Here is a 57671-nt window from a genome sequence, read left to right as displayed (position 1 = left end):
TCCGTGCGGGACCTGCTCACCCCATTCCTCGCGGAACTGTTCGCCGAGACGCATGCGACGGTACAGCTCGCGATGCTGGACGGCTCGGACGTCGTGTATCTGAACAAGCTCGAGGGAGCGAACGGTCTGCGGACGCCGTCGCGGATCGGCGGACGGATGCCGGCCTACTGCACGGCCGTGGGCAAGGTGTTGCTGGCCTCGGACGCATCGGCGGCCGAGGCGGTCCTTCGCGGCCCGCGTCACGCGTGGACGCGGAACACCCTTGTCGACGAGGACGACTTGATGGCCGAACTCGCGCATGTCCGGCGCACCGGTCTTGCACACGACAGAGGCGAGTCGATGGAGAATCTGTACTGCATCGCCGTCCCCGTCCGCGGCCACGGAGGACGGGTGATCGCCTCGTTCTCGGTATCGGGTGACGCGTCCTTCCGCCCTCTCCGTCACGAACGGGTGCTGCGTTCCGTGGCCTTCTCGGCTTCACGGATCGCCGCCAGTCGAATCCGTCTCGCGGCGTAGGGGAACCCATGCCGACAGTCGATGACGACCGTTCCACTGGTCGGCACGCGCGGGCTTCGGGTCCACGCGACCCGAGGACGATATCGACGCGGCCGCCTCGGACCGCTGGAGAGGACAGGAAATGAACGCAGTGACCCCCCATGTCGTTCTGGTGCACGGAGCGTGGCACGGTGGATGGTCGTGGGGAAGTACTCCCGACGACCTGCGCGCGCGAGGGCTGACGGTGTCGGTGATCGATCAACTGCCCTCGACCGACGGCGGTGCTCCCGCCGGTCTGAAGGATGACGCGAAGGCGTTGCGCGAACACATCGCCGCCGAGAAGGGTCCGGTCGTGGTCGTCGCGCACTCGTATGGGGGAATGGTCGCCAGCGAACTGGCCGGCGAGCCGTCCATCGCGGCAGTCGTCTATCTCGCCGCGTTCCTCCCGGTGGAGGGTGAGACGCTGGCTGAGCTGATGGGAGGGCAGCTGCCGCCGTGGGTCCTCTTCGACGAGACGAGAACGTTCACGCACCTCGATCCGTCGGTCAGTCGGGAGTTCGTGGCCGTGGACGCCGCCTCGCCCGAGCAGGTCGACGAGCACGTCAGCCGGATGGTGCCGCACGCCGTGCGAGCGTTCCTGGAACCCAGCAGCACTGCGGGATGGGGGTCCACGCCGGTGACCTACGTCGTCGCGGAGCGGGATCAGGTGATCCCCCCGGAGGCGCAGCATGCGATGGCCGGCCGCGCAGGCGCGGCGACGACCGTCGCCGATGCCACCCATCTGGGGATCCAGTCGCAGTCCGCCGAAGCTGTCGAGATCATCGCCGCGGTGGCGGCGGCCGTTCGACCCCGATGAGCGCGCGCAGCATGCACCACCGCCCGCGGACCGGTCCGACCCGACCGCTGCACCGTGCTGCGCCATCGGCGCTGCATCGAGGCGTCCGGCACCTCGCCGATTGCGTCCAGGATGTGAACACTCGCGGCGGCGCGGGCCGCTGACGATGGTCGACATGATGAAAACAATCTCCTCTCCGGACGCGACCGTCGTCCGCGAGCTCTACCTCGGCGGAGCGTGGACGGCGCCGTCCTCCTCTGCGACCATCGACGTGCACTCCCCGAGCACCGAGCAGTACCTCGGGTCGGTGCCCGAGGCGCAAGAAGCGGATGTCGACATCGCCGTCGCTGCCGCGCGCGCCGCGTTCGAGCAGCGAGGCGGATGGAGCGAGTGGGCGCCGTCCCAACGAGCGGATGCCCTCGACTCCCTCGCCGACGAGCTGGAGAAGCGCAAGGGCGAGATGGCCCGTCGGGTGTCTGCGCAGAACGGCATGCCGGTACAGGTTTCCGCTGGTCTGGAGGGCGACTTCCCGATTGCCGTGATCCGATACATCGCCTCGCAGGCTCGCCTGCAGGAGACGGAGCAGACGCACCCCCACCTGCTCGGCGGCCTGACCACGGTGCGCCGCGAGCCTCTGGGCGTGGTAGCGGCGATCGTGCCGTGGAACTTCCCTCAGGTCCTCTCGTCGTTCAAATACGCGCCCGCCCTCGCTGCGGGCAACACCATCGTCATCAAGCCGTCCCCCGAGACGGTTCTCGACAGCGTTCTCTTCGCTGAGGCCGTCGATGCATCGACCATTCCCGCCGGCGTCGTCAGCGTCGTGCCCGGCGGGCGCGAGTTGGGCGCCTACCTCGTCGCACACCCCGATGTCGACAAGGTCGCTTTCACCGGTTCGACCGCCGCAGGACAGCAGATCGCCGAGACGTGCGGTCGTCTCCTGCGCCCCGTCACGCTGGAACTGGGCGGGAAGTCGGCGTCGATCATCCTCGATGACGCCGATCTGAACCTCGCCGAGATCGGCCAGCGGCTGTACACCGCGACCCTTCTCAACAACGGCCAGACGTGTTTCATCGGTACGCGCATCCTCGCTCCCCGCAGTCGGTACGACGAGATCGTGGAATTGTTCGCCGCGTTCGCGGACTCCCTCCCGCTCGGTGACGCTTTGGATGAGACGACGCTCGTCGGGCCGCTCGCCAGCGCGCGACAGCGCGACCGCGTCGAGGCGTTCATCGCGCAGGGCCGCGCCGAGGGGGGCAAGGTGGTGACCGGCGGCAAGCGTCCCGACCGGGATACCGGCTGGTTCCTCGAACCGACCGTCTTCGCCGGCCTGGACAACTCCGCGGCGGTCGCCCGCCAGGAGATCTTCGGCCCGGTGCTGACTCTGATTCCTTATGACGGGGTCGATCAGGCCATCGCCATCGCCAACGACAGCGATTACGGTCTGGGCGGTTCGGTCTGGACGGCGGATGAGGCTCGGGGGCTCGACGTCGCGCGCCGAGTGCGCACCGGGACGATCGGTGTCAACACCTACCTGCCCGACCCCTCGAGCCCGTTCGGCGGCTACAAGCAGAGCGGGATCGGCCGCGAGCTCGGCCCCGACGCGATCGCCGCCTACCAGCAGCAGAAGTCCATCTACCACCTCGGGGTCTGAGACCTCGAGGTCGGCACCACCATCGAAGAGCGAAGGAGCCTTCTCATGACCATTTCCGAAACCGACGCCGCCCCCACCCGCGTCCGCACCGCGCGGGCCGCCGTCCTCGAAGCCGTGGGCGGTTCGTTCACGGTCGCCGATATCGAACTCGCCGAACCGCGCGCGGACGAAGTCGTCGTGCGCATCGTGGCGGCGGGCGTCTGTCATACCGATCTCGTGGTGCAGGGCGGTGGCATCCCGTTCATGCTCCCGGGTGTGCTCGGTCACGAGGGGGCGGGCGTCGTCGAGGCGGTCGGTGCCGCGGTCACGCGAGTTCGGCCCGGTGACAAGGTGCTGCTCAGCTTCGACAGCTGCGGGCAGTGTTCGAACTGCCGCGACGGCCACCCGGCGCTTTGCGTCGAATTCGCCCCGCGGAATCTCGTCGGCGGGACACGACTCGACGGGTCGACGCTGTTGAGCCGGGACGGAGAGGCCGTCGGCGGTGGCTTCTTCGGCCAGTCCTCGTTCTCGTCCACGGCCCTGGTGCGTGAGCGCAGCGTGGTCAAGGTCGCCGACGACCTCAGTGAGGACGAGCTCGCGAGTCTCGCGCCCCTGGGATGCGGCATCCAGACCGGTTCGGGCGCCGTATGGAACGTGCTCACTCCCGAGCCCGGTGCGACGATCGCCGTCTTCGGCGTCGGAGCCGTGGGACTCTCGGCGATCTTCGCGGCGGCGCAGTCGCCCTTGCGACAGGTCATCGCGATCGATCTCGTCGATTCGCGACTGGAGCTCGCTCGGGAATTCGGAGCGACGGCGACGATCAACGCGAAGACGGAGGATGTCACCGAGCGTCTGCGCGAGCTCACCGGGGGCGCCGGTCTGGACTACGCCGTCGAGACCACGGCCAACACGCAGGTGCTGTCGAGCGCGGTACTCGCCTTGCGGTCGGGCGGAACCATCGGCGTCATCGGTGCGCCGAGCGAGCCCGGAGCGGCCGCACCGATCGTGGTTCTGGACATCCTCTTCGGAAAGACGATCGTCGGCATCTGCGAAGGCGACGCCGAGACCGTGGCGTATGTCCCCACCCTGGTGGATCTCGTCCGCAGTGGCCGGTTCCCCCTCTCGAAGCTGACGAAGTTCTACGGGCTCGACGAGTTGAACCAGGCCGCAGCTGACATGCACAGCGGTGCCACGATCAAGCCGATCATCCGCTTCTGAGAGGTTCGCCTGAGGGACGACGTCGTCGTGCGAGTGGAGACGACCGCGAGGGTGCGCCCTCGCGGTCGCTCCCCCGAGTCGGGGAGCGTGCATCGAAGATGAGCGAGAACGGACGCGTCATCGATCTGGGGATGACGACCCAGCTCGAGTCGACACTGCGCCGCGAAATCGCGCTGTCATGGCGGCGCTCGACGCTGAGCGGGTTGTCTCCGGAGCACACCTTGGACGCGGTCGGGGTCGAAGATGTCGACCGGCAAAGCCGCCTGCTCGATGCTGCGTCGCCGGTGCTCGACCGCATCGCGAGGGACCTCGACGGGACCGGATACTGCGTTCTCCTGGCCGACCGCGATGCGCGGCTGATCGACATGCGTTTCGGTCAGCCGCGCATCGAGTCGCTCATGGCCCACGACGGGGCGCAGCGGGGGCGCCGTTTCTCGGAGGACAACACCGGAACCAACGCCATTGCCACGGTCTTCGAGATCCGCAAACCGCTGGCCGTGCGCGGCGATGAGCACTTCGTCGAGGCCCTCAAGAAATTCACCTGTTACGGGGTCCCCATCGTGAACCCCATCACCGGTCGGCTCGACGGCGTCCTCGATCTCACCGCGCTCACGGAGCTCGATTCTCCGCTGCTCGGCGCATTCGTCAATCAGGCGGCCATCGAAATGCAGAATCAGCTGCTCGAGAGGTCCCGAGCCAGCGAGCACGAGCTTCTGAGGTCGTTCCACACGGTGGCGAACCGGCGGGTGGGGCATGCCGTGGTGGGGGTGAGTCCGGGGGTGTTCCTCGAGAATCCGTATGCCGAGACGCTTCTCGACCAGGTGGACCGTGCGGCGCTGCGTTCTCTCGCCGAGGATGCCCGACACGACACGACGCTCCGGATGACCCTCTCGTCGGGGCCCGTGGTCGATGTGAATCTCGTCCGCGTTTCGCGAGGAGCGGTGATGGCTTTGTCCGTGGCCCCCGGCGGCCTACGGGCCGAAGGGCCGCGCATCGCCTCGCGCCGATCCCGGGAGACGGAGCGCCCGTCGGGAGCACCGCTCGTCGTCGTGCGCGGCGAGGCGGGCACGGGCAAGACGCACACCGCGCAGACACTGCATCCCGCCGCGGTCCTTCTGCGTTGCGATGAGCTCGCGGAGTGTTCCACCCAGGACTGGCTCGCGAAAGCGGTCTCTGGATCGAGCGGGGATGCGCCGCTCATCATCGACGATGTCCACCTTCTGCCGCCGATGCTCGCTCACCGGCTGGCGGACATGCTCGACGACCGCGCGGCCCCCACCGTTCTCACTCACATCATCGGCCCACCCGATCCCGACCGTGCCTCGCTCCTGTCGCGCGCCACGCACACCATCGATCTGCCGTCTCTGCGAGCTCGACCCGATCGGATCGCTCCGTTGGCGCGCGAGATCCTGGCCGCTATCGACCCGGCTCGTCGGATCAGCGAGTCGGCGCTCGCAGAACTGACGCGTCGCTCATGGCCCGGCAACGTCAGTCAGCTCGCGCTCGTCCTGCGAACGGCAAGCGACGCGGCCCCTTTCGGTGAGATCGGCATCGATCAACTGGGCACCGCCACGCCTGGCGCGGCGGCGGTCATGCTCAGCCCGCTCGAACGGGCCGAGCGCGACACGATCACCAGTGTCCTGACGGCCCACGGCCATAACAAGCGGCGGACAGCTGGGGAGCTGCACATCTCGCGCACCACGCTGTACAAGCGGATGAGAGAACTCGGCATCCCCGGTTGACCGCGCGAGCGAAGCGCGGTGGCGGGGTGGGGTTCACGACGCTTTCCCACATCTGTGGATAACTCTGTGGAAAGCGTGTGCGAAAGTCCCTCCACCTGTGCACGATGCTGTGGAGAATCGAGCACATTCGTCCTTGTCTTCGAAATTACACGCCCGTAATTTCGCGGCCCCGGCCCCTCCGTTCCGCCGTGCGCGCGGGGCACCGCCGACCGGGCGGAGACGCGACAGGCCTGTGGAAAATCCCGGGGATAACTCGCCAGGGTGTGGTGCCGCAGATCACAGCGCACGGGTGTCCTCAGCCCCGGGTGGGGTGGTGGCATCCCTCGTTCCGAGAACGTGGTCCGGTCACACACCCAGAATTTCGCGCCGGAATCAACCCACCTGCCGTTTCGGCTAGCTGAGAGGAAGCTGGATGCAACGAGAGCCCGTTTCGAGCGGGCATCGGTTCATCCTCGCTGAAAGGAACACAACAATGGGATTCTTCGGATTTCTCCTCCTCGGCCTCATCGCCGGCGCCATCGCAAAGCTGATCCTCCCCGGCAAGCAGGGTGGCGGCTGGCTCATCACGCTCGTCCTCGGTGTCGTGGGTGCCCTGCTCGGCGGGTTCCTCGGTAGCCTGCTCTTCAACGCCCCCCTGCAGGACTTCTTCTCGCTGCAGACGTGGCTGCTGGCCATCGGCGGGTCGATCATCGTCCTGCTGATCTACGGTCTCATCGTGGGTCGTCGCGCCGCGCGCTGACATCGGTCGCAAGGCCCGGGGCGGTTGGACCGCGCCCCGGGCCTTTGCGCGTTCGCGGGGGCGTCAACCCCGCAGCGTCGCGGCATCCCCCGCTCTAACGTGACGGGATGTCGCACGTCTCTCCCTCCGCCGAAACCCTGGCCCGCCGGATCGTCCAGTCCGCTTCCGCCGACGTCGAGGCCTCTGAAGCCGCCGCACTGCGAGACGAACCGGATGGGCTGCACGAGCACCGCACGCGGGTGCGTCGTCTGCGCTCGGTCCTCGCCTCGATCGAACGGCTCAGCGACGACCCCGCCCTCGCCGGCACCCGCGCGGCGCTCGCGCCCTGGGGGCGCGTCCTCGGCGAGGCGAGGGATGCCGAGGTGCGCGCCGATCGCGCCGAGGCGGTGATGGCCGAGCTCGGCATCGTCGACGCCGACGCGAGACGCCGTCTCGTCGGCGACGAGAGGGCCGAGTACCGGCACCTCCACGCCCGCGCCGTCGACGCGCACGAGACGCCGGCCGGCCAGACCCGTCGACAGCTCGTCCGCGAGGCGGGTCTGACGCTCCACCTCGACGATGACTCGGCGAGAAAGACCTTCCGCCGTCTGCTGCGCCGGGACGCTCGTCGTCTGGCGCGCGCGGTGCGTCGCTCCGACGGCTCGCTCGACCGCCTGCACGACGTCCGCAAGGCCGCGCGTCGCCTGCGCTACCTCTCGGAGGCCGTGAACGCCGCTGATGCCTCGCTGCTCGGCGGCGACAACCGACGGCTCGGTCGCGCAGCCAAGCGGGTCCACAAACTGCTGGGCGAGCACCGCGACGATCTGCTGCTCGTCGAGCGGGCCGTCGAAACGCATCGCCGCGCCTTCACCGCGCAAGAGGCGACAGCGCCCTACGACGAGATCGCGCGCCACGCGCAGTCCCGCGCCGACGCTCACCTGGCCCATCTGCCGAAAGCGCTGAAGAGGGCGCGAAAGGCGACCAAGAGGCTCGGCTGACCTCCGGCGCACGCGGAATGCCGATTTACTGAGGGGGATGCCGAAAGCCCCACGTCCCGTGTTCATCGCGGCCCTGCTCGCCGGGCTCGCGCTGGCAACGATCGTGGTGTGGCCGCAGGGGGTCGGCATCCATCGTCTTCCGTTCATCGCGAACGCAATCGCCCTGCGGGGCGTTCTCGCCCTCGGGGTCGCGATCGCCGCGCTGCTCGTCGGGGCGCTCGCCGCATGGCGCCGCCGCGGGGGAGCCGTGGCCGTACTGGCCATCGCGCTCGCCGCGGTGGCGGTCGGCAACGGGGCGGTGCTGCTGGGGCGGAGCATGGTGCCACCGGCGCAGGATGCGCGGACGGGCGGCGAGCTCACCGTCGTGTCGTGGAACGCCTACGGGGGCGGGGCGTCGCCGGAGAGCATCGCACGGCTGATTCGCGAGACCGGCGCGGACGTGGTGGCCCTTCCCGAGACCGACGCCTTCGCGGCCGCCCGGATCGCGGGTCTGCTCGCGGAGGAGGGCGTCTCGATGCGTCACGACACCATCGCGGCGGCGCCCGGAGGCGAGAGCATCCCGAGCTCGCTCCTGGTGTCCTCGGCGCTCGGACCCTACGAGCGCGACACGACCGTCGCGTCGACGCCGGGTTTGCCGAGTGCGGTGTGGCGCCCTGTCGAGGGCGGGGGACCGACCGTCGTCGTCGCTCACCCCATGCCGCCGCTCGCCGACGTCGTCGACCAGTGGGAGGCCGGCCTGAGGTGGATCGCCGCGCGCTGCACCGAGCGCGACGTCATCGTCGCCGGCGACCTGAACGCCACGATCGACCATTTCGCCGGTCTGGGCCTCGACGGCGCCGGTATCGGTGGATGCCGTGACGCCGCCGCGCAACACGGTCGGGCGGGCGCCGCTACCTGGCCTGTCTGGCTGCCGGTCGCCCTCGGCGCCCCGATCGACCACGTGCTCGCCGGATCGGCGTGGCGCGTGACCAGGTTCGACGTGCGCGGCGACATGGACGATGCGGGGAGCGATCATCGACCCATCGTCGCCACCCTCGTGCGCAGGTGAGATCTCACGTCGCGTGGGTGTCGACGCGGGCGTTGTGACGGATGAGAGCGACATACAAGGGAGCGAGGAAGAGCGCGCTCATCAGCACCGCGGCGACGATCGCCGCTCCGCCGGGGCTCGTCGCGACCAGACCGCTCGTCTGCGCCACGCCGATCGTGCCGAGGGCGATTCCGATCGCGCGCAGCGCGACCGCTGCCGCGGGAGCCTTGCGGGGCGCCCTCCACCAGGGAATGCGCTCGTCGGGATACGCGCGCAGGGTGAGCCTGATCGACCACAGCCACATCGCCGTACCGACGGCCACCGTCATGACCCACACCCACGTCGTCATCGCTCCAGCCCAACACGGGTCGACCTCGCCGTCAAGGCGCCGGTCGCGAGCGGCGCAACGACGTCCGTGCGAGACCGCCCCCAACTCCCGGCCTCGCACGGACGTCAGCGGCGGAGTCGTCACGCGCGCTGTGGGTGCAGTCTTCCGGGTTCGACGCACCGGAGGAAGAGGGGTTGCGCGAAGGCGGGCGGAGCCCGCGCTGTTTTTGCGGCGCGCGAGCGAGAGCGGGCTCAGGAATTCGTCCGAATGGACGACGGATCGCGGCGCTGCAGTCCATTGCGTGCGCCCCACAGCGCGAGCTGCGTGCGGTCGGACAGGCCGAGTTTTCGCAGGGCGGATGCCGTCTGACTGCGCACGGTGTTGATCGAGACCTACAGATGCCGCGCGATCTCTTCGGTGGCCGTCACCCCGCTGCTGAGCAACGCGACCACGCGGGTCTCGGCCGCGGTCAGCAACGACACCTCGTCGGGCGCCGCGGGCAGCGGCCGCGCCTCGCGCAGCTCGCGGATCAGGCGCGGGGCGACCCGCGGCGAGATGGTCGCCGTGCCCGCCGCCGCCCCGCGGATCACGGGGAGCAACTGGTCGCTGTCATGACCCTTGAGCAGGTAGCCGCTCGCGCCCGCCTCGAGGGCGTCCAGCACGAACGCGTCGGACACCTCGCTGGTGAGCAGGATGACGCGGCATCCCTGATTCTCCGACGTGATGATGCGGGTCGCCTCGATGCCGCTCATCCCCGGCATGTGCAGGTCCATCAACACCACGTCGGCGTTCTCGGCCCGAGCGCGCACGATGGCGTCGGGGCCGTTCGCGGCTTCTCCGGCGACGCGGATGCCGGAGGCGTTCTCGAGTCGCAGACGGATGCCGCGACGCACGGTGCGGTTGTCGTCGACGATCAGCACGCCGATGTCGGCAGCGGCGGCGGTCATGCGCGCTGCGCGCGTACGGCGCCCTCGTCGATCGACACCGGTGCCTCCATGACGACCAGCCACCCGTCGCCGTACGGTGAGGGCCCCGCCTGGAACGTGCCGTGCAGCAGCTCGACGCGTTCCGCGAGCCCCGTCAGTCCCCACCCCAGGCCGCGGGGGTGGTCGCCGGTGGCGACCGAGCGACCCGGGGCGTTCCCGACGCTGACCCGGATGGTTCTCGGGCCGACGCGCACATCGATGGCGGCCTCGGATCCGGCGGCGTGCTTGCAGATGTTCGTCAAGGCCTCCTGCACGACGCGGTAAGCCGTCGTCGAGACCATCGCCGGAACATCGTCGACGGGCGCGTGGACGCGAAGGACCACCCTCATCCCGCGATCCGTCCAATAGGCGACGAGGTCGTCGAGCGCTCGCAGGTCGCGCGTGGGTTCGGCGTGCGATCCGCTCTCGGCGCGGAGGTCGCGGAGCGCGGCGTACAGGCTCGCCGAGGCGAATCGGCCCTCGGCCCGCATCTCTTCGATGAGGGATGCCGCCTGTGCGGCGTCGAGCAGCTCGATCTCGACGGCGGCGTCGGCGAGCGACAGCAGACCGGCGAGGTGCTGGCCGGCGACGTCGTGCAGTTCCTGGGCGATACGCGCGCGCTCGAGCGCCTTGGCGCGCTCGACTTCGGCCTCGTGCTCACGGGCCGCGGCCGCGACCTGCGCGCTGGCCCGTCGCAGCCGGCGCATGCGCCCCGCCCACCAGGCACCGAGCGCCGCACCCCCGATGACGGGGGCGGCGAAGGCCAGACCGTCCGCGAGGGTGTACCCCCAGGCGGCACGGAGAGGGAGGCCGGCCCCGACGGCGTACGAGAACATCACGGCGCACGCCAGGGCGATCGCCATCGCCGTCGTCGCGATCGTGGGCAGCGCCCGGCGGTGCACGGCGAGGAAGAATGCGGCGACGGCGACCACGAGCGCCATGCCGGTGAGCCAGCGGGGGACGTCGACTCCGACGATCAGACCGAGGTAGCAGACGGTCGTCCCGAGCACGGCGACGACGGGCGCCCGCGCGGACAGCAGCAGCAGCGCACTCTGGGCGGCGCACCCGGCGATCACCACGGCGACGACCACGGCCAGGGGCAGGCGGTAGTCCCAGGTGTAATCGTCCGTGATGATGGCGCCGAACGGGTTCGCCATGGCCTGAACGGTCGTGACGACGAAGACGATCGCGACGAAGACGAGCATCGAACGCGGTCGGCTCAGCAGACGCGTGAACTCCGGGGCGTCGACCGGCTCGCGGTCCTGTTCGTCGTCGCTCGTCGGCACCGCGTCACTCTAGCGTCGGCGGCAGGACGTAGACGACGTCGTCTCCGTCGCGCCCGTGTTCCACGAAGCCGAGGCGGGCGAGTTCATCATGCGCGTCGCGATCGCCCGCGACATGGACGTAGAGGGGGCGCTCGGCCTCACGGGCGACGAGCTGACGGAGGGCCTCAGTGGTGGTGGCGTCGTCGTCACGAAGATCGATGCGGGGCATGCGGTCACGCTAGCCGGAGGTCGGGTCGTCGTCCGCGTGCTTGTGCGACCAGTCGAAACCGTGCAGGGAGAGGAAGCTCCAGGTCGCACCGTTGGCGTCGCGCGAGAGGATCTGCTCCCGCAGGGTCGCGAACAGGGGAGCGCGCGTCTCACCGTCGATGCTCTGCCAGCCCTCGAGATTGCGGCGCAGGACGAGGTCGGTCTGGTCGAGCGCCTTCGCGAAGACGACGTTGCCCGACGCGTCGACGACGTGCGCATACAGGCCGAGGATCGCGTCGACGTACGCCGTCGATGTCGGCGCGTCGCGCATGTCGTCGAGGCGTCGCGCGGTCTCGACGAGGTCGTCGTCCGCGGCGCGCTCGACGGCGACGCGCAGCGCTCCCCCGATCGTGTGGGCGGCGTACTCGCGCATGTCGCGGCGGGCACGGTCGCTCAGCGCGGCGACGCGGGTGTAGCGATTCGCGGCCACCTCGACCAGACCGATGCGCTCCAGACGCTGCAAGGCCTCGCGCACGGGTGTCCGCGAGATGCCCATGAGCACGGCCAGCTCCACGTCGCGCAGCCGGTCGCCCGGCTGCAGTCGACCGTCGACGATGGCCTCGCCGAGCTGCCGGTAGGCATCGTCGACGAGGGCCGAAGCACGACGCCGACCATCCATCAGCGGGAGTTTACGGCCCCCGGTTATCACAGAACCTGGACAGAGTTGGCTGATTCTTCGTTTTCGTGTCGCGCGAGAGGTCTGGCGCCGGTAAAGTGATCGCCGTCACGCCTCGCGTGACATATCCGGGGGGATCCGTCGACGCCCGGGCTTCGAGCTTTGCTCAGCCCGGGCGTCGTATGGGCTCGGGGGGGGACCCCGCAACCGCTGCGCCGATGAGGATATGACGCTCAACCTATCCGTGGCGCGGCCCCTCGGATTCTTCGACGACGCCTGCTGTGGACGCTCGCCCAGCGGGCGCGACGAGATCGCGGCTGAGAGATGCTGCGGCCGCGCGGCGAAAAGATCGCAGCGCCGCCCCCCAATACACCCTCACCGGCATTCCGCACACGCGAAGCGCCGGACCGTGGTCGACAGCGACGACGGTCGCGGCTCCGACGGCGACGCACCACCATGCGATGAATACGAGCGCGCGGACGGGGAGCGTCCGCGACGCGAGTTGTTGCTTCAACTGATCGATCTGGAAGGCGAGGTGGTGTTCCTCGTCGAGGGCGATCCGAGTGCCGATCCCCCTGATCACCTCATCGGGTGCGGATCGTGAGAGGACGACGAAGTAGGGCATTGCGACAGCCTCCGCGGTGAGGAACAACGCCAATTCGGTGCGCAACCCCAGAGAACGGCGTAGCCGTGTGAAGACCCGGTCGGACCAATGACTGGACAGGGGGGAAGCCTTCAATCGGTGCAGGCCGCGTCGGAAGAGCGCCGAATGCTTCTGCTCCTCAGCGACCAGCATCCTCAGTGCTTCCTGTTGAAGGGCGCCACGACTCCCCGCCTTTCTCAGCAGATGAACACCGTCGCCGCCCTCTCCCAGCTCGAATCTCTGAAACGACCTCACGAGCGCCTGCCGAGCGTGCTCGGGGAGATGCGCCGGCGCGTTCCCGTCGATCCGAGCCTCGATCTCCGCGTGCGCGACGCGGTTGTCGGCGAAGTGGCGCACCCATCGCTCGAAGACGTCGTCGCTGATCGCCGTGGGTGCGGATGACATCATCGCGCCAGTCTCGCAGGCATTGTCCGCACCGTCGCTCCGATCCGTGCGCCAGCCGGTACGAAGGCGGCCCACCATGCGCGAGCACGTCGAGAACCCCCGGACTCCGCGCGCGGCGCGATCGACGCGGGCGGATCCGACCGCCGTTCGGATGCCCCCGTCCACCGCACGGCCGAGGTGTTTCGACGAGCCGCCGACACCGCATACGTCCTGCGCGAGGGTCGACGTGTCACCACTCGCAACGTTTATGTCACGGAGTCGTGCGCAGACAGGCCATCGCGGTTACCGTGGGGCTCACAGTCCGGTGCGCACGGTGCCGGCTCAAGCGGAAAACGGCATCACCATGAGCACGCAGGGCACGGTCAAGTGGTTCAACTCGGAGAAGGGCTTCGGCTTCATCGCTCCCGATGACGGCAGCCAGGACGTCTTCGCGCACTACAGCGCGATCCAGTCCGGCGGTTACCGCTCGCTCGAAGAGAACCAGCGCGTCGAATTCGAGGTCGCGCAGGGCCCCAAGGGCCTGCAGGCCGAAAACATCCGCCCCCTCTGATCTTCCGCCGAGCCCGCTCGGCACGAACCCCGGCGCATCGACGATGCGTCGGGGTTCATCGTTCGTGCCGCACCAGATCGACCCCCGCCGCCGCGAACTGGCGCAGGGTGGCGTTCGGCAGGAACGCCCGCGTCAGCGCTGCGCCGATGCGGGTCAGGTCCGCCTCGTCGCGGTAGAGCAGGTACATGGTCTCGTAGCGCGGGTGGAACTTCTGCTTGAAGCGGTGCAGCGAGGCGAAGCCGTAGACCGGCTCGAGGATGTCGGCCAGGCGCGTCTGCAGATCGGCGATGACCCCGGCATCCACCGGATACTCGTGCGCCAGGGGCGCACCCGACAGCGACATGACCTGCGCTCCCTCGGCGGAGAACTGCTGGGCGGACGAGCCGATCAGGTACTCCATGACGGGTCCGAAGCCGCCGTCCCGTCGACGCATGAGGTCGAGCGTCCATCCGCGCACGCCGTCCTGGCCGTAGACGGGCAACCACGACAGGAACCCGTCGACGTCGCCCGCGGGTGAGATGGCCAGAGCCAGACGCACCTCGGGGTCGCCCGCCTCGTGCAGGGTGCCGAGCGTGAAGCCCATCTCGGGCAGGCCTTTGTCGCCGACCCAGCTCTCGGAGATCGCCCGGAGCTGTTGGCGGACGCCCCAGGGTTCGGCATCCCACCGCGAGAGACGGAAGGTCATGCCCTCGCGCTCGGCCCGGTTGAGCGAGGTGCGCACGGCTCCCCACGCCTTGCCGGTGAAGCGCAGCCCCGGCAGATCGACCACGGTGTCGTCGGCGACGACGATGCTGCGCCACCCCTCGGGGACGGCGTCGCGCGTCTCGGCACCGGCGCTGAAGAAGCAGGGCGCGAGACCGGCGGTCTCGGCAGCGCGGACGAACGCGCGGACGGTGTCGGCGCGGGTGTCCGCCGGACCGAGGGGATCGGCCAGGGCGAGGGCGACGCCGGAACGCCGCTGATACGCCACGATCCCGCGGCCGAAACGGGCGTAGGTCATGCCCTCCCAGGTGGTCATCCACGACAGGGTGCCGCCGCCGGAGGCGCGCAGCTCGTCCTTCACGTCGCCGACGGCCGGCGCGGGCGCATCACCCAGGGCGACCTTCGGGCGGGCGCGGAAGGCCGACCGCACCAGCACGAAGTACACCGACGCCAGCACCCACAGCAGTGACGAGGCGAGCACGCTGGTGACGTCGGCATCCAGGTCGCCCTCGAGGCCCGTCACGCCGATGAGGACCAGGATGCCGATGAGCAGGACGATCAGGGCGAGGTTGAGCGCGCTGTAGATCAGCACCACCACCCACGCCCACCGGCGCCCGCGACGCAGCGCCGTGGCGACGACGAGCACGATCGCGGTGTTGACGGCGACGTCGACCCACGAGCCCGAGACGGCGGCGGAGTAGCCGAACGGACCGGTCATCGGCGCGACGTAGCCGAGGATCTCGATCGCGCCCAGCGCGCACACGATGACGAAGGCGAGCAGTCGCTGCTCGCGGACGCTCACCCGCTGCGGACGCAGCGACCGATCGACGGCGAGGACCAGGCCGACCGCGAGGACGTGCTCGAGGTCGGGCAGAGACCCGTAGTAGACGAACGCGACCGACAGCACGGCGATGAGGACCGTCCAGGCGCGCAATCGCCAGGGCGACGGCAGCAGGACGAGGGCGCCGGCCACGCACGCGAACATCCCGCCCGAGGGGCCGACGTCGAGGGCCGTCGCCTGCTCCTGCGCCCACGACCAGGGCAGCAGCGCGCCGACCCAGAGCAGGCCCGCCGCCGCGAGCACCGAGAAGAGCTGACCGATCGCGAAGAGCGCCGCGGTGACGCGGGAGCCGCGACGGTATTCGAGGAAGGCCATCGCGACCAGCACCGGGACGCCCGCGAGGTATACCCACGGCTGCGAGACGAAGAACGTCCCGGTGAAGGGGGTCCACCACCGTCCCTCCGCGAAGGCGGGCAGGCCGTAGGCGACCTGTACGAAGGCATCCGATGCCTCGAACGGCGTCCACAGTCCACCCGAGAAGACCCCGACCAGCAGCAGCACGACGCCGAGACCGAGGGTGACCGGAACGCGCCGCACGAGCAGACGCAGCCGCACCGCCGCACCGTCCCGCCCCATGCCGCCCACGATAGGGCACACCCGCGTCGCGCCGCAGGGTCAGTCGTCGGCGAGGGCCCGCCACGCGGCGCGGGCCGCCTCGAGCGCCGGCGCGGCGTCGGTCTCGGCCCGCGCGACCGCCAGGCGTCGCCGGGCGTCCTCGAGCTGCAGACGCCGCGCGATCGGCGGGTGGATGCCATCGGCCGCATCTCGTGCCTCGGCGGTGGCCAGGGCCGCCCGCGCGCAGGCGAGGGTTCCCGGAAGCGCGGCACGCGCGGCCTCGAGGCGGCGGCGCGGGGTGAGGGCCTCACCGACCGCGCGGTCGCGCTCGGCACGGACACGGGCCACGACGGCGACCGCCTCGCGCGGCCGGCGCGCCGACCGGGTGGCGGCGGCGTCGAGTTCGTCGCGCGCGGTGCGCAGGCGCGCCGTCGCGTCGGGGGCGCAGGCCTCGGGCCGGCTGGCGGCGGCGGTGTCGGCATCCGTCATCTCGGCGCGTGCCGCGGCGATCTCGGCCGCGGCGTTCTCGGCCGCCTGCAGGGCGATGCGGTGCTCGTCCTCGACGGCCCGAAGGCAGCGCGCCGCGCGGCGGAGCGCTCGCGTCGCGACCATCAGCTGCTGCTCGTCGTCGTGCTCGAGGGCGGCGTCGACCGCGGAGAGGGCGAGGGATGCCGCCTCCGCCGCCCGCTCCGCCTCGCTGCGGTCCGCGGGGTCGAATCGTTCCCGCAGGGTCGCGAGCAAGGGGGCCGGGTCGCCGGACGCGGCGACGACGGCATCGCGTCGCCGCAGCGCGGCCGCGCGCAGGTCGGCGGCCTCACGGTGCGTCCGGGCCCAGGTCGACAGCTGCGCGCGAGCGTCCTGGACGCGCTCGGTCTGCGTCTGGAACGTCTGAGCGAACCGCCGCGCACGGTCGCGGCGCGACGCCGCGACCGAGGTGTCGCCCGACAGGTCGAGGACGTCGGAGAAACCGCGGTCCCGCGTCCGCTGGGCCGTCGCCCGTGCTCGACGCAGGTCGGCCGGCAGATCGCCCGCCTCCACCGCGTCGAGCGCCTCGAACGCGACATCGAGGTCGTCGACCGCGTCGTCGAGCTCACCCAGCGCCACGATCGCCTCGGCCCGCGCGGCGCTCGCCGCGGCTCGCATGCGCGGGGAGCGCCGGACGACCCGGACCGCGACGACGACGGCGAGCACCAGCAGCGCGACCACGCCGGCGGCGATCGCCACGGGCACCAGCCAGGGGATCTCAGTCACCGACCGAGACTTCTGCGTCCACCAGCAGCAGCGCGCGCAGCTGGTCGATGTCGTCGACCGCCGCCTGGGCACCCTCGGCCTCGTGGGGCCAGCTGAAGCCCCAGCGTACGAAGATCACCGGCACCTCGGCATCCCGTCCGCCCTCGACGTCGTGATGGCGATCGCCGATCAGCACGGGGCGCGAGATGTCGCAACCCTGGGCCTCGAGTCGGCGCAGCGCCTCGCGGACGATGTCGGACTTCGCCGAGAGGGCGCGCTCGTCCAGCGACGCGCCCACCGTGGCCTCGAGCGAGGGGGCCAGGCCGAAGTGGTCCATCAGCGCGACCACCTGCACCTCGGGCTTCGAGCTCGCCGTCGACTGCGGGATGCCGGCGGCGTGCAGGTCGTGGACGAGGTCGGCCACTCCGGGGTAGAGGCGCACGCTGACGGTGTAGCCCTCGCTGCGGTTGAGGTCGCGGTAGAAGGCCACGGCCTCGGTCGCCTGCTCGGGCGTCATGTCGACGTTGACCTGGAACGACTCGAACATGGGCGGGCCGATCCAGCGCGAGAGCTCCCCCCGCGTCGGCGGCGTCCGGCCGAAGTGCTCGAGCGTGATCGTCAGTCGGCGGAGGATGCCCTCCGAGGCGTCGACGAGTGTTCCGTCGACGTCCCACAGGACGCAGGAGAAGGGGGAGCGTGCGGGCATGCGCACCACGCTACCGGCGCGGCATCCGACCGGGTCGATCCGTGCGGGTGCGGGCGCGGCCGGAACGCGTCGATCCGCCCACGCCTCGACCCGACGCGTCGAGGGCGGGGGAGGGCGGACTCAAACGTTCCACCAACGGCATATGGGCCGCGCACAGGTGCAGTGCCCCGTGCAGCCACACGAAGATGATGAGGGCGATGAATCCCGTCAACAGCTTGTCGATGAGCGAGGTGAGCACGTTCGCCGAGAAGACCGCGGCGATGAGCGGCACGCCCATCGTGGCGATCGACGAGGTGACCGCATCGAAGCCGTGACCCGAGAAGCCGCCGAAGACCAGCAGCCCCATCGGCGCCCCGATCGCCGAGCACACGAGGGCGGCGATGACGTTCAGCACGAAGAAGCGTCGGATGTCGTCGCCCATGCCGAATCGCCGAACGCCGAAGCCCCACACCAGCGCCCCGGCCACGTTCACGAGCGCGAAAGGAGGAGCCGCCGGCACCCCCACCGTTGCCCCCATCATGTTGCTGACGATCGCGACGACGGCACCGTGCCACGGGCCGAGCACGATCGCCGTCGCCGCCGTGCCGATCATGTCGAGGAAGATCGGCAGGTTCAGCGCCTGCACCACGGCGAGGCCGAGCAGGTTGAGCAGGATGCCACCGACCAGCAGCACCGCGGTGACCCACCGCCGGGGCGCAGGTGCCGTCAGCGTCGACCCGGTCGCGGGGCGGGCGGGCACCGGCGGCGCGGGCGGATCGGCCTCGACCGGTTCGGATCGGGCGCGCTCGCCGTTGCGCCGCACCCGGACGCTGCGCTGCACCCAGCGGTCGGCCTCGGCCTCGTCGGCGCCGAGAGCGCGGACGATGTCGCGCAGGAGCGCGGTGTCGATCCAGGTGCGGCCCGGACGGAAGACGTCGTAGACGGTGCTGCGCGGCGGCGACGCCGCTTCGGCGGGGACGCCCCGCTCGATGCGCAGAGCCCCGATGCGGCGACCGAGCTGCGCGAACGAACAGCCGTCCGCGTCCTTGAGGGCGACGAGATCCGCGGCGATCCGATCCAGGGAGTCCGGCTCGTCATCCGGCGTCGGCACAACAGTCACGTCTCCCCCTCACGCGACTTCGCCCCCGCGTCGTCCGCTTCGCGCCACTCTAGCGAGCGGATCCGGGCGCGCGGACGGCTCGCCGGGGCGCGTCCGGCGCGTGTCCGAGCGTCCGGAAGCGTCCGGATCGGCCTTCCGGCCGGGTGCGTCGGCGCGCGGCGATCTAGCGTCGAAGCCAGTCGCCGTTGTTCGGGTGGTGACGGATCCGGCTTCGGGGGATGCCGCGATCGGCGGGGTCTCCGGGGGGCGGGGACCCCGCCCACTCCTCTTCCGGCCGACGCGGACGTCGGCCGCTCACACGTCGGCCGTGCGGGGGCGCCCCCTGCGCCCTCGCGCGGTCGGCTCGCTCCGGGTGCACGCGCCGGGTCGGCGGCATCCGGATGCCGGCCCCGGGCTCAGAACAGGCGCGGAGCGCCCGACTGCACGCCCTTCATCTCGTCGTAGTCGAGGGTGAGGCAGCGGATGCCGCGGTCGGTGGCGAGCACGCGCGCCTGCGGCTTGATCTCTTGCGCCGCGAACACGCCCCTCACCGGCGCGAGCAGCGGGTCGCGGTTGAGCAGCTCGAGGTAGCGCGTCAACTGCTCGACGCCGTCGATGTCGCCGCGGCGCTTGACCTCGATCGCGACCGTTCCGCTGCCGTCGTCGTTGCGCAGCAGCAGGTCGACGGGCCCGATGGCGGTGGGATACTCGCGGCGGACGAGGGTCAGGTTGTCGCCCACGACCGACACCTGCTCGGCGAGCAGACGCTGCAGGTCGGCCTCGACGCCGTCCTTGATCAGGCCCGGGTCGACTCCCAGGTCGTGAGCGGTGTCGTGCACGATCTCGTGGATGCGCACCAGCAGGGCGTCGCCCGTCTTGGCGTGGGTGACGCGCCACCGTTCGATCACGCCGTCCTCGACGTCGACCTCGTCGGGCTGCTCGCGGGTCAAGCTGCAGGGCGGGCTCATCCAGTTGAGCGGCTTGTACGAGCCGCCGTCGGAGTGCACCAGCAGACTGCCGTCGTTCTTGTGGACGAGCAGACGGGTGGCGAGGGGCAGATGCGCGTTGAGACGGCCGGTGTAATCGACGGAGCAACGGGCGATGACGAGACGCACCCGACGAGCCTAATCGCGCCGCGCGGGCTCGGCGGTGCGGGCGGCGTCGACCACGAGCGGTTTGGCCGCGCCCGAGAAGAGACCGGATGCCACGATCAACCCGACCACGATGAGCAGGGTGTTCAGCAGGCCGATGTGGTCGCCGATCCACCCGAGGATCGGCGGGCCGCAGAGGAAGGCGACGTAGCCGATGGTCGCCGCAGCCGCGACGCGCGAGGCCGCCTTGGCCGGGTCGTCGGCGGCCGCCGACATGCCGATGGGGAAGCCGAGCGACGCGCCGAGGCCCCACAGGGCGGCACCGACGAACACCAGCGGACCGAACGGCGCGAGGATGAACAGCAGCAGGCCCGCCGCTGCGGTGCCGGCCAGCACGCGCAGCACGAGGACGCGGCCCAGCCGATCGACCACCGGCCCGCCGGCGATGCGTCCGACGGTCATCGCGACCGAGAACACGGCCAGTACCGCGGGACCGGCCTCTTCGGGCGCGCCGTGACCGTAGACGACGGCCGAGGGGAGCCAATCGTTCGCGCTGCCCTCAGCGAAGGCCATGCCGAGCATGATCACGCCCAGGGTGTAGGTGCGGGGCTCGCGCCAGGCCTGCAGCGAGACGGCGAGCCGCTCGCGCCAGTGCCGGCGCTCCTCGTCGGCCGGGGCGTCGAGGGCGGCCTCGGTCCGCGGCACGTTGGCCACGGCGACGAACGCGACGACGAGGATGACGACGCCCATCGCGACGCAGTGCGCCACGACCGGGATGCGCAGGCTCACGGCGACGAAGCCCAGACCCGCGCCGATGACGGTGCCGAAGCTGAAGAAGGCGTGCAGCAGCGGCATGATCGTGCGCCCCGTGGCCTTCTCGAGCGCGGCGCCCTCGACGTTCATCATCACGTCGACCGCGCCGTTGCCGAAGCCGAAGAGGGCCAGCCCCACCAGCGCGACGCCGAAGACCTGCACGGTGTCGGCGCCGAATCCGATGATCGCCAGGCCCATGCCCACCAGCACGAGCGCGACGAGCATGCCGGATCGCGCGCCGATGCGCGCCATGACGGCCGGTGCCACCGACAGACCGATGATGGATGCCACGCCCATGCCGAGCAGCAGCAGGCCCACCCCGGAGTTCTCGATACCGAGCGACTCGCGGATCTGCGGCACCCGTGACGCCCAGGTCGAGATGCTGAGCCCGCTCGCGAGGAAGATGGCGCAGATCGCGACGTGCCAGCGCACGAGCTGGGAGCGGGTCAGCGTGGAGTGCATGACCACACTGTAGCGAAACGATTCGACGCCGATCGAATCGATTCGGAAAGCGCGGCGGCGCGGGTTACCATCAGCCGGTGAGCACCCGCCGCGCGACCATCAGCGACGTCGCCCGAGAAGCGGGCGTCTCGCCCTCGACCGCCTCCGTGGTCTTCAGCGGCAAGACGCCCACCTCGGCCGACGTGCGCTCCCGCGTCCTGGCAGCCGCACAGGCGCTGGGCTACACCGGACCCGATCCGCGCGCGGCCTCGCTGCGCCGCGGACGCTCCGGCATCGTCGGCGTCGTGTTCGACCAGCACCTGGGCACCGCCTTCCTCGACCCCGTGACCACGCACATGATGGACGGTCTCGCCGACGGCGTCTCTCGTCTCGGCGCCGCCCTGCTGCTTCTCCGCGACGATGGCGTGACCGTGAGCGAACCCTCGCTGCACACCGCACCCATCGACGCCGCCGTTCTGATCGGCTGCAGCCCGCGCATGCGGGAATCGCTCGAGATCGTGCGGGGTCGCGGCATCCCCGTGGTCGTCGTCGAGGGCGACGCGGGTGAGGGGATCCCGCGGGTGCTTCTCGACAACGTCGAGGCGCAGCGGACGGCGGCGCGGCACGTCGCGGCGCTCGGCCACCGCGACGTCGTCCTGGTGACGCTGCCCATCGACACCTCCCGCCACCGCGGCTGGATCGCCGACGACGCCCGGATCCGGGTCGACGTCACGGCGGACCGTCTCGCGGGAGCGCGCGATGTCTTCCCCCACGCTCCCGCGATGGCCGCGGCCACGAGCTCGATCGACGAGGGCGCGATCGCCGGGCGGGCGATCTTCGCCGATCCCGGCCGTCGTCCCACGGCGGTGATCGCGCAGAGCGACCTGCTGGCGGCCGGCGTCATCCGGGCGGCCGAAGAGGCGGGGCTGCGCGTGCCGGAGGACGTCAGCGTGACCGGCTTCGACGGTGTGGTCGTGGACGGCCTGGCGCCCCATGTGCTGACGACGCTCGTGCAGCCCGCGACCGCCAAGGGACGCGCGGCCGGCGAGGCCGTCGCCGCGATGCTCGAGGACGCCGCGCCGTCCAGTCTCGACCTGTCGTGCACCTTCCGCGAGGGCACCACCACGGCCGCCCCGCCTAGCACATGAGAATCCGCGGCGCGGGGACTCCCATGCGCCGCATAGAATAGGTCCGACACCCCGAGAGCCCGAGCACCCGCTCGTCGACCCCGAGGAGGCCCGAACATGTTGCTGTTCCTGGGCGCCTTCGCGGCTCTGCCGCTGCTCCTCCCGTGGCTCGTCTCGCGAATCGGCGCCCGTGCCTTCTTCGTCGCCGCCGTCCTCCCGGCCCTGGCGTTCGTCCACGCCCTCCTGCTCGCTCCCGCCGTGTTCGCGGGTGACATTCCGTTCGAGGAATACCGCTGGATCCCCGCCATCGACGTCTCGCTCTCGATGCGGATGGACGTCCTCGGGTGGCTGCTGACCCTCGTCGTGACCGGGGTCGGAGCGCTCGTCATGCTCTACTGCCGCTGGTACTTCCGCGGCAAGACCCAGGGCGTCGGACAGTTCTCGGCGGTTCTGCTGGCCTTCGCCGGCGCGATGTACGGCCTCGTGCTGACCGACGACATCGTCGTGCTCGTCATGCTGTGGGAGGCGACGAGCGTCCTGTCGTACCTGCTCATCGGGTACTACCACGCCCGCGCGGCCAGCCGCCGAGCGGCGCTGCAGGCACTGCTGGTGACCACTCTGGGCGGTCTCGTCATGCTGATCGGCGTCGTGCTGATGGTCGTGCAGGCGGGGACCTCGAGCCTCGAGGCGATCCTCGCCGACCCGCCCACCGGCACGGTGGTCGACATCGCCGTCCTCCTGCTGCTGGTCGGGGCCCTCAGCAAGTCCGCGATCTTCCCCTTCCACTTCTGGCTCCCCGGCGCGATGGCCGCCCCCACGCCGGTCAGCGCGTACCTGCACGCCGCCGCCATGGTCAAGGCGGGCATCTACCTCATCGCCCGCCTCGCGCCGGGCTTCGCCGAGACGCCGTTCTGGCGGCCGACGCTCATCACCCTCGGCGTCTTCACCATGCTGCTGGGCGGGTTCCAGGCGCTGCGCGAGCGCGACCTCAAGCGCATCCTCGCCTTCGGCACCGTCAGTCAGCTGGGCTTCCTCACCGTCATGCTCGGGTACGGCACGCGCGACGCGGCGCTGGCCGGCGTCGCCCTGCTGCTGAGCCACGCCCTCTTCAAGTCGTGCCTGTTCCTGGTCGTCGGCGTGATCGACCGCCAGCTGAACACCCGCGACATCGGCCAGCTCTCGGGGCTGGGCCGTCAGGCGCCCGTCATGGCCACCGCCTCGTTCATCGCCATCGCCTCGATGGCCGGCGTCATCCCGACCCTCGGATTCGTCGCGAAAGAGACCGCGCTGACCGCGCTGCTGCACGAGGCGGAGCAGGGTGCGGCGTGGGGCATCGTGGCGCTCATCGGCATCGTGGTCGGCTCGGCGCTCACGGCGGGGTACGGCATCCGCTTCCTCTGGGGGGCGTATTGGACCAAGCGCGACGTCGACGAGACCGAGTGGCCCGACCCGCCGATCGGATTCCTGTCGGCACCCGTGCTGCTGGCCGGCGGCTCGCTCGTGCTCGGCCTGATCGCCCCCGTCGTCGACGTGTGGTTGACGCCCTACGCCGACGGCCTGCCCGAGGCGACGCCCGGCCTCGAGGCACCCGACTACCCGTACCACTTGGCGCTCTGGCACGGTCTCGAGCCCGCCCTGTTCATCTCGCTCGGCACGCTCGCCCTCGGTGCTGCGGTGTTCTGGGGCGTCCGCAGGACGCAGCTGCACAAGCGTCGTCGTGTGCTGCCCTTCACCGCCAACGACGCGTACAACGGTGCGCTGCGCGGCGTCGACTTCACGTCCGAGTGGGTGACCGCCCGGTTCCAGCGCGGCTCGCTGCCCTTCTACGTCGGCACGATCTTCATCGTCCTGGTCGCGGCCGAGGGTGTCGCCCTGCTGTCGTCGCGGGAGTGGCGTGCGCAGCTCGACGCCTGGCAGTCTCCCGCGCAGCTGATCGCGGCTCCGCTCATGATCGCCGCCGGCATCCTGGCCGTGCGGGCCCGCAAGCGCTACACCGGTGTCGCGCTCGTCTCGGTCACGGGCCTGGGCCTCGTCGTGCTCTTCGCCACCAGCGGGGCTCCCGACCTCGCCCTCACCCAGGTGCTCGTCGAGACGGTGACACTGGTCGTCTTCGCCCTCGTGCTGCGCCGGCTGCCCGCCCGCATGGGCGAGCACAACGAGTCCGTCGCCCCGCTGGCCCGAGCGGTGCTCGGTGCGGGCGTCGGCCTGATCATGGCCCTCGTCGCGATCGTGGCGACCGGAGCCCGTCAAGATCTCCCCATCTCGCTCGAGTGGCCGCCCCTGGCGTACGAGATCGGACACGGCCGCAACGTCGTCAACGTCGCCCTGGTCGATCTGCGCGGGTGGGACACGATGGGCGAGCTGTCGGTGCTCATCCTGGCCGCGACGGGCGTGGCATCCCTCGTCTTCATCACCGACCGCAGCGACAACCTGAACCGGCGCTCGGGCACGGCTCGCAGCGTCGTGGGTCTGGGTCGCCGTCGCCCGCTGGTCGAGACCGACGCGGGCGTGCGCGCCCAGCGGGTCGGCGAGACCGGGGCGCCGCGCGCCTGGCTGGTCTCGGGCGCCAAGGTGCAGCCCGAGAACCGCTCGATCCTGCTCGAGATCGTCATCCGCGTGCTGTTCCACTCGGTGATGATCGTGTCGCTGTACCTGCTGTTCGCGGGCCACAACCTGCCCGGCGGCGGCTTCGCAGGCGGCCTGGTCGCGGGTCTCGGTCTGGTCATGCGCTACATCGCCGGTGGGCGGTGGGAGCTCGGCGCGGCCGCCCCGACCGACGCCGGACGACTTCTCGGCGCGGGCATGGCGATCGCCGTCCTGTGCGCGCTCGTGCCGCTGCTGTTCGGCTTCGCGCCGCTGCAGAGCTTTACGTTCGAGGGTGAGCTGCCGCTCATCGGCCACTGGGAGTTCGTCACCAGCACGGTCTTCGACATCGGCGTCTACCTGGTCGTCATCGGCCTGGTGCTCGACGTGCTGCGCAGCCTGGGCGCCGAGGTCGACCGTCAGTCGCAGCTGCCCGAGGATGCCGAGGTGGTGCAGTCGTGAGCATCTCCCTCGTCCTGGTCATCGTGATGGCCGTGCTCTTCGCGTGCGGCGTGTACGCGATGCTCGAGCGCAGCCTCACCCGCGTGCTGATCGGCTTCCTGCTGCTCGGCAACGCCGCCAACCTGCTGCTGCTCATCGTCATGGGAGCCCCCGGCCGCGCGCCGTTCTACGACGGAGGAGAGACGGATGCCGCGGACATGTCCGACGCGCTCCCGCAGGCTCTGACACTCACCGCGATCGTCATCACGTTCAGCATCTCGGCGTTCCTGCTGGCGCTGATCTACCGCTCCTGGCAGCTCGGTCAGGCTGACACGGTGGTCGACGACGCCGACGACGTGGCGCTGCGCGCGCGCACCCCGCAGATGCCCGACGACGCGATGGACGACGAGGCCCGCTCGGACGACGACGATGTCACGACCGACTTCGTCGGCGACGTCGCCTCGCCCATCCGCGTGCTGCACCAGGGCGACCTGTCGCAGCTCGTCAACGACGCCCCGGTGGACCGGGTGGCGGTGCGCCGCGATGCACCCGAGCGCGACGCTCCGGTGTCCGACGACGACGCGAACGACCCGAAGGACGGTGATCGCTCGTGAGCGCCCTCGTGCCCCTGCTCGTCGGCATCCCGCTCATCGGTGCCGCGATCAACCTGGTGTTCGGCCGCCGCAAGCGCGTGCAGATCATCGTGTCCGTCGCCTCGCTGGTGACGGTGCTCGTGCTCGGCGCGGTGCTGCTGGTCGCCGTCGACACGAACGGGCCGATCGCCGTGGCGATCGCGGGGTGGGACATCCCGCTCGGCATCGTGCTCTACGTCGACGTGCTGGCCGCGCTTCTGGTGGTGGTCACGAGCATCGTGCTGCTGGCGGTCCTGCTGTTCTCGATCGGCCAGGGTGCCGCCGACAACGACGAGGACACCCCGGTCTCGATCTTCTATCCGGCGTACCTCATCCTCGGCGCCGGCATCTTCAACGCCTTCATCGCGGGCGACCTGTTCAACCTCTACGTGGGCTTCGAGATCCTGCTCGTCGCCTCGTACGTGCTGATCACGCTCGGCGGCACCGAGTCGCGCATCCGCACGGGCGTGGTCTACATCGTCGTCTCGCTGGTGTCGTCGATCCTCTTCCTCGCCGCCATCGCGATGGTCTACGGCGCGCTCGGCACCGTCAACATGGTGCAGATCAGCGAGCGCATGGCGCAGCTGCCGCAGGACATCCAGACCGTGCTCCACGTGATGCTGCTGCTCGCATTCGCCATCAAGGCGGCGGTGTTCCCGCTGTCGTTCTGGCTGCCCGACTCGTACCCCACGGCGCCGGCGCCGGTGACCGCGGTGTTCGCGGGCCTGCTGACGAAGGTCGGCGTCTACGCGATCATCCGGACCGAGACGCAGCTGTTCGTCGACAACGACCTGAACTTCATGCTGATGATGGTCGCGCTCGCGACGATGATCGTCGGCATCCTGGGCGCCGTGGCGCAGGCCGAGCTCAAACGCATCCTGTCGTTCACGCTGGTCAGCCACATCGGCTACATGATCTTCGGGCTGGCGATCAACACCCCGCTCGCGATCGGCGCGACGATCTACTACATCGTCCACCACATCATCGTGCAGACGACGCTGTTCCTCGCGGTGGGGCTCATCGAGCGCCGCGCGGGCAGCACCTCGATCCTGAAGGTCAAGGGCCTGATGCGGGCGGCACCCCTGCTCGCCGTGCTCTACTTCATCCCGGCCATCAACCTGGGCGGTCTGCCGCCGTTCTCGGGCTTCATCGGCAAGTACGCGCTGTTCGACGCCGCGGCCCAGGTGGGGACCCCGGTGATGATGGTGCTGATCGTCGGCGGTATCGTGACGTCGATCCTCACGCTGTACGCGCTCATGCGCGCGTGGAACCTGTCGTTCTGGCGCGAAGAGGACGACTCGGCCGAGACGACCGAGCGCATCGCCTACCTCGGCAACGCCCCGGCTGCCGCGATCTCGACCGAGCGGCGCACCACTCCGCGCATCATGACGATGGCGACCGCCGGCATGGTGGTCGTCACCATCGCACTGACCGTGTTCGCCGGCCCCCTGCTCGACGCGTGCCTGCGCGCCGGAGAGCGCATCGCCGACGGCGTCACCCTGGTGCAGCTGCAGGATCAGGCGGGTGAAGAATGAGCCCCACGCGTCGAGCCCAGATCTCGCTCTTCCTGCACCAGCTGCCCCTGCTGATCTGGCTGGTGGCGCTGTGGATGCTGCTCTGGGGGCAGTTCACCTGGCTCGCCGTCATCACGGGCCTGGTCATGGCGGTGTTCGTCACGCGCGTCTTCCGGCTGCCGCCGGTCGAGCTGTCGGGACGCATCAATCTCTGGTACGGCCTGATCTTCGTCGTGACGTTCCTGGGCGCGGTCGTCAAGGGATCGCTGATCGTGGCGTGGCAGGTGCTCGACTTCCGCCGACAGCCGGGGGCTGCGATCATCGCGGTGCCCCTGCGCGTCGACGACGACGTGATCATGGCGCACACGGCGGTCACGGCATCCCTCATCCCGGGATCCCTCATCGTCGACGTCGATCGCGAGAACCGCACGCTGTTCCTCCACACCATCGGGGTGCGCAGCGAAGCGGATGCCGAGCACCAGCGCCGCGTGGTGCTCGGGTGGGAGGCGCGCATCACGCGCGCGGTCGGCTCGAAAGAAGAGCTGCAGGAGCTGCGCGCCCGCATCGCCGACAGCTCCGCCCACCACGCCGTCGAGACCCCGCGCGACGGGAGGACCCTGCTGTGAACGCCCTCGTCGCCGTCATCCTGGTGGTCTTCGCCATCGCCGCCGTCCTGGCTCTGATCCGCCTGGTCATCGGCCCGTCGATCCTGGACCGCGCCGTCGCCGCCGATGTGCTGCTCACCGAGGTGCTCTGCATCCTGGGGGCCGACATGGTCATCAACCATCACACGCGCTCGCTGCCGGCGATGCTCATCATCGCGGCGGTCGGTGTGTTCGGCTCGATCGCGGTCGCCCGCTTCGTCGCGCGCAAGGAGAACCCGAGATGACCCTCGACGCCGTTCTCGACGCCGTCGCGCTGATCCTGGTGCTGATCGGTGCGGTGCTCTGCCTGACCGCGACCATCGGCCTGCTGCGCTGGCGCGATGTCCCCACGCGCCTGCACGCGGCGACCAAACCGCAGGTGCTCGGTGTTCTGGTCGTCGTGATCGCCGTCGCGTTGTCGGCCCGCGCGTGGCCGGTCGTGGCCTTCGGCATCCCGATCGTCCTCATCCAGTTCGCGACCGCCCCGCTCGCCGCTCACATGGTCGGCCGCGCCGCGTACCGCAACCGCACCACCGATGAAGAGGGTCTCTACATCGACGAGCTGCAGCACCGCACCGAGCAGCCGGGTTCGACCGGCGCCGAGACGCGTCCCGAGAGCTGAGCCGAGCTCAGACGTCGGCGTCGCGCGCGTCCTCCTGCGCCTGGGGCGAGGGCGTCCCCTCGGCCGGGTCCGGGGTCTGTCGTCGATGGTTCAGCTCGCGGGCCTCGCGCTCCTGACGGCGTCCCTCGGCGAGGAAGGCCAGGCGGTTCAGGCACTCGTGGTTGCGCAGCACGAGCAGCGGCTTCCACAGCAGGGACGGCAGGATCGCCGCCGCCCCCGAGACGGGTTCTTCGACGATGGTCACCGCGGTGCCGACCGGGTGCGGGCGGGCCTCGATACGCAACACGCCGCGGCCCAGGATGCCGGCCTCGGGCCGCAGCCGCATACGTCGCGGCGGATCCCACTCGACGATCTCGCTCTGGTCGTGGATCATCACGGGCCACACGCCCAGGGAGTGGTGCAGCTGCGCGCCCTCGCGCGGCCAGTCGCCGTCGACGTCGCGCATGCGCGCCGCCCCGACCACCCACACGGGGTAGAGCCACCCGTCGGACAGCACGGCGAAGAGGTCGTCGGGGGTGCAGCGCATCAAGCGGGTGTTGCGGGCGGGCATGGCATCCTCCGGTCGGATGCTTCGACTGTAGAGGGCGGATGCCGTCGCCCCGCGGGGTCTTGACGGACGCGATCGAACGGCGGCACCGCGTCGAGCAGCGCGTGCGACGAGCGCCGGGATGACGGTTGCCGATTGTGAGCGCTCACAATATGCTCCTCTCCGAGGTCCGACGCGGGACCCCCACGTGACGAGGAAGTGACGATGCCCCCTATCCCTGAAAGTGCCGGCGCGCCCGAACGCCGGCCACGCCGCTCCGCGACGAAACGAGGCGTGCTCGCCGCGACCCTCGCCGCCGCCGTGATCGGCGCGGCCGTGATCGCCCCTGTCGGCGCCGCTGTGGCCGCCGCCCCAACGGACGGCCTGCTCGTCGATTACCGCTTCGATCAGACGACCGGATCCTCGGTGTCCAACCTGGCGACCGGCTCCTCGTTCGGCGCCGCGTCGGTCGAGAACGCGAACGACACCCAGTGGGCCGATGGTGGGCTGACCTTCACCGGTGGGGCCAAGGGCTCCGCGGGCAACTGGGTGCGACTGCCTCAGAACCTCCTCGTCGGAGAAGAAGCCGCGACGATCACGACCGAGGTCAAGATCGACCAGAGCATGAAGGACTCCTTCAACTTCCTCTGGAACATCGGCAACGACGGCAACCAGTCCTACTTCTTCACGAGCGTCCGCGATTCCGCCCGTTCCGCGATCACCACCGGATCCGGTGGCGGCGAAGTGAACGCGCGATCCACGATCAACCTCGACGCCGACCGGTGGTACTCCCTGACGACCGTCCTCGACGGGACCACGGACACGCTGTCGTTCTACATCGACGGCGCGCTCGCCGCGACCGCGCAGACCGCCCTCACGCCGGCATCCCTCACCGATCAGAGCCTGAACACGATCGGGCGCTCGCCGTGGCCGGATCCGCTGTTCAAGGGGGCCGTGTCGAGCTTCCGCGTGTACGACCGTGCGCTCAGCGCCACCGAGGTCGCGACGGTCAGCGACACCGACGCGCAGCAGCACGCCGCCGCCCTCGCCGGCTACGCCGAGCGGAGCCTCGCGCAGCTCGACGACCCGATCGCGGTCACGGATTCCGTGACGACCCTGCCCGATGCGGGCGGTGCGGTCACGTGGTCGACCACCGACCCGTCGGCGTCGATCGGCGCCGACGGACGCACCCTGACGCTCGCGCAGCCCGCCGCGGGTGAGCCGAGCCGCGACGTGGCCCTGACCGCGACCGCGGAGGTGCGGGGCGTGAAGGCCACGCGCCGGATCACCGCGCGCGTGCAGCCCGCGGCTGCAGCGACCGATCCCTACGGCTACCTCATGGTCCACTTCATCGAGGACGCGCAGGGGTACGCCGAGAAGATCTACCTCGACGTCTCGCGCGGCAACGACGCCGAGCAGTGGGACCCCCTCAACGGCGGTAAGCCGATCCTGGCATCCGCCCTGGGAACCACGGGCGTTCGCGACCCGTACATCACCCGCAACCCCGAGACCGGCACGTACTACATCATCGCCACCGACCTGCGGGTCTTCGGCGGCGACCGCGGCGCGAACGGCTGCGTCGAGTGGTGCTACTGGTCGAGCCAGGGCAGCACCAAGCTGGTCGTCTGGCAGTCGGACGACCTCGTGACGTGGTCCGCTCCCCGCCAGCTCGACGTGGCACCGCCCGCGCCTCGACTGGGCATGGCCTGGGCACCCGAAGCCACGTGGGTGCCGGACTTCGACGGCAACGGCAACGGCTCCTTCGTCGTGTACTGGTCGTCGAAGGTGTACGACCAGGGTGCCGCGCAGCCCGGATACAGCCGGATCCTGTGGGGATCGACCTCCGACTTCACGCAGGCCTCGTACGCCTACGGCGGCGTGTTCGTCGACGACGGCGGCGAAACCATCGACACCACGCTCATCCAGCACGACGGCAAGACCTACCGCGTCACCAAGGACAACGCCCAGGGCAAGGGCATCTACATGGATGCCACCACCTCGGCGACCTGGTGGAAGAGCGGCACCGCGTGGACCCGCGTGCAGGAGCGCATCGGTGCGTCCTGGGCCGGGGGCAACGCGGGTGGCGTCGAGGGACCGGCCGGGTTCAAGCGCAACGACGCGGACCAGTGGTACCTCTACGTCGACGTCATCCCGACCGTCGGCTACAAGCCGATGACCACGAACGATCTGGATGCCGGGTTCTCGGTGCTGCAGAGCCCCGACTACTACATGCCTCCGCACACCAAGCACGGCGGCATCCTCGACCTCACCCGTGCCGACTACGACCGCGTCCGCGCGGCGGACGCCGTGGCGGCGGTGAAGGCCGACCTGGGTTCGACCGAGATTCGCACCGGCGCCGACGTGCAGTCGTCACTGCCGAAGACGGCCGAGGTCACCACCGCCTACGGTCGCGGTGTCTCGTCGCTGCCGGTGGAGTGGGACACCTCGGGCGTCGACGCGTCGCAGGCGGGTTCGTACGTCGTGACGGGAACGGTGCGCAGCATCGGCGCCAACGACAACGACTGGGTCGGTCGTGACGGCTCGGTCGCGTACAACGCGCCGGACCGCACCCCCCGCTCGACCACCGCGATCATCGTGACCGCGACGGTGGTCGTGACGGGCACCACGCCGTCGCCGACGAGCAGCCCCACGGTGTCGCCGACGAGCAGCCCGACGGCTTCGCCGACGGCCAGCCCGACCGCGACGGCCAGCCAGACGGCGACGGCCAACCCGACCGCGACGTCCACGCCGACCGCGACCGCCACGCCCACCGTCACCGCGGGCCCGACCGCCACGGCGACCACCGCTCCCACGGCGTCTCCCGCGGTCCGTCCGCTCGCGACGCTCTCGGCCTCGACGGTCGAGCGCGGCGGTACCGTTCGCGTGACCATCAGCGGACTGCAGGCCGGAGAGCAGGTGTCCGCCGAGCTGCACAGCGAGCCCGTGCGCATCACCGGCATCCCCGCTGCCGACGCCGCGGGCCGCGTCGACTTCGACGTGCGCGTTCCGGCCGACTTCGCGGCCGGTGCGCACACGGTGATCGTCACGGGCGCGGACGCGACCGTGATCGCACGCCTGCCGTTGACGGTCGTGACCAAGGGCACGCTCGCCGCCACCGGTGCGCAGCCGGCGCTCGGTGCGGGTCTGCTCGGCGCCTTCCTGCTCGTAGGCGGAGGGATCGCCTGGAGCCTGCGCAGCCGTCGCCGCGCGAACTGACGCCACGTGAAACACTCCGCCCGTGGGGCGACCGGACGGTCACCCCACGGGCGGAGTCGTTTCGCGACGAGCCGCGGACTCAGCCGATCAGGCTCGGCTGCAGATCGCGGAGCGTCCGGTGATGCGTCATCCGGGTCACGCCGATCGCCGCGACCAGCACGCCGCCGACCATCCACGCGCCGAGGACCAGCAGGTCGGAACCGACCCGCGAGACGTCGCCGCCGTACATCACCTGGCGCATGGCATCCACCACGTATCCCATCGGGAGCACGTGATGCAGGGCCGCCAGCGGGGCGGGAAGCGTCTGCCACGGGAACGTACCGCCCGCCGTCACCAACTGCAGCACCATGAGCACGAGCCCCAGGAACTGCCCCACCGAGCCGAGCCACACGTTCAGTGCGAGCACGATCGCCGCGTACGTCGCCGAGGCGAACAGCAGGATGCCGAGCGCCGCCCAGGGGTTCGCGAACGAGAACTGCAGCGCGACGGCGAGCACCGTGAACAGCCCCACCATCTGCAGTGCGCCGAGGCCCGCGGGGGTCAGCCACCCCGCGAGCGTCACGCGGACGGGGGAGCGCAGCGCCGTGACCGCACGCTTGGACACCGGCTTGACGATGAGGAACAGCGCGTAGATGCCGATCCACCCGGCCAGCGCGGCGAAGAACGGCGCCAGACCCGCGCCGTAGTTCTGCGCCTTGGTCACCGAGCTCGTGCCCACCGCCACGGGGTCGCTGATCGCGTCGGCCTGCGCCTGACGGGTGGCGTCGTCGGTGTCGGGGATCTGCTCCACACCCGAGGCGAGTCCGTCGCGCAGCTGCGTCGCCCCGCTCTGGAGCTGGCCGATACCGCCGTCGAGCCGGGTCGCGCCGTCGCGCAGCTGCGCCGATCCATCGCGCAGTGCCGAGGCTCCGGATGCCGCGGTCGCGGCACCGTCGGCGAGAGCCGAGGCCCCGTCGGCCGCCGTCGCCGCGCCCGAGGCGACGGTGGCACTGCCGGCGGCGACCTGGCGGGCGCCGTCGTCGAGCTGATTGATCTGGTTCACCGTGTCCTGCACGCGGCCGTTGGCGGCCTCGAGGCGCTGGCCGACCGGGTCCAGACGAGACAGGATCTCGTCGATGCGGGCCTGGTCGAGACCGGCGTTCGCGAGGGCCGCGGCAATGTCGGCCCGCGCCTGGGGAAGCTGCGCGGCGGCGTCGCCGGCGACCGAGCCCACCTGCCGGGCGGCGGCGTCGATGCGGTCGACCCCGCCCGCGACCTGCTGCGCGCCGTCCGCCACGCGCGCGGCGCCGTCGCTCAGCTGCGCCGTTCCGTCCCGCAGCTGGTTCGCGCCGGCCGACAGCTGCGCGTTGCCGTCGGCGAGCTGCGACGCACCGTCGGCGAGGGTCGTGGACCCGCTCGCCAGCTGCGCGGAGCCGTCCTTGGCCGTGCCCAGGCCGTCGACGAGCTGGGTGGCGCCGGTCGTGGCATCCACCAGGCTCACCCGGATCGTGTGCAGGGCGTCGAGCAGGGTCAGACCGGCCTCGTCGACGACCTTCTGCGCGACCGACGCCTGGATGCGCGCGACCGCCTGCGTACCGATCGTCGACGCGAGGTAGTTGTTGGCGTCGTTGGTGCGCAGCTCGATGTCGGCCTGACGCGGGTTCGCGCTCGAGAGCGAGGCCACGGCGTCGGTGAAGTCGGCGGGCAGGGTGACCACGAAGTCGAAGTCGCCCGCCTGCAGGCCGGCGTCGGCCTGTTCGCCCGAGACGCGGTGCCACTCGAAGGTGTCGCTGTCGAGCAGCTGCTCGGCGGCTTCGTCGCCCAGATTGCGCTGCTGGCCGTTGACCTCGGCACCGCGATCGTCGACGACGAGGGCCACGGGAACGCTCGAGAGGTTTCCGTAGGGGTCCTGATTGGCCCACAGGTACAGGCCGCCGTACAGGATGGGCACGGCGACGAGCGCCACGAGCGCGAGCACGGACATGCGGGTGGACGTGAGGCGGCGCAGCTCGGCCGTGATCATCTGGGGGATCTTCATCGCGCGTTCTCCTCGGCGGTGTCGAGGGCGGTGTCGGGAGAGGTGGCGAGGGCCGTGTGCGACGCCTGGCCGGCGACCACGAGCACGGCGTACCCGCGCTCGGCGAACTCGCGCGCGATCCGCCACCACGCGGTGGGCTCGCCGCCGTGACGGTCGGGCGCGACGAGGACGAGCCCCTCGACGTCCGCGCGCAGTGCTGCGAGCTCGAGCAGCAGACGGATGCGCGCGGCGGGAGCGACGTCGCCGATCGCCGTGCCGGCGAGACCGTCGAGTCCCAGACCCTCGAGCCAGCGCGCCGCCGCGAACGGCGACGGGGCGCGACCGGCGAACATCAGCTCTTCGGCGACGACGCCCGTGACCGTGACGTTCGACTCGGGTTCGGACACGATGGGGGCGTCGACCAGGGCGACCCGTCGGCGGATCGCGCCGCGGTCGGCGCGCCCGTCGATGGTGACCGACCCGCCGTCGACCTTCATGCGGCCCGAGGCCACGAGGCCGAGCACCGTGGGGCGCTGTTCGGTCTCGGCGACCACCAGGGTCGCCGTCCCCGTCTCGTACGCGGTCGAGGTCTCGGGCAGCGCCCGGCCCTTGCTGACGTCGTGCAGGACGATTCTCATCGCGCCTCCAGATCGGGGTGCTCGGCGAGCAGGGCACGGGCTTCGGTCCACGACAGGCCGGCCATGCCGAGCACGGCGCAGACGGCGATGGAGCGGGCGGTGGAGGATTCGGCATCCACCCGGGACACGACCATGCGACCGGTCTCTTCGAGCAGGCGCGACAGCGTCGGAGCGGGAAGGTCGGTGCGCAGCTGCCCCTCTTCTTGGCCGCGGCGGACGATCGCGTCGATCCGACGGCGGAGCGGGGCGAGGGCGGCCGAGGTCTCGGGCAGGTGCGCGTCGTCGAGTGCGAGGGCGGCGGCGGCCTGGACGTGCGCGGCTTCGGCCCACAGCTCGGATGCCAGGCGAGCCAGCGCCACGCGGGAATCGGCGTCGTCGACGTCGTCGGCGATCGCGTTGAAGCGGGCGGCGCCGGCCGCGATGACCTCGCGGACGATCGCGTTGCGGTCGTCGAAGTGCCCGTAGAGGGCGCGGCGCGAGAGACCTGCGCGGCGGGCGATCGTGTCGATCGAGGCGCGGGGGTCGTGACCGATGGCGGCGGTGGCCGCGTCGAGGATGCCGGCGCGGTTCTCGACGGCGTCGCGGCGGCGGGCGGGTGTACTCACGATCGACCAGTGTACGCCGAAAGTGCACGCATGTGTGCAACTTAATCGGAGGGGGTCGGCGGGGGAGACCGGGCGCGGGACCGGACGCGAGAGAGCCCGCGTCGCCGGGGCGTCGCGGGCTCTCGTCGGGGAAGCCGGGGTCAGTCGGTGCCGGAGTCGAAGGCGGCGCCCTCGCCCGCGGCATCCGTTGCCTCGGCGAGGCGCTCGCCGTCGGCGCTCAGGGGAGCGGCGGGCTCGATGATCTCTTGCGCTCCGCCGACGGCCACGTCGCCGACGAGCTCGCCCGTCGGACCACCGATCAGGCCGAGACCGGCGTACTGCTCGAGGCGCGCGCGCGAGTCGGCGATGTCGAGGTTGCGCATGGTCAGCTGACCGATGCGGTCGACCGGGCCGAACGCGGCGTCGCCGACGCGCTCCATCGACAGCTTCTCGGGCGAGTACGACATGCCGGATGCCACGGTGTCGAGGATCGTGTAGTCCTCGCCGCGGCGCAGGCGCACGGTGACAGAGCCCGTGATCGTCGAACCGACCCACTTCTGGATCGACTCGCGCAGCATGAGCGACTGCGGCTCGAGCCAACGGCCCTCGTACATGAGCCGACCGAGGCGACGACCCTGCTCGTGATACGTCGCGAGGGTGTCCTCGTTCAGGATGCTGTTGACCAGGCGCTCGTAGGTGAGGAACAGCAGCGCCATGCCGGGGGCCTCGTAGACGCCGCGCGACTTGGCCTCGATGATGCGGTTCTCGATCTGGTCGCTCATGCCGAGGCCGTGGCGTCCACCGATCGTGTTCGCCTCGCGCACCAGGGCGACCGGGTCGTCGAAGCGCGTGCCGTTGATCGCGACCGGTCGGCCGGCCTCGAACTCGACGGTGACGTCCTCGGTCTCGATCTCGACCGCCGGGTCCCAGAAGCGCACGCCCATGATGGGCTCGACGATCTCGAGCGACACGTCGAGGTGCTCGAGGGTCTTGGCCTCGTGCGTGGCGCCCCAGATGTTGGCATCCGTCGAATAGGCCTTCTCGGCGCTGTCGCGGTAGGGGAAGTCGTGCGCGACGAGCCACTCGCTCATCTCTTTGCGCCCGCCCAGCTCGGTGACGAAGTCGGCGTCGAGCCAGGGCTTGTAGATGCGCAGGGCGGGGTTGGCGAGCAGGCCGTAGCGGTAGAACCGCTCGATGTCGTTGCCCTTATAGGTGGAGCCGTCGCCCCAGATGTCGACGCCGTCTTCTTTCATGGCGCGCACCAGGAGGGTGCCGGTGACCGCGCGGCCCAGGGGCGTGGTGTTGAAGTACGTGCGACCACCCGAGCGGATGTGGAAGGCACCGCAGGCGAGGGCGACGAAGCCCTCTTCGACCAGCGCGGTCTTGCAGTCGACCAGGCGCGAGATCTCGGCGCCGTACTGCGTGGCACGGCCGGGGATCGAGGCGATGTCGTCTTCGTCGTACTGACCGAGGTCGCCCGTGTAGGTGCAGGGCACCGCGCCCTTGTCGCGCATCCACGCGACGGCCACGGAGGTGTCGAGACCACCCGAGAAGGCGATGCCGACGCGCTCGCCGACGGGAAGGGACTGCAGGACCTTGGACATGCCCTCGATTCTAGAGCGGAGGGATGCCGACACCCGACCCGAGGACACGGTCGGCGTCCCCGCGAGCCCGGGGGAGGAGGGTCAGCCGACCGTCACTCCCGTGATCGTCACGGGGGTCGCGGGGGCGCCGTCCGCCGTCCCGCCCGCGGTGCCGGCGGCGGCGATGGACTGCACGACCGCGAGGCCCTCGGGCGACATCTGCCCGAACACCGTGTACTTGGGCGGCAGCGGGGTGTCCTCGTACACGAGGAAGAACTGCGATCCGTTGGTGTCGGGACCGGCGTTGGCCATCGCGACCGTGCCGGCCGGGTACGTCTCGCCGCCGTCGAGCTCATCGGCGAACCGGTAGCCCGGGCCGCCGCGTCCGGTGCCGGTGGGGTCGCCGCACTGCAGGACGAAGATGCCCTGCGTGGTGAGGCGGTGGCACTCGGTGTTGCTGAAGTACTGCTGCTGGGCGAGCGAGACGAAGCTCTCGACCGTGCACGGGGTGCGCTCGCCGGTGAGGGTGAGGGGGATCTCTCCGGCCGAGGTCTGCAGGACGGCCTGCACCTGACCGCTCGGGCGCTCGGTGTCCGCGGCGGGCGGGGTCACGTCGACCGCGGGCTGGCCCGACGCCTCGAACGAGCAGTCGCCGGACGCGGCCGCCGTCGCCGTGGGGCTGGAGGACGGGGCGGTCCCGGTCGCGGTGGTTCCCGCGCAGCCGGCGAGCAGGAGCAGGGCGGAGGCGGCCACTGCCGCCGAGATCAGTCGCGTACGCACGCTCACCAGGGTAGGGGCAGGTCCGCTCAGGCGGGCAGGGTTCGCGGCATCCGGATGCCGCGTGCCCGTCCGATCGCGACGATGCCGAACGCCAGGGCGACGATCCCGATGGCGATCACGACGATGTAGACGACCACGCTCGACCAGCCGCCGGTGTTCGGGTCGAGGAACGGGTAGGGGTACCAGTACGGGGCCCCCGTGGTGGGGTTGGTGATGAGGGGCGCGCGCAGCAGCGTGTAGACGATCCACGCGATGGGGAAGACCGCCGCGCCGAGCGCCGCGGCCCACGGCAGGCGGCGCCGACCCGCACCGAACAGCACGTCCAGCAGCAGGAACAGCGGGCCCCAGACGTGCAGGATCTCGTTCGACCAGCCGACCGTCTCGGGCTGCAGCGGCAGCCCCCGCAACAGCAGGTTGTAGACCACGCCGGTGACGATCATGTAGGTCGACACGTACGCCAGTGCGGCCGCGAGGGCGGGCGGATCGACCTCGGCGGGGTCGCGGAGGGATCGCCGTCGGCGGAGGTGCCGCATCGCCAGCAGCAGCAGTACGACCGCCGCCGAGACGTTGGAGAGGATCGTGAAGAAGCTGAAGAAGTTGGCCACCGTAGTCGCCACGTCGCGACCCGCCGCGGCGGCGCCCGATGCCGACGAGACGAACTGCGCCACGACGGCCACCACGATCGCCCCCGCCGCCACCGCGCGGGCGACGTTCCAGCCCAGGGCCCAGCCCGTCGTTCTCGTCATCGCTCCAGGGTAGTGAGCCGCGGCGCGCGCGGGCAGGCCGCGGGACGTGTCCGACCCGCTCGATAGGATGGGGTGTACCGCCGGAATCAGACGCGAGGAGCGCACATGCCCGGAATCGTGATCGTCGGCGTCCAGTGGGGCGACGAAGGCAAGGGCAAGGCCACCGACCTGCTCGGTGAGCGCACCGACTGGGTGGTGAAGTTCAACGGCGGCAACAACGCCGGTCACACCGTCGTCATCGGCGACGAGAAGTACGCGCTGCACCTGCTGCCCAGCGGCATCCTGTCCCCGGGTGTGACGCCCGTGATCGGCAACGGCGTCGTCGTCGACCTCGAGGTGCTGTTCAACGAGCTCGAGGCGCTCAACGCGCGCGGCCTCGACACCAGCCGCCTGAAGATCAGCGCCAACGCGCACATCATCACGCAGTACCACCGCACGCTCGACAAGGTCACCGAGCGCTTCCTGGGCAAGCGCATGATCGGCACCACCGGTCGCGGCATCGGCCCGGCGTACGCCGACAAGATCAACCGCGTCGGCATCCGCGTGCAGGACCTGTTCGACGAGAACATCCTGCGCCAGAAGGTCGAGGGCGCCCTCGACCAGAAGAACCACCTGCTGGTCAAGATCTTCAACCGTCGCTCCATCACGGCCGACGAGATCGTCGACGACCTGCTGGCGTACGCCGAGCGCGTGCGCCCCATGGTCGCCGACACCTCGCTGCTGCTCAACGACGCGCTCGAGGCCGGCGACGTCGTCGTGTTCGAGGGAGGCCAGGCCACCATGCTCGACGTCGACCACGGCACCTACCCGTTCGTGACGTCGTCGTCGGCGACGGCCGGCGGCGCCGCGACCGGCTCGGGGGTCGGACCCAACCGTCTCGACCGCATCGTCGGCATCGTCAAGGCGTACACGACGCGCGTGGGCTCGGGTCCGTTCCCGACCGAGCTGTTCGACGAGAGCGGCGAGTGGCTGCGCTCGCGCGGCTTCGAGTTCGGCACCACCACCGGCCGCCCCCGCCGCGTCGGCTGGTACGACGCGCCCATCACCCGCTACGCCACGCGCATCAACGGCATCACCGACCTCGTGCTCACCAAGCTCGACATCCTCGGCGGTCTCGAGCAGATCCCGGTCTGCGTCGCGTACGACGTCGACGGCGAGCGGTACGACGACCTGCCGGTCAACCAGACCGACTTCCACCACGCCAAGCCGATCCTCGAGTACTACCCCGGCTGGAGCGAGGACATCTCGACCGCCCGCACCTTCGACGACCTGCCGCAGACCGCGCAGGACTACGTGCTCGCGCTCGAGAAGATGAGCGGCACCCGCATCTCGGTCATCGGCGTGGGCCCCGCCCGCGACCAGGTGATCGTGCGCCACGACCTCATCGACTGATGCGCTTCTGGGTCGGCGCCTACGCCCCCGACAACGGGGCGGCCGAGGGCATCGGCATCCTGCAGGCCGGCGAAGCCGAGGCCCCCGGGGCCGGCGGTCCGCTGGGCATGGTCGGCACCGCGGTGGCGGCGCCGGGCTCGCCCTCGTGGATCGCCGCCCACCCCGTGCACGACCTGCTGTACGCGGCCCTCGAGTTCGACGGCACCGTGCAGGCGTATCGCCGCACCGCCGACACCCGCCTGACGCGCGTCGGAGCCCCCGTCCCCGTCGGGGACGCGGTGTGCCACATCGCCGTCTCGCCCGACGCGTCGTCCCTGATCGCCAGCTGCTGGGGCGACGGGCGGGTGGTGCGCGTCGACCTGGATGCCGCGGGCCGCCCCTCGAACCCCGTCGCCGCCGCAGAAGCCGCCGATCCCCACGGCTCCCCGTCCGACGAGGGCGCCGTGTCGACGGGGGCGCGCGTGTCGGGCGCGGTCGTCCCGGATCTGGCCGCTGCGGCCCGCGCCCTGCGCGACGCTGCGGGAGACGAGTTCTCGCACCTCATCCCGGCCTACGACGATGTGCCCGAGACCGACGCCGAGAGCGAAGAGGCCATGGCCGGGGCTCGGGTCTCACGCGCCCACCAGGCGATCTTCCTGCCTCGCGGTCTCGTGGCGACCACCGACATGGGTCTCGACCTCGTCCGCATCTGGCGGCACTCCTCGCAGGGCCTGAGCCCGGTGCAGGACGTCGTACTGCCGAAGGGCAGCGGGCCGCGGCACGGGGTCTGGCATCCCTCGGGTCACCTGTACGTCGTCACCGAGCTGAGTCGCGAGGTGTTCGTGCTCGCTCCCGACCGCGAGGGGCGCTGGCACGTGCGGTCGGGCGAGCCCCTGCTCGGCACGCTCGACACCGACACCGCGGCCGAGCTGTGCACGAGCCGCGACGGCAGCACGCTGTACGCGGGCGTGCGCGGCAGCGACACCGTGGGTGTGCTGTCGGTGCGCGGCGCGGGCGAACAGTTGCAACTGCTCGCCTTGGCCGAGACCGGCACGCACTGGCCGCGTCACCACGTCGTCGTCGACGACACGCTCCTGGTCGCGGGGCAGCTGGCCCACGAGATCGTCTCGCTGCCGCTGGACGCCCGCACCGGGGTTCCCGGACGCGTACGTCACCGCACGGCGTCGCCGTCGCCGACGCGTCTGCTGCCCACGCGCTGACGCGAGGAGCTACTTCTTGGCATCCTGTCGGGGGATGACGATCTGCTTGATGATCAGCAGGACCGATGCCGTCACCGGGATTGCGACGAGCGCCCCCAGCAGCCCCAGCAGGGTGCCGCCGACGAGCGCTCCGATGACGACGAGCGCTCCCGGGATCGAGATCGTGCGGTTCATCACGCGCGGCGTCAGGATGTATGCCTCGATCTGCATGTAGACGAGGTAGACGATCGCGAAGATGAGTCCCGCGGTCGGGTTCACGATCAGGGTGAACACCGTCGCGGTCGCCCAGAACAGCACCGAACCCACCAGGGGGATCAGGGTGATGCCGAAGGCGAGGGCCGCGAGCAGGGCGGCGAACGGCTGCTGCAGGATCGTCAGGACGATGAACGCGAACACCGCGTTGCACAGCGCCAGCACCACCATGCCGGCGAGGTAGCCACCCACGGACTCGGTGATCTGGCCGGTCATGTCGGCGACCGTCTCGCGGCTGCGAGCGGGGGTCAGGCGCACGAGGCTGTTCTTCATGCGGGGAAGGGATGCCAAGAAGTACAGGCTCAGCACCAGCACGATGATCGCGCCCGAGATGAACTCGCCGATCCCGATACCCACCTGCAGCAGACCGCCGCCGATCGCGGCGATGTTCGCGGGGTTGGTGACGAAGCCCTGGACCTCTTGCAGGACGTCGCCCAGGCTGTCGCCGAAGTTCTGCTCCACCCAGCGCACCGCGTCGCTGTCGATGAGGTCGTTGACGAACGAGGGGATGTCGCCGATGAACTGCTCGACCTGCCGCACGACGGGCGGGATGAGCAGCCACAGAGCGCCGGCGAGGATGAGGGCGAGACCGCCGAAGACGATCACGATCGACCACGCGCGCGACAGTCCGCGGCGCACGAGGAACCGCATGATCGGGTCCAGGGCGAGGGCGACGAACAGCGCGATCGCGATGTAGATGAGGACCGTCGACAGCTTGCCCAACGCGAGGGCCAGCAGGAACGCCGTCAACCCGCCGAGCGTCAGGAAGAAGCCCGCCGCGTACGGACGCGCGAGCGCCGACCAGACCGGCTTGTCGCGGGTGGTGGCGGCCCCGGCGTCGGCACCGGCTGCGGTGGGGTCGGGGCGCGTCGATCGGCTCATGGTCACACTGTAGGACTCCCTGTGAGAGGCACGTGCGGCCCCACGCGGCGCGGTAGGGTCGGAGCGATCTGGGAGGACCAATGACCGACGCCGATGCCTCGACCATCCTGCAGGGGCTGCGCGGCAGCATCGACAACATCGACGCCGCGCTCATCTTCCTGCTCGCCGAGCGATTCCGTTGCACGAAGCAGGTCGGCGTCCTCAAGGCGAAGCACGGGATGCCGGCATCCGACCCCACTCGCGAAGAGCAGCAGATCGCGCGCCTCGTCCAGCTCGCCGAGCAGGCCGACCTCGATCCGGTGTTCGCCGAGAAGTGGTTCAACTTCGTGGTCGCCGAGGTCATCCGTCACCACCGATCCGCCGCGTCGGAGCCCGCGGGGGAGTCCGCCGCAGGCTGACGCGATCCGCACGACCGGACGAGACGACACGCCCGGGCCGACTCCTCGGGGCAGGATCCGCCGGGTGCCCCCCACGTCGGGGCACGCGGGCGCGCGTGCCACACGGCATCCGGAATCTCAAGGCGCGCGGTGATTTGCCAGGCGATCCATCACCGTGAAACGTTGGTGGAGGCCCGCTGAGGGCCGCCCACCCGACCAGTCCGCGGTCGTCGGTGCGGACTCGGGGGAGTCCGCGTCGCGAGCGTACGGTCGGCGGCCTGGGCGTGGGACCCGATGTCCGACGCCGACGCGCTCCACCCCCGCCGGAGCGCCGAGGGCTGCCACCCGGGCGTGACCGCTGCGGCCACCCGAAGGCCGTCGAGGTGCACACCGTGACCCATCCGCCTGCCCTTCAGGCTTCCACCCCCTCTGCGCCGGCGCTCTCGGCGAAGAACCTGTTCAAGGTCTTCGGGCGAGCACCGCAGGTCGCCGTCGACAAGCTCCGTTCCGGGGCGCGCCGCGACGAGATCTCCGATCTCGGGACCGCCGCCGTCATCGACGCGAGCTTCGACGTCCAGCCGGGCGAGATCTTCGTCATCATGGGCCTCTCCGGCTCGGGCAAGTCCACCATCATCCGCATGCTCAACGGCCTGCACGAGGCCACCGCGGGCACCGTCGAGGTGAAGGGCGACCCCCTGACCGGCGTCGGCTCCGCGCGCCTGCGGGGACTGCGCCGCGAGCGTCTCGCGATGGTCTTCCAGCACTTCGCGCTCCTGCCGCACCGCACGGTTGCGGCGAACGTCGCCTACCCCCTCGAACTGCGCGGCGTCGGAAAGGCCGAGCGGCTGGCCAAGGCCGACGAGATCCTCGCCCTCGTGGGTCTCGAGGGCTGGGGCGACAAGCTCCCCTCGGCCCTCTCGGGCGGGATGCAGCAGCGCGTCGGCATCGCCCGGGCGCTCGCCGCCGACACCGACATCCTGCTCATGGACGAGGCCTTCAGCGCCCTCGACCCGCTCATCCGGCGCGAGATGCAGGAGCAGCTGCTCGAACTGCAGCGGACGCTGAAGAAGACGATTGTCTTCATCACCCACGACCTCAACGAGGCCATGTTCCTCGGCGACCGCATCGCCGTCATGCGCGACGGGCGCATCGTGCAGATCGGCACGCCCGAGGACATCCTGACCGACCCGGCGAACGACTACGTCGAGCAGTTCGTGCAGGACGTCGACCGCGCCCGCGTGCTCACCGCCGGCAACGTCATGGAGCGTCCGCGTCCGCGCGTCGACGCCTCGGCCGGCCCGCGCACGGCGCTGCGCCAGATGCGGGACGCCTACATGTCGGCCGTCTACGTCACCGACCGCGATCGCAAACCCCTCGGCATCGTCACGGACCGGGATGCCATGAAGCTCGTGCGCGCGGGCGAGAACTCGCTGCTGTCGCGGCTGAAGCCGGTGCCGCAGAGCGTCCGCGAGGACGACGTGCTCATGGACCTGTTCGTCCCCTCGGTCGAGTCGCCGCTCCCGCTCGCCGTGCTCGACGCGGACGGACGCCTGAGCGGGGTCATCCCGCGCGTCACGCTCCTCGCCGCCCTCGGCCCCGGCCCCACCTCCACCGAGGAGATCACCGTGCTTCCCCACCCCCTGCCCTCCGCCGAGATCGACGCGGTGCTCGCCGACGCGGCACCGGCCGTCGAGAACGAGGCGGTGCGCTGATGGACGGCTTCCGCATCCCCGTCGGCGTCTGGGTCGACTCCGCGGTCGACTGGCTGCGCGACAACCTCTCGGGCCTGTTCGACGTGATCGCCGTCGTCGTGCGATTCCTCGTCGGCGGTCTCAGCGACGTGCTGCTGGCCGCCCCCATCGTCGTCGTGATCGTCGTCGCGGCGCTGCTGGCCTGGCTGCTGCGCTCATGGAAGCTCGCGCTCGGCACCGTCATCGGCTTCGCCCTCATCCTCGCGATGGGGCAGTGGGTCACCGCGATGCAGACGCTCGCCCTCGTGCTGGTGGCCACCGTCGTCGCGGTGGCGATCTCGGTGCCGCTGGGCATCTGGTCTGCGCGCAACCCGACGGTCCGCGCCGTGCTCAAGCCCATCCTCGACTTCATGCAGACGATGCCCGCCTTCGTCTACCTGATCCCCGCGATCACGTTCTTCAGCATCGGCGTCGTGCCGGGCGTGGTGTCGACCGTCATCTTCGCCCTGCCCCCGGGCGTGCGTCTGACCGAGCTCGGCATCCGCGGGGTGGACTCCGAGACCGTCGAGGCCGGACACGCCTTCGGGGCGACCCCCGGGCAGATCCTGCGCGGCATCCAGTTGCCCCTCGCGATGCCCACGATCATGGCGGGCGTCAACCAGGTCATCATGCTCGCGCTGTCGATGGCGGTCGTCGCGGGAATCGTCGGGGCGGACGGCCTCGGCAAAGAGGTCGTGCAATCGATCTCGACCGTCAACCTGCCCAAGGGCGTCGAGGCGGGCTTGAGCGTCGTCATCCTCGCGGTCTACCTCGACCGGCTCACCGCGGCCCTCGGCGATCGGGCCGACAACCGCGGCTCTCTGCTGGGTGTCCTGGCTCGGCGACGCACCGCGCGCTCCGCCGCGGTCGCCTCCACCGCCGCACCGTCCGTCGACACCACCGCAACGGATGCCGCGAGCGAGGCCGAGCGCGAGACGGCGTCACCGCGTCGCGCGCCGGTGTCGTCGGGGCGCTGAGCCCTCGGCATCCGGTCTCCTCTTTCTGCGCGTGAGGTGCGCAATCTCGGCACCTCACGCGCAGGAGCTCCCACGGAAATCACATACGAAACGGAAGAGAACACAGCAATGAACACGCGACACCTCACCTCAGCACTCGCCCTCGGAGCCGCGGGCGCCCTCGCCCTCGCCGGATGCGCCAGCGGCAACATGGCCGAAGGCGGCTCGGGCGGCGGCGGCGACAAGGGCACGATCACGCTCGGCTTCCTGCCGTCGTGGACCGACGGCCTGAGCACCGCCTACCTGCTCGAGGACCAGCTCGAGAAGCTCGGCTACTCGGTCGAGATGCAGACGCTCACGGAGGCGGGTCCCCTCTACACCGGTCTCGCCCAGGGCGACGTCGACATCTACCCCTCGGCGTGGCCCGAACTGACCCACAAGTCGTACATGGACCGCTACGGCGACGACATCGAGGACCTCGGGGCGTACTACGACAACGCCAAGCTGACGATCGCCGTGCCCAGCTACGTCGACATCGACTCGATCGAGCAGCTGCAGGCCAACGCGGCGCGCTTCGACGGGCGCATCTACGGCATCGAGCCGGGCGCGGGGCTGACGAAGCAGACGCAGGAGACCATGTTGCCCGGCTACGGACTCGACGGCGACTTCGAGCTGGTCACCTCGTCGACCGCGGCGATGCTCACCGAGCTCGACAACGCGATCGCGGCGCAGAAGGACATCGCGGTCACGCTGTGGCGTCCCTTCTGGGCCAACGACGCCTACGACGTCAAGGACCTCGCCGACCCCCAGGGTCTGATGGGCGACCCCGAGGCGCTGCACTTCCTCGGCACCGCCGGCTTCGCCGAGAAGTACCCGGATGCCGCCGAGCTCATCGCCGGCATCCAGCTGGACGACGAGCAGTACGGCTCGCTCGAGGACCTCGTCGTCAACGAGTTCGGCGAGGGCCGCGAGGCCGAGGCGGTCGACGCGTGGCTGGAGCAGAACCCCGAGGCGTTCTCGACGCAGCGCAGCTGAGGCGGGTACGTGCGGCGGCCCCCTTCACCGGTGTGGTGGAGGGGGCCGTTGCAGTCCCCGCGAGACGGTCCCGCGCACCCGCCGCCACGGCTCGTCAGCGGATCGCGTGCGCGGCGGTGAATCGCGTGATGAAGCCGGGGTGCCCGGCGGGCATGGCCAGCACCGAGTCGGGCGTACGACCGGCCAGCTGCGGAAAGCCGGAGTCGGCGACGAGCTGGTCGTCGAGGACATCGAGTTCGGCGGTGACCAGGGGCCACGGCTCGTGACTGTTCGCCGCCCAGATCGTGCGGCCCAGGTGACGCTCGTGGAAACCCCACCGGGCGGTGAGGAACCGCGAGAGGTCGTCGTCCACCGTGTCGGTGCCGAGGGTGGCCCGCACCCGCGTGCCCGGGTACCCGCCACCGTGACGTCGCGAGCGGTATTCGATGCGCGCGCCGTCGGTGCGCACGCCCGCTCGCGCCCACCGGTAGGGCAGGCCGAACAACGCCTGGGCCGCGACGACCGGTGCGAGGTGCTCGGCCTCGAGCGTGCGGAACACGACCCCGCGACGACCCTCGTCGTCGATCGCGTAGGTGCGGACGTTGATCTCGGTGAAGGTGCCGACGAACGGCACCGGCGGCAGCGGAAGGAAGCGGAACTCGCTCAGCACGAACGGGACCAGACCCACCCACGCCGACCCGTCGTGCACATCGGGTCGCGTTCCGGGCGGCAACAGCGGCGCGACGTCGGCGGGATCCACCCGCCAGTGGACGAAGACCGCACGGTTCCAGCGCTGCGCGATGACGGCGCGGCCGGGAAGGTCGGGGGCATGGCGCTCGGTGATCACCGGCTCATTCTGACCCCGGCGTCACAGCGCGGGGGGAGACTGGACAGATGACCCCGTCGTCTGGTGCGGACCCCCGGCTCGTGGCATCCATCCGCGAACTCCTCGCCGCCCGGGGAGCGGGTAAGACGATCTGCCCGTCCGAGGCGGCGCGCGCGGTCGGCGGCGACGACTGGCGCGACCTCATGCAGCCGGCCCGCGACGCGGCCCACGAGCTGGTGGAGCGCGGCGAGGTCGAGGTCACGCAGAAGGGCGAGGTGGTCGACGTGACCACCGCGCGCGGGCCGGTGCGCATCCGGCGCAGGCGCTGAGCGCCGCTCAGGCGGCGGGCTCGGGCGGCGTCGTCGACGCCCGCGGCGCGGGGAGCTCGAGGGCGACCTTCTTCTCGAGCTCGTCGACCGCCTCGTCGCTGAGCCAGATCAGACCGTCGAGCTCTTCGCGCACGCGTCGGTAGGCGAGCTGCCGCTCGTTGGGAGTGGCTGCCTGGTCCGTGGCGACGGTGAGCAGCTGCTTGGCGGTGTCGAGGCGCTTGCGTTCGTCAGGAGAGAAGGCGGCGTCCTTGACGCGGCGCGCGTCGCGCTCGGCGACCTCGAAGGCCACCTCGTAGTCGGTGACCGCGTCGCGGTACTCGCGCAACCGGTCGGCGGGGAGTGTCTCGTCCGGGCGGGGACGCAGGTTGTCGGCGACCTTCTTCGCGCGCAGGAAGGCGGCGGTCAACGGCTGACGGCCGTCGCTCATCGCGGGGTAGGTGATGAGCTTCGTCGCGTCGAGCTCGTATTCGAGCCAGCGGTGCGTGACGTCGTCGTGCGACTGCTCGGCGCGTCGCTGACCGTCGCCGGCGGCGTCCAGGGCCGCGGGGGCGGCGGGGGCTTCGGCACGGGACCCCGCCTGAGCGGCGAGCAGTTCGAGCTGTTCCTTGTGGCGGCGGCGCGCGGTGACCTCACGGTGCTTCACACGGGCGTTGATCGCGCCCATCGTCATCCCGAAGAGCGGGAAGACGAGCCACCAGTAGTGGCCGGCGAAGTTCCAGAAGTCCTGCACGGCGCCATGCTACGCGCTCGCGCCGCGGCTGATCAGGGACGCGGGGGCTGCGGACGATCCCGTGCGGGCGGCGGCCAGGGGGTGCGTTCCGGCGCCGGCGGGGTGGACGCCCGAGCACCCTTGGACGCGCGTTTCGCGCCGCGCTCGGTCCAGCTGCGTGCCGCGGCGCGGCCCATCGACTCCATCGAGCGGGCGAGGGCTCGCTGGGCGGTTTCGGCGAGGTCGGATGCCACCCGACTCCACGCGTCGCTCCCCTCGATGCTCGGCGGGGTGCCGCCACGGGCCGCGCGCTCGGCGCGATCGAAAGCGTGAGCGGTGCGCCGCACCGCGTCGCGGTAGGCGAGGTAGTCGGCGGGCGCGAGGCGCGTCTGCACCGACGCGGGACGCACCCACTGCGCCCGCTCGTGCGCCCGAAGGAAGTCGGCCAGCAAGGGCGAACGCGAGTCGCTCATCGCCGGATAGTCGATCGCGAGGGCGGGATCGGTCTCGTAGGCCATCCACCTCGCGAGGATCGCGTCGTGCTCGGCGAGCAGGCGCGCGACCGGCAGCGGCGCACTGCCGGTGCGGATCGCGGGCAGCATGGCCTTGGCCGCCTTGAGCCCGGCTCGACGCGCGCGCACCTCGGCGACGGCGGCGCGCAGGTCGCGCTGCGCGTCGACCAATCGAGCGCGAGCGGCGGAGACGACGTCGTTCGAGACACGGGATGCCGCCCGCTCCGCCTGGGCGCGCACCACCTCGGCGTCGGCGACCTTGACGTCGGCGCGGCCGCGGGTGACGGCGTTGCGCGCCATCTGCAGGTCGAGGACGGCGGCATCCACCTCGAGGCGACGCGCGGCGCTCTTGCCCATCGGACGAGTGGCCCAGACGCGGACGGCGCGGTCACCGGTGGTCGTGGCGCCCGACGGGAGCGCGCGACGGCGGGAGCGGCGCACGCCGACCCAGCCGACGGTGCCCGCACCGGCCGCTGCCGGGCCGATCCACCACCACTCGGCGAACAGGGCCAGGAGCGGTTCCACGCCCCCATGCTACGTCGGGGCTCCGACAGTGGGCTGGGCGTCGGGCCGGAATCCGCAGAGGCGACCCGACCGCGCGCAACGGTTTCCGCCCGGGGTGGGGCCCCGCCGTGAGAGCGGGCGCGAGGGGTGTGAGATCGTATCCCGGTGAGGAACGGGACACGCGTGGAGCGACGGCGCGGGGCTCTTCTCACCCCCGGCCGGGTCATCGCCCTCGCGTTCGGCGGCGCCCTGGCGGTGGGGACCGCCCTGCTGAGCCTGCCGGTCGCGACCCAGGAGCGATCGGCGACCCTTCTCGAGGCCCTCTTCACGGCCACGAGCGCCCTGTGCGTCACCGGGCACATCGTGGTCGACACTCCGAACTTCTGGTCGCCGTTCGGTCAGGTCGTCATCATGGTCCTGATCCAGGTGGGTGGCTTCGGCGTCATGTCGCTGGCGACCCTGCTCGGTCTGCTCGTCGCGCGGCGGCTCGGGCTGCGGACCCGTCTGACCGCGGTGAGCGAGACCCACACGGTGGCGGTGGGCGACGTCCGTCGGGTGCTCACGGGGGTCGCGATCATCGCCCTGGCGACCGAGGCGGTCGTGGCCGTCCTGCTCGCCGGGCGGTTCTGGCTGGCGTACGACGAACCGTTCGCGCGGGCGGTGTGGCTGGGCGTCTTCCACTCGGTCTCGTCCTTCAACAACGCCGGATTCGCGCTGTTCAGCGACAGCCTCATCTCGTTCGCCACCGACCCGTTCATCTGCCTGCCGATCTGCGCGGCCATCATCATCGGCGGCCTCGGATTCCCCGTGATCATGGAGCTGTGGCGTCGCTACCGCTTCCCCCGCAAGTGGACGCTCAACACGGTCACCGTCCTGGTGGGATCCGTCGTGCTGCTGGTGGTCGGGACGGTGGTCCTCACCGCCCTGGAGTGGTCGAACCCGGCGACGCTCGGCCCCCTGGACCCCGCCGGGCGACTGCTCGCGGGATTCACGATGTCGGTCATGCCGCGGACGGCGGGGTTCAACTCCATCGACGTCTCTCAGATGCTGCCCGAGAGCTGGTTCGTCACCGACATCCTCATGTTCATCGGCGGTGGCCCGGCGGGTACCGCCGGCGGCCTCAAGATCACGACGTTCGCGGTCCTGCTGTTCATCGTGCTCGCCGAACTCCGTGGCGACACCGCGGTCAACATGTTCGGCAAGCGCCTGCCCCGCTCCACGCACCGCGAGGCGCTGACCGTCGCCCTGCTGTCGGTGGCCCTGGTCGTGGGGTCGACGCTCGCCATCATGCTGCTGAGCCCCTACGGATTCGAGCGCGTGTTCTTCGAGGTGGTGTCGGCCTTCGCCACGGTGGGCCTGTCGACCGGCATCACGGCGGATCTTCCTCCCCTCGCGCAGCTCATCCTCATCGCCCTGATGTTCATCGGCCGTCTCGGCCCCGTGCTGCTCGGCGCAGCCCTCGCGCTGACGCGCGAGAAGCGCATGTACGAACTCCCGAAGGAGCGTCCGATCATTGGATAACAACACGTTCTTCAGCCGTCGGCGGGCCCGCGGGAACGCGGCCACCTCGATCGCCGTCATCGGCCTCGGGCGCTTCGGCGGCGCGCTGGCCACCGAGCTCGCGCGCAGCGGCAGCGAGGTGCTCGGCGTCGACACCGACGAGGACATCGTCCAGTCGCTGAACGGCGTCCTGACGCACGTGGTGCGGGCCGACTCGACCAAGCAGGCGGCGCTCGAGCAGCTCGGCATCGCCGAGTTCGACCGGGTGGTGGTCGGCATCGGGTCCGACATCCAGGCGAGCATCCTCACCACCTCGCTGCTCAAGCGGATGGGAACGCGGTCGATCTGGGCCAAGGCGATCAGCGAACAGCACGGCCTGATCCTCGAGCAGCTCGGCATCGAGCACGTCGTCTACCCCGAAGCCGACATGGGACGCCGCGTGGCCCACCTCGTCCGGGGAGCCATGCTCGACTACGTCGAGTTCGATCGCGACCTCGTCGTCGCGAAGACCGTGGCTCCGCGCGAGCTGGTGGGTCAGACCCTCGAGCAGTCCGCGGTGCGCCGTCGCCACGGGGTGACGATCGTCAAGGTGCGCCACGCCGACGGGCAGTGGCACGCCGCGGGCGCGGCATCCGTCATTCACGAGGGCGACCTGCTGATCGTGATCGGCCCCGTGGAGAAGACCGAGCGCTTCGCCGCACTCGTGTAGCGCGGCCGTCGCCCTGCGCGCGAAGGTCCGTTCGCGCGGGCGTTCAGCCGAGGATGAGCGAGATGACCGTGGCGCCGCCGCCGGTGAGCACCAGCGCACCGATCACGATCCACGCGGTGATCTTGACGCGCTTCTGGCGTTTGTCGCTGAAGACGGTCATGTCGTCGTCGTCATCGGTCATCGCGCGTCTCCTCTCGGGGGAGTGTCGGGGGTGGGGCGGGGGTCACCGGTGCCGCGCGGACCGGAGCAGCCCGCGCGGCGAGCGGCTCAGGCGACGGGCTCGGTGATCGTCGGTCCGAAGACCGCCGGGAGCGTCTCGGTCGACAGGCGGCGCAGTTCGGACAGCGGCACCGTGAAGACGTCCTGGATCTCGAGGGATGCCTCGGTGCCCGGCTCGACGTCGGTCACGCCGATGCGCAGCACCGGGTAGCCGCGGCCATCGCACAGGCCGCGGAACTTGACGTCTTCTTCGCGGGGGACGCTGACCAGCACACGGCCGGTCGACTCGCTGAACAGGGCCGCGGTGGCATCCACCCCGTCGCGCTCCATGAGCTCGGTGAGCCACACGCGGGCTCCGATGCCGAAGCGCATCACGCCCTCGGCCAGGGCCTGCGCCAGGCCGCCCGACGAGAGGTCGTGCGCGCTCGAGACGAGCGACTGCGAACCGGCGGCCTGCAGCAGCTCGGCGAGCTTGCGCTCCTGCGCCAGGTCGACCCGGGGCGGGCGACCGCCGAGGTGGTCGTGGATCGTGCCCGCCCACTGCGAGCCGTCGAGCTCGTCGGCGGTGGTTCCGAGCAGGTAGAGGTTCTCGCCGGCATCCTGCCAGCCGCTCGGAATGCGCGCGGCGACGTCGTCGATGATGCCCATGACGCCCACGACGGGGGTCGGGTGGATCGGCTGGTCGCCCGTCTGGTTGTAGAACGACACGTTGCCGCCGGTGACCGGGATGCCGAGCTCGAGGCAGCCGTCGCTGAGACCCTCGACGGCACGGCTGAACTGCCACATGACCTCGGGGTTCTCGGGGCTGCCGAAGTTGAGGCAGTCGGTGACGGCCGTCGGGACGGCGCCCGTGACGGCGACGTTGCGGTAGGCCTCGGCGAGGGCGAGCTTGGCGCCGTTGTAGGGGTCGAGCTGGTTGTAACGGCCGTTGCAGTCGGTCGCGATCGCGAAGCCCAGGCCGCTCTCTTCGTCGACGCGGATCATGCCGGCGTCGTCGGGGAAGCTCAGCGCGGTGTTGCCGAGCACGTAGTAGTCGTACTGGTTGGTGATCCACGAGGTGTCGGCGAGGTTGGGGCTGGCGACCAGGGTGGTGAACTGCGCGCGGAGGGTGTCGGCATCCGTCGCCCGTTCCAGCTTCGCGGCGGTGTCGTCGTTGAGGGCGTTGATCCACGTGGGGTACGCCACGGGACGCTCGTAGACCGGGCCGTCGACGGCGACGGTCGAGGGGTCGACGTCGACGATGCGCTCGCCGTACCAGTCGATGACGAGACGGCCGTCGCCGGTGACCTCGCCCAGGACGCTCGTCTCGACGTCCCACTTGCCGACGACGGCGAGGAAAGCATCGAGCTTCTCGGGCGCGACGATCGCCATCATGCGCTCCTGCGACTCCGACATGAGGATCTCTTCGGGAGTGAGCGACGGGTCGCGCAGCAGCACCTTCGACAGCTCGACCTTCATGCCGCTGTCGCCGTTGGCGGCGAGCTCGCTCGTGGCGCACGAGATGCCCGCGGCCCCGAGGTCTTGAATCGCCTCGACCAGGTCGTCTTTGTAGAGCTCGAGGCAGCACTCGATGAGCACCTTCTCGGCGAACGGGTCGCCGACCTGCACCGCGGGGCGCTTGGTGGGTCCGCCGTCGGCGAAGGTGTCGGATGCCAGGATGCTCGCGCCGCCGATGCCGTCTCCGCCCGTGCGGGCACCGAAGAGCACGACCTTGTTGCCCACGCCGGTGGCGTTGGCGAGCTTGATGTCCTCGTGGCGCATGACGCCCACCGCGAGGGCGTTGACGAGCGGGTTGCCCTGGTAGACCGCGTCGAAGACCGTCTCGCCGCCGATGTTGGGCAGGCCCAGGCAGTTGCCGTAGAACGAGATGCCGCTCGTGACGCCGTGGACGACGCGCGGGGTGTCGGGGTGGTCGATCGCCCCGAAGCGCAACTGGTCCATGACCGCGACCGGACGCGCGCCCATCGAGATGATGTCGCGGACGATGCCGCCGACGCCGGTGGCCGCGCCCTGGAAGGGCTCGATGTAGCTGGGGTGGTTGTGCGACTCGACCTTGAAGGTGACGGCCCAGCCGTCGCCCACGTCGACGACGCCGGCGTTCTGGCCCATGCCCACCATGAGGCGGGTCTTCATCTCGTCGCTGACCTTCTGGCCGAACTGGCGCAGGTAGATCTTGCTCGACTTGTAGGAGCAGTGCTCGCTCCACATGACCGAGTACATCGCCAGCTCGCCGCTGGTGGGGCGGCGGCCGAGGATCTCGCGGATCTGGGCGTACTCGTCGCTCTTGAGGCCGAGGGCGCCGTAGGGCTGCTCTTTCTCGGGCGTGGCGATCGCGTTCTCGACGGTGTCGGCGAGGGCGGTACGGGCGGCGGGGTTCGGGGTGGTCACGCGGCTGAGCTCCAAGATCGCAGGGGCCGGACGGGAGTCAGTCTAGTTGGGCGCACCGACATCGCCCGGGCCGTGATCGAGGGCGCCGCCATAGGCTGGCCCCCGAGGATCCGGCGCACCGGGTGGGGAGGAACGCTCATGCGCGTCGTCATCGCCCCCGACAAGTTCAAGGGCACGCTCACGGCCCGCGAGGCGGCGGAGGCCATGGCCCTCGCCGTCCACGACCGCTGGCCCGACGCGGAGATCCGCGTCATCCCCATGGCCGACGGCGGCGACGGCACGCTCGAAGCCCTCGGCGGGGCGAACCGCCGGGACACCGTGACCGGCCCGCTCGGCCGCCCCGTCCGAGCCGCCTGGCGCCTCGACGCCGATGCGGCCGTGATCGAGTCGGCGGCGGCATCCGGTCTGGTCCTCGCCGGGGGACGGGATGCCAACGACCCCTGGGCCGCGACCAGCCGCGGTGTCGGCGAGCTCATCGCCCTCGCCCTGGACGCGGGCGCCAGGCGCGTGGTCGCCGGGATGGGCGGCTCGGCGATGACCGACGGCGGACGCGGCGCGCTCGACGCGCTGGGCGATCGCGTCCCCTTCCGCCCGGGCCGGGTCGTGGTGCTCACCGATACGACCACGGCCTTCACCGACGCGGCGCGCGTCTTCGGAACGCAGAAGGGGGCCGATGCGGCGATGGTCGAGCGCCTGACGGCGCGGCTCGAGACGGATGCCGTGGAGTGGGCCGAGCGCTTCGGCCGCGACGTCCGCGAGGTGCCGCGCACCGGGGCGGCCGGGGGTCTCTCGGGCGCGTTGCTCGCCGCCGGAGCGGAGGTGGTCGACGGGGCCGCCCACGTCGCCGAGGTGGCCGGACTCGGCGAGGCGCTGCGCGGAGCGGATCTCGTCCTCACCGGCGAGGGGGCGTTCGACGCGACCTCGCTCGCGGGCAAGGGTCCCGGCCACGTGCTCGCGCTCGCCGCGGCCGGCGGTGTGACGGCCGTGGTGGTCGCCGGGGTCGTCGCCGACGACGCCCGGGCGCGGGGTGTGGTCTCGGTCGCCGAGGTGGTCGGCATCCGTCGTGCTTTTCAACAGCCGGCGGAGGCCGTTCGCGTCGCCACGGCGCGGGCGCTCGCGGCGATCGGCGACTGAGGACTGCCGGTCGGCCCCATCCGCGCGCGTTTCTCGGAGAAACGCACCGATCTCGGAGGAAAGCCGCCGAATCGTCCGAGAACCGTGCACTTCTCCCGAGAAACGGGGGATGCCGGTGGGCAGGTTCCGCCGGGGACGAGCCTGCTGTGGTGGTGAGCATGCGTCGCGAGGAAGCGCGCGGGCCGGCCCGATCCGCGCGCGTTCCTCGGAGAAACGCACCGATCTCGGAGAATCGCGGGGGATTTCTCCGAGAAACGCGCGATTCTCCGAGAAACGTGCGGTGCGTCGAGAGCGCGGGCGCCCCGCCGGCGGGGCGCCCGCGGACTCAGGCCGTCTTGGCGATGCGCACGCGGATGTCCTTCATCAGCGGCTGATCGCTCTGCCGGCTGTAGTCGTCCGGGCCGAGAAGCACGTTCATCTCGGGGAAGTACCCGGCGGCGCTGCCGCGCGGGGTGTCGTACTCGAGTGCGCGGAACGCCGTGATGCTGCGGACCGACCCGTCGCGCGAGGTCGCGACGATGTCGACCAGGTCGCCCTCGGCGATGCCGCGCTCCTTCATGTCGCGCCGGTTCATGAAGACGAGCTCGCGGATGTTGCGCACGCCGCGGTAGCGGTCGTCGGCCGAGTAGATCGTGGTGTTCCACTGGTCGTGCGAGCGCATGGTCTGCAGCACCAGCACGTCGGCTTCTTCGGGGATGACGTTCGGAAGGTCGGCGTGCGAGAACTCCGCCTTGCCCGAGGGCGTGCGGAAGTCGCGCTCGCGCGCGGGCTGCGGGATGCGGAAGCCGTACTTCTGGCGCACGAGCTCGTTGAAGCCCTCGAAGCCGGGCAGCGCCTTGGCCATCACGTCGCGGATGCGGTCGTAGTCGCCGACGTACCACTCCCACGGGGTCGCCGACGCGGGCATCACGGCACGGGCGAGGCGGGCGATGATCTCGGGCTCGCTGAGCAGGTGGGGAGACGCCGGCTTGCGGGAGCCGAGCGAGAGCATGACGGAGCTCATGGCATCCTCGGTCGAGATCGACTGGGGACCGCTCTCTTGCTCGTCGCGCTCGGTGCGACCGAGGCACGGCAGGATCAGCGCCTCTTTGCCGTGCGTCAGGTGGCTGCGGTTGAGCTTGGTGCTGACGTGCACCGTCAGCTCGCACCGGCCCATGCCCTCGGCGGTCAGCTTGGTGTCGGGAGCCGCCCGCACGAAGTTGCCGCCCATGCCGAGGAACACCTTGAGGTCGCCGCGGTGCAGAGCGGCCACCGTGTGCACGGTGTCGAGGCCGGGCTCGCGCGGCGACGTGATGCCGCACACCTCGTCGAGCTTGGCGAGCCACTCCTCGGTCGGCTTGTGGTTGATGCCGCAGGTGCGATTGCCCTGCACGTTGCTGTGCCCGCGGACGGGCGAGGGGCCGGTGCCCTTGCGCCCGACGTTGCCGCGCAGGAGCAGCAGGTTGACGATCTCGCGAACGGTGTCGACGCCGTGCTGGTGCTGGCTCACGCCGAGGCACCAGCTGATGACGGTGCGCTTCGCGCCGAGGTAGACGTCGGCCGCGCCGCGGATCTCGGCCTCGGTGAGCCCGGCCTGCTCGACGAGCTCCGACCACGGCGTCGCCTCGACCATCGTGCGGTACTCGTCGAGTCCCGTCGTGTACCGGTCGAGGAAGTCCTGGTCGAGCGCGGTCGGATCGGTCTCGGATGCCTCGAACACGACCTTCGCCATGCCGCGGACGAGCGCGAGGTCGCCGCCCGGACGCACCTGCAGGTCGACCTGCTACCGCAGCGAGGCCGGCTCGTACGGCAAGGACACCCGCGGCATCATCCGCGTGCACCAGTTCAACAAGCTCGAGATGTTCGTCTACACCGATCCCGCGGATGCCGAGGCCGAGCACGATCGTCTCGTCGCCATGCAAGAGGGCATGCTGCAGGACCTCGGCCTGGCGTACCGGGTCATCGACGTCGCCGCCGGCGACCTCGGTTCGAGCGCGGCGCGCAAGTTCGACATCGAGGCGTGGGTCCCCACGCAGGACTCCTACCGCGAGTTGACCAGCACCTCGAACTGCACGACCTACCAGGCGCGCCGTCTCGAGACGCGGTTCCGCCCGGCGGACGGCGGCAAGACGCAGCCGGTCGCGACGCTGAACGGCACCCTCGCCACGACGCGCTGGATCGTGGCCTTGCTCGAGACGCACCAGCGCGCCGACGGGTCGGTGACGGTGCCCGAGGTGCTGCGTCCGTACCTCGGGCACCGTCACCGACC

General features: G+C 70.8%; 53 protein-coding genes and 1 pseudogene (1 of these 54 running past the window's edge). 28 read left to right on the top strand and 26 right to left on the bottom strand.

Going from position 1 to position 57671, the window contains the following annotated elements; translation table 11 throughout:
- The 8 genes from DC432_RS03855 to DC432_RS03820 all read left to right on the top strand — a co-directional run.
- Positions 1-516, top strand: partial view of an IclR family transcriptional regulator gene (locus DC432_RS03855; RefSeq protein ID WP_243393018.1) — the 3' portion only. It extends 222 nt beyond the left edge of the window; 516 of the gene's 738 nt are visible here — the last part of the coding sequence; the start codon falls outside the window, past its left edge; the stop codon is at positions 514-516.
- Positions 517-637: 121 nt separating this feature from the next.
- The gene (locus DC432_RS03850) at positions 638-1351 is read left to right on the top strand and encodes an alpha/beta fold hydrolase (protein ID WP_116536757.1); all 714 of its coding nucleotides are present in this window, start codon (positions 638-640) and stop codon (positions 1349-1351) included.
- 154 nt (positions 1352-1505) lie between these two features.
- Positions 1506-2981: an aldehyde dehydrogenase gene (locus DC432_RS03845; protein WP_207770736.1), complete on the top strand. Its 1476-nt coding sequence runs from the start codon at positions 1506-1508 to the stop codon at positions 2979-2981.
- A 45-nt stretch (positions 2982-3026) separates the two neighbouring features.
- Entirely contained in the window at positions 3027-4178 is a 1152-nt protein-coding gene (locus DC432_RS03840) for an NAD(P)-dependent alcohol dehydrogenase (RefSeq protein ID WP_116536756.1), read from the top strand.
- A 98-nt stretch (positions 4179-4276) separates the two neighbouring features.
- Positions 4277-5920 carry a sigma-54-dependent Fis family transcriptional regulator gene (locus DC432_RS03835; protein WP_116536755.1) on the top strand — a complete coding sequence of 548 codons (1644 nt, stop codon included), beginning with the start codon at positions 4277-4279 and terminating at the stop codon, positions 5918-5920.
- Between the two features lie 472 nt (positions 5921-6392).
- Positions 6393-6659: a GlsB/YeaQ/YmgE family stress response membrane protein gene (locus tag DC432_RS03830; protein WP_108317556.1), complete on the top strand. Its 267-nt coding sequence runs from the start codon at positions 6393-6395 to the stop codon at positions 6657-6659.
- Positions 6660-6766: 107 nt separating this feature from the next.
- Positions 6767-7636, top strand: coding sequence for a CHAD domain-containing protein (locus DC432_RS03825; RefSeq protein WP_116536754.1), 870 nt, complete (start codon positions 6767-6769; stop codon positions 7634-7636).
- 37 nt (positions 7637-7673) lie between these two features.
- Positions 7674-8684 carry an endonuclease/exonuclease/phosphatase family protein gene (locus DC432_RS03820; RefSeq protein ID WP_116536753.1) on the top strand — a complete coding sequence of 337 codons (1011 nt, stop codon included), beginning with the start codon at positions 7674-7676 and terminating at the stop codon, positions 8682-8684.
- Between the two features lie 4 nt (positions 8685-8688).
- Here the strand turns inward: DC432_RS03820 and DC432_RS03815 are convergent, their stop codons facing one another.
- The 6 genes from DC432_RS03815 to DC432_RS03790 all read right to left on the bottom strand — a co-directional run bounded on the left by DC432_RS03815 (position 8689) and on the right by DC432_RS03790 (position 13155).
- Positions 8689-9012, bottom strand: coding sequence for a hypothetical protein (locus tag DC432_RS03815; RefSeq protein ID WP_116536752.1), 324 nt, complete (start codon positions 9010-9012; stop codon positions 8689-8691).
- Between the two features lie 371 nt (positions 9013-9383).
- Positions 9384-9938, bottom strand: coding sequence for a response regulator (locus DC432_RS03810; protein WP_243393017.1), 555 nt, complete (start codon positions 9936-9938; stop codon positions 9384-9386).
- Positions 9935-11242 carry a sensor histidine kinase gene (locus DC432_RS03805; protein ID WP_116536751.1) on the bottom strand — a complete coding sequence of 436 codons (1308 nt, stop codon included), beginning with the start codon at positions 11240-11242 and terminating at the stop codon, positions 9935-9937. The genes DC432_RS03810 and DC432_RS03805 overlap by 4 nt, the downstream gene beginning before the upstream one ends.
- Positions 11243-11246: 4 nt before the next feature.
- Positions 11247-11450, bottom strand: coding sequence for a hypothetical protein (locus DC432_RS03800; protein WP_116536750.1), 204 nt, complete (start codon positions 11448-11450; stop codon positions 11247-11249).
- A gap of 9 nt (positions 11451-11459) precedes the next feature.
- Positions 11460-12107: a GntR family transcriptional regulator gene (locus tag DC432_RS03795; RefSeq protein ID WP_116536749.1), complete on the bottom strand. Its 648-nt coding sequence runs from the start codon at positions 12105-12107 to the stop codon at positions 11460-11462.
- Positions 12108-12342: 235 nt separating this feature from the next.
- On the bottom strand, positions 12343-13155 hold the full coding sequence (locus DC432_RS03790; protein WP_133177878.1) for a ferritin-like domain-containing protein: 813 nt from the start codon (positions 13153-13155) through the stop codon (positions 12343-12345).
- Between the two features lie 340 nt (positions 13156-13495).
- On the opposite strand from DC432_RS03790, the gene DC432_RS03785 reads away from it, so the two are divergent.
- Complete coding sequence (locus DC432_RS03785) at positions 13496-13702, top strand: cold-shock protein (RefSeq protein WP_056225145.1); 207 nt, start codon at positions 13496-13498, stop codon at positions 13700-13702.
- A gap of 55 nt (positions 13703-13757) precedes the next feature.
- On the opposite strand, the gene DC432_RS03780 is transcribed toward DC432_RS03785, so the two are convergent.
- From DC432_RS03780 to DC432_RS03755, 6 genes are all read right to left on the bottom strand, one after another.
- A complete protein-coding gene (locus tag DC432_RS03780) occupies positions 13758-15821 on the bottom strand; it encodes a bifunctional lysylphosphatidylglycerol flippase/synthetase MprF (protein WP_116536747.1) in 2064 nt (687 codons plus the stop codon).
- Between the two features lie 39 nt (positions 15822-15860).
- The gene (locus DC432_RS03775; protein ID WP_116536746.1) at positions 15861-17051 is read right to left on the bottom strand and encodes a hypothetical protein; all 1191 of its coding nucleotides are present in this window, start codon (positions 17049-17051) and stop codon (positions 15861-15863) included.
- Positions 17044-17736: an HAD hydrolase-like protein gene (locus DC432_RS03770; protein WP_116536808.1), complete on the bottom strand. Its 693-nt coding sequence runs from the start codon at positions 17734-17736 to the stop codon at positions 17044-17046. Before DC432_RS03770 ends, DC432_RS03775 begins: the two co-directional genes overlap by 8 nt.
- A 10-nt stretch (positions 17737-17746) precedes the next feature.
- Complete coding sequence (locus tag DC432_RS03765) at positions 17747-18835, bottom strand: helix-turn-helix transcriptional regulator (RefSeq protein WP_133177877.1); 1089 nt, start codon at positions 18833-18835, stop codon at positions 17747-17749.
- Positions 18836-19230: 395 nt separating this feature from the next.
- Positions 19231-19929: an endonuclease NucS gene (gene nucS / locus DC432_RS03760; protein ID WP_116536744.1), complete on the bottom strand. Its 699-nt coding sequence runs from the start codon at positions 19927-19929 to the stop codon at positions 19231-19233.
- Positions 19930-19938: 9 nt separating this feature from the next.
- Complete coding sequence (locus DC432_RS03755; RefSeq protein WP_116536807.1) at positions 19939-21180, bottom strand: MFS transporter; 1242 nt, start codon at positions 21178-21180, stop codon at positions 19939-19941.
- Between the two features lie 77 nt (positions 21181-21257).
- On the opposite strand from DC432_RS03755, the gene DC432_RS03750 reads away from it, so the two are divergent.
- The 7 genes from DC432_RS03750 to mnhG all read left to right on the top strand — a co-directional run bounded on the left by DC432_RS03750 (position 21258) and on the right by mnhG (position 28722).
- The gene (locus DC432_RS03750; RefSeq protein ID WP_116536743.1) at positions 21258-22307 is read left to right on the top strand and encodes a LacI family DNA-binding transcriptional regulator; all 1050 of its coding nucleotides are present in this window, start codon (positions 21258-21260) and stop codon (positions 22305-22307) included.
- Between the two features lie 96 nt (positions 22308-22403).
- Positions 22404-25331, top strand: coding sequence for a Na+/H+ antiporter subunit A (locus tag DC432_RS03745; RefSeq protein WP_116536742.1), 2928 nt, complete (start codon positions 22404-22406; stop codon positions 25329-25331).
- On the top strand, positions 25328-25924 hold the full coding sequence (locus DC432_RS03740; protein ID WP_108317433.1) for a Na(+)/H(+) antiporter subunit C: 597 nt from the start codon (positions 25328-25330) through the stop codon (positions 25922-25924). Before DC432_RS03745 ends, DC432_RS03740 begins: the two co-directional genes overlap by 4 nt.
- On the top strand, positions 25921-27477 hold the full coding sequence (locus DC432_RS03735) for a Na+/H+ antiporter subunit D (RefSeq protein ID WP_116536741.1): 1557 nt from the start codon (positions 25921-25923) through the stop codon (positions 27475-27477). Before DC432_RS03740 ends, DC432_RS03735 begins: the two co-directional genes overlap by 4 nt.
- Positions 27474-28082, top strand: a complete 609-nt coding sequence (locus tag DC432_RS03730; protein WP_108317435.1) for a Na+/H+ antiporter subunit E — start codon at positions 27474-27476, stop codon at positions 28080-28082. Before DC432_RS03735 ends, DC432_RS03730 begins: the two co-directional genes overlap by 4 nt.
- A complete protein-coding gene (locus DC432_RS03725; protein WP_116536740.1) occupies positions 28079-28345 on the top strand; it encodes a monovalent cation/H+ antiporter complex subunit F in 267 nt (88 codons plus the stop codon). The genes DC432_RS03730 and DC432_RS03725 overlap by 4 nt, the downstream gene beginning before the upstream one ends.
- Positions 28342-28722, top strand: coding sequence for a monovalent cation/H(+) antiporter subunit G (gene mnhG, locus DC432_RS03720; protein WP_116536739.1), 381 nt, complete (start codon positions 28342-28344; stop codon positions 28720-28722). Before DC432_RS03725 ends, mnhG begins: the two co-directional genes overlap by 4 nt.
- Before the next feature lie 7 nt (positions 28723-28729).
- Here the strand turns inward: mnhG and DC432_RS03715 are convergent, their stop codons facing one another.
- Positions 28730-29272 carry an SRPBCC family protein gene (locus DC432_RS03715; protein ID WP_116536738.1) on the bottom strand — a complete coding sequence of 181 codons (543 nt, stop codon included), beginning with the start codon at positions 29270-29272 and terminating at the stop codon, positions 28730-28732.
- A 270-nt stretch (positions 29273-29542) separates the two neighbouring features.
- Between DC432_RS03715 and DC432_RS16330 the strand changes: the two genes are divergently transcribed.
- Positions 29543-32464 (top strand): LamG-like jellyroll fold domain-containing protein, encoded by a 2922-nt coding sequence (locus tag DC432_RS16330; protein WP_165801171.1) that lies wholly within the window; start codon positions 29543-29545, stop codon positions 32462-32464.
- A gap of 79 nt (positions 32465-32543) precedes the next feature.
- Here the strand turns inward: DC432_RS16330 and DC432_RS03695 are convergent, their stop codons facing one another.
- From DC432_RS03695 to DC432_RS03670, 6 genes are all read right to left on the bottom strand, one after another.
- Positions 32544-34481 (bottom strand): YhgE/Pip family protein, encoded by a 1938-nt coding sequence (locus DC432_RS03695; protein ID WP_116536737.1) that lies wholly within the window; start codon positions 34479-34481, stop codon positions 32544-32546.
- Entirely contained in the window at positions 34478-35098 is a 621-nt protein-coding gene (locus DC432_RS03690; protein ID WP_108317440.1) for a hypothetical protein, read from the bottom strand. Before DC432_RS03690 ends, DC432_RS03695 begins: the two co-directional genes overlap by 4 nt.
- A complete protein-coding gene (locus tag DC432_RS03685) occupies positions 35095-35703 on the bottom strand; it encodes a TetR/AcrR family transcriptional regulator (RefSeq protein ID WP_108317441.1) in 609 nt (202 codons plus the stop codon). The genes DC432_RS03690 and DC432_RS03685 overlap by 4 nt, the downstream gene beginning before the upstream one ends.
- A 140-nt stretch (positions 35704-35843) precedes the next feature.
- Positions 35844-37286: an argininosuccinate synthase gene (gene argG / locus DC432_RS03680; protein ID WP_116536736.1), complete on the bottom strand. Its 1443-nt coding sequence runs from the start codon at positions 37284-37286 to the stop codon at positions 35844-35846.
- 81 nt (positions 37287-37367) lie between these two features.
- Positions 37368-38045 (bottom strand): peptidylprolyl isomerase, encoded by a 678-nt coding sequence (locus DC432_RS16835; RefSeq protein ID WP_270353021.1) that lies wholly within the window; start codon positions 38043-38045, stop codon positions 37368-37370.
- Positions 38046-38071: 26 nt separating this feature from the next.
- Entirely contained in the window at positions 38072-38791 is a 720-nt protein-coding gene (locus tag DC432_RS03670) for a Pr6Pr family membrane protein (RefSeq protein ID WP_165801170.1), read from the bottom strand.
- A 105-nt stretch (positions 38792-38896) separates the two neighbouring features.
- On the opposite strand from DC432_RS03670, the gene DC432_RS03665 reads away from it, so the two are divergent.
- Positions 38897-40183, top strand: a complete 1287-nt coding sequence (locus DC432_RS03665) for an adenylosuccinate synthase (RefSeq protein ID WP_108317444.1) — start codon at positions 38897-38899, stop codon at positions 40181-40183.
- A complete protein-coding gene (locus DC432_RS03660; protein WP_116536734.1) occupies positions 40183-41382 on the top strand; it encodes a lactonase family protein in 1200 nt (399 codons plus the stop codon). The genes DC432_RS03665 and DC432_RS03660 overlap by 1 nt, the downstream gene beginning before the upstream one ends.
- A 9-nt stretch (positions 41383-41391) precedes the next feature.
- Here the strand turns inward: DC432_RS03660 and DC432_RS03655 are convergent, their stop codons facing one another.
- Positions 41392-42516, bottom strand: coding sequence for an AI-2E family transporter (locus tag DC432_RS03655; RefSeq protein ID WP_116536733.1), 1125 nt, complete (start codon positions 42514-42516; stop codon positions 41392-41394).
- A gap of 80 nt (positions 42517-42596) precedes the next feature.
- Here DC432_RS03655 and DC432_RS03650 point away from each other — a divergent pair, with 80 nt between their 5' ends.
- The 4 genes from DC432_RS03650 (at position 42597) to DC432_RS03635 (ending at position 46614) form a co-directional block, all read left to right on the top strand.
- Positions 42597-42914, top strand: a complete 318-nt coding sequence (locus tag DC432_RS03650; RefSeq protein ID WP_116536732.1) for a chorismate mutase — start codon at positions 42597-42599, stop codon at positions 42912-42914.
- A 371-nt stretch (positions 42915-43285) separates the two neighbouring features.
- Entirely contained in the window at positions 43286-44605 is a 1320-nt protein-coding gene (locus DC432_RS03645; RefSeq protein ID WP_116536805.1) for a quaternary amine ABC transporter ATP-binding protein, read from the top strand.
- Positions 44605-45600 carry an ABC transporter permease gene (locus DC432_RS03640; RefSeq protein ID WP_116536731.1) on the top strand — a complete coding sequence of 332 codons (996 nt, stop codon included), beginning with the start codon at positions 44605-44607 and terminating at the stop codon, positions 45598-45600. The genes DC432_RS03645 and DC432_RS03640 overlap by 1 nt, the downstream gene beginning before the upstream one ends.
- Positions 45601-45708: 108 nt before the next feature.
- Complete coding sequence (locus tag DC432_RS03635; protein ID WP_116536730.1) at positions 45709-46614, top strand: glycine betaine ABC transporter substrate-binding protein; 906 nt, start codon at positions 45709-45711, stop codon at positions 46612-46614.
- 94 nt (positions 46615-46708) lie between these two features.
- Here the strand turns inward: DC432_RS03635 and DC432_RS03630 are convergent, their stop codons facing one another.
- Positions 46709-47440: a YqjF family protein gene (locus DC432_RS03630; RefSeq protein ID WP_116536729.1), complete on the bottom strand. Its 732-nt coding sequence runs from the start codon at positions 47438-47440 to the stop codon at positions 46709-46711.
- 47 nt (positions 47441-47487) lie between these two features.
- On the opposite strand from DC432_RS03630, the gene DC432_RS03625 reads away from it, so the two are divergent.
- Positions 47488-47748 (top strand): DUF3253 domain-containing protein, encoded by a 261-nt coding sequence (locus tag DC432_RS03625; protein ID WP_108318779.1) that lies wholly within the window; start codon positions 47488-47490, stop codon positions 47746-47748.
- A 7-nt stretch (positions 47749-47755) separates the two neighbouring features.
- On the opposite strand, the gene DC432_RS03620 is transcribed toward DC432_RS03625, so the two are convergent.
- Positions 47756-48478 carry a hypothetical protein gene (locus DC432_RS03620; RefSeq protein ID WP_116536728.1) on the bottom strand — a complete coding sequence of 241 codons (723 nt, stop codon included), beginning with the start codon at positions 48476-48478 and terminating at the stop codon, positions 47756-47758.
- Between the two features lie 32 nt (positions 48479-48510).
- Entirely contained in the window at positions 48511-49494 is a 984-nt protein-coding gene (locus DC432_RS03615; protein WP_116536727.1) for a hypothetical protein, read from the bottom strand.
- Between the two features lie 162 nt (positions 49495-49656).
- Between DC432_RS03615 and DC432_RS03610 the strand changes: the two genes are divergently transcribed.
- Both DC432_RS03610 and DC432_RS03605 read left to right on the top strand, forming a co-directional pair.
- Complete coding sequence (locus DC432_RS03610) at positions 49657-50994, top strand: TrkH family potassium uptake protein (protein WP_243393016.1); 1338 nt, start codon at positions 49657-49659, stop codon at positions 50992-50994.
- Positions 50987-51682 (top strand): potassium channel family protein, encoded by a 696-nt coding sequence (locus DC432_RS03605; protein ID WP_116536725.1) that lies wholly within the window; start codon positions 50987-50989, stop codon positions 51680-51682. The genes DC432_RS03610 and DC432_RS03605 overlap by 8 nt, the downstream gene beginning before the upstream one ends.
- Positions 51683-51725: 43 nt before the next feature.
- Here DC432_RS03605 and DC432_RS16325 read toward each other — a convergent pair whose 3' ends face one another.
- Together DC432_RS16325 and purL are read right to left on the bottom strand one after the other, a co-directional pair.
- Positions 51726-51863: a hypothetical protein gene (locus DC432_RS16325; protein ID WP_165801169.1), complete on the bottom strand. Its 138-nt coding sequence runs from the start codon at positions 51861-51863 to the stop codon at positions 51726-51728.
- A gap of 86 nt (positions 51864-51949) precedes the next feature.
- Positions 51950-54289 carry a phosphoribosylformylglycinamidine synthase subunit PurL gene (purL, locus tag DC432_RS03600; RefSeq protein ID WP_116536724.1) on the bottom strand — a complete coding sequence of 780 codons (2340 nt, stop codon included), beginning with the start codon at positions 54287-54289 and terminating at the stop codon, positions 51950-51952.
- Between the two features lie 138 nt (positions 54290-54427).
- Between purL and DC432_RS03595 the strand changes: the two genes are divergently transcribed.
- On the top strand, positions 54428-55423 hold the full coding sequence (locus DC432_RS03595; protein WP_116536723.1) for a glycerate kinase family protein: 996 nt from the start codon (positions 54428-54430) through the stop codon (positions 55421-55423).
- A 325-nt stretch (positions 55424-55748) separates the two neighbouring features.
- Here DC432_RS03595 and DC432_RS03590 read toward each other — a convergent pair whose 3' ends face one another.
- Positions 55749-57134: a molybdopterin dinucleotide binding domain-containing protein gene (locus tag DC432_RS03590; protein WP_243393015.1), complete on the bottom strand. Its 1386-nt coding sequence runs from the start codon at positions 57132-57134 to the stop codon at positions 55749-55751.
- A gap of 43 nt (positions 57135-57177) precedes the next feature.
- Between DC432_RS03590 and DC432_RS03585 the strand changes: the two are divergent.
- Positions 57178-57671 (top strand): annotated as a pseudogene (locus tag DC432_RS03585) (aminoacyl--tRNA ligase-related protein); the annotation flags it as partial.

The organism is Microbacterium testaceum (assembly GCF_003075375.1).
Taxonomy (GTDB): domain Bacteria; phylum Actinomycetota; class Actinomycetes; order Actinomycetales; family Microbacteriaceae; genus Microbacterium; species Microbacterium testaceum_E.
This window is presented reverse-complemented; position numbering and strand designations above follow the sequence as displayed.

What these genes read in the sequence shown, in the direction of transcription:
- DC432_RS03730 (WP_108317435.1), top strand. Translation starts at nt 27,474, where the DNA reads ATGAGCCCCACGCGTCGAGCCCAGATCTCGCTCTTCCTGCACCAGCTG.
- DC432_RS03745 (WP_116536742.1), top strand. Translation starts at nt 22,404, where the DNA reads ATGTTGCTGTTCCTGGGCGCCTTCGCGGCTCTGCCGCTGCTCCTCCCG.
- DC432_RS03845 (WP_207770736.1), top strand. Translation starts at nt 1,506, where the DNA reads ATGATGAAAACAATCTCCTCTCCGGACGCGACCGTCGTCCGCGAGCTC.
- DC432_RS03780 (WP_116536747.1), bottom strand. Translation starts at nt 15,821, where the DNA reads ATGGGGCGGGACGGTGCGGCGGTGCGGCTGCGTCTGCTCGTGCGGCGC.
- DC432_RS03635 (WP_116536730.1), top strand. Translation starts at nt 45,709, where the DNA reads ATGAACACGCGACACCTCACCTCAGCACTCGCCCTCGGAGCCGCGGGC.
- argG (WP_116536736.1), bottom strand. Translation starts at nt 37,286, where the DNA reads ATGTCCAAGGTCCTGCAGTCCCTTCCCGTCGGCGAGCGCGTCGGCATC.
- DC432_RS03660 (WP_116536734.1), top strand. Translation starts at nt 40,183, where the DNA reads ATGCGCTTCTGGGTCGGCGCCTACGCCCCCGACAACGGGGCGGCCGAG.
- DC432_RS03835 (WP_116536755.1), top strand. Translation starts at nt 4,277, where the DNA reads ATGAGCGAGAACGGACGCGTCATCGATCTGGGGATGACGACCCAGCTC.
- DC432_RS03755 (WP_116536807.1), bottom strand. Translation starts at nt 21,180, where the DNA reads ATGCACTCCACGCTGACCCGCTCCCAGCTCGTGCGCTGGCACGTCGCG.
- DC432_RS03785 (WP_056225145.1), top strand. Translation starts at nt 13,496, where the DNA reads ATGAGCACGCAGGGCACGGTCAAGTGGTTCAACTCGGAGAAGGGCTTC.
- mnhG (WP_116536739.1), top strand. Translation starts at nt 28,342, where the DNA reads ATGACCCTCGACGCCGTTCTCGACGCCGTCGCGCTGATCCTGGTGCTG.
- DC432_RS03590 (WP_243393015.1), bottom strand. Translation starts at nt 57,134, where the DNA reads ATGGCGAAGGTCGTGTTCGAGGCATCCGAGACCGATCCGACCGCGCTC.
- DC432_RS03665 (WP_108317444.1), top strand. Translation starts at nt 38,897, where the DNA reads ATGCCCGGAATCGTGATCGTCGGCGTCCAGTGGGGCGACGAAGGCAAG.
- DC432_RS03625 (WP_108318779.1), top strand. Translation starts at nt 47,488, where the DNA reads ATGACCCCGTCGTCTGGTGCGGACCCCCGGCTCGTGGCATCCATCCGC.
- DC432_RS03840 (WP_116536756.1), top strand. Translation starts at nt 3,027, where the DNA reads ATGACCATTTCCGAAACCGACGCCGCCCCCACCCGCGTCCGCACCGCG.
- DC432_RS03815 (WP_116536752.1), bottom strand. Translation starts at nt 9,012, where the DNA reads ATGACGACGTGGGTGTGGGTCATGACGGTGGCCGTCGGTACGGCGATG.
- DC432_RS03690 (WP_108317440.1), bottom strand. Translation starts at nt 35,098, where the DNA reads ATGAGAATCGTCCTGCACGACGTCAGCAAGGGCCGGGCGCTGCCCGAG.
- DC432_RS03825 (WP_116536754.1), top strand. Translation starts at nt 6,767, where the DNA reads ATGTCGCACGTCTCTCCCTCCGCCGAAACCCTGGCCCGCCGGATCGTC.
- DC432_RS03830 (WP_108317556.1), top strand. Translation starts at nt 6,393, where the DNA reads ATGGGATTCTTCGGATTTCTCCTCCTCGGCCTCATCGCCGGCGCCATC.
- DC432_RS03770 (WP_116536808.1), bottom strand. Translation starts at nt 17,736, where the DNA reads ATGCCCGCACGCTCCCCCTTCTCCTGCGTCCTGTGGGACGTCGACGGA.
- DC432_RS03850 (WP_116536757.1), top strand. Translation starts at nt 638, where the DNA reads ATGAACGCAGTGACCCCCCATGTCGTTCTGGTGCACGGAGCGTGGCAC.
- DC432_RS03595 (WP_116536723.1), top strand. Translation starts at nt 54,428, where the DNA reads ATGCGCGTCGTCATCGCCCCCGACAAGTTCAAGGGCACGCTCACGGCC.
- DC432_RS03800 (WP_116536750.1), bottom strand. Translation starts at nt 11,450, where the DNA reads ATGCCCCGCATCGATCTTCGTGACGACGACGCCACCACCACTGAGGCC.
- DC432_RS03715 (WP_116536738.1), bottom strand. Translation starts at nt 29,272, where the DNA reads ATGCCCGCCCGCAACACCCGCTTGATGCGCTGCACCCCCGACGACCTC.
- DC432_RS03810 (WP_243393017.1), bottom strand. Translation starts at nt 9,938, where the DNA reads ATGACCGCCGCCGCTGCCGACATCGGCGTGCTGATCGTCGACGACAAC.
- DC432_RS03650 (WP_116536732.1), top strand. Translation starts at nt 42,597, where the DNA reads ATGACCGACGCCGATGCCTCGACCATCCTGCAGGGGCTGCGCGGCAGC.
- DC432_RS03790 (WP_133177878.1), bottom strand. Translation starts at nt 13,155, where the DNA reads ATGATGTCATCCGCACCCACGGCGATCAGCGACGACGTCTTCGAGCGA.
- DC432_RS03655 (WP_116536733.1), bottom strand. Translation starts at nt 42,516, where the DNA reads ATGAGCCGATCGACGCGCCCCGACCCCACCGCAGCCGGTGCCGACGCC.
- DC432_RS03795 (WP_116536749.1), bottom strand. Translation starts at nt 12,107, where the DNA reads ATGGATGGTCGGCGTCGTGCTTCGGCCCTCGTCGACGATGCCTACCGG.
- DC432_RS03640 (WP_116536731.1), top strand. Translation starts at nt 44,605, where the DNA reads ATGGACGGCTTCCGCATCCCCGTCGGCGTCTGGGTCGACTCCGCGGTC.
- DC432_RS03820 (WP_116536753.1), top strand. Translation starts at nt 7,674, where the DNA reads ATGCCGAAAGCCCCACGTCCCGTGTTCATCGCGGCCCTGCTCGCCGGG.
- DC432_RS03695 (WP_116536737.1), bottom strand. Translation starts at nt 34,481, where the DNA reads ATGAAGATCCCCCAGATGATCACGGCCGAGCTGCGCCGCCTCACGTCC.
- DC432_RS03670 (WP_165801170.1), bottom strand. Translation starts at nt 38,791, where the DNA reads ATGACGAGAACGACGGGCTGGGCCCTGGGCTGGAACGTCGCCCGCGCG.
- DC432_RS16325 (WP_165801169.1), bottom strand. Translation starts at nt 51,863, where the DNA reads ATGACCGATGACGACGACGACATGACCGTCTTCAGCGACAAACGCCAG.